Annotated in this window: 41 protein-coding genes and 1 tRNA gene (2 of these 42 only partly in view); 23 read left to right on the top strand and 19 right to left on the bottom strand. The window is 70.9% G+C overall.

Annotated features, from left to right (window positions below; all coding sequences use genetic code 11):
• On the top strand, window positions 1-80 hold the 3' end of the coding sequence (locus AB3X07_RS02510; protein ID WP_369942461.1) for a ketosteroid isomerase-related protein. The gene continues 349 nt to the left of window position 1, outside the view; only the last 80 of its 429 coding nucleotides appear in the window; its start codon lies off the left edge, out of view; its stop codon occupies window positions 78-80.
• Window positions 81-176: 96 nt separating this feature from the next.
• On the opposite strand, the gene bioC is transcribed toward AB3X07_RS02510, so the two are convergent.
• The 7 genes from bioC to bioB all read right to left on the bottom strand — a co-directional run bounded on the left by bioC (window position 177) and on the right by bioB (window position 6660).
• Window positions 177-1067 carry a malonyl-ACP O-methyltransferase BioC gene (gene bioC / locus AB3X07_RS02515; protein ID WP_369942463.1) on the bottom strand — a complete coding sequence of 297 codons (891 nt, stop codon included), beginning with the start codon at window positions 1065-1067 and terminating at the stop codon, window positions 177-179.
• A 133-nt stretch (window positions 1068-1200) separates the two neighbouring features.
• The gene (locus tag AB3X07_RS02520; protein WP_369942464.1) at window positions 1201-1983 is read right to left on the bottom strand and encodes an SDR family oxidoreductase; all 783 of its coding nucleotides are present in this window, start codon (window positions 1981-1983) and stop codon (window positions 1201-1203) included.
• 117 nt (window positions 1984-2100) lie between these two features.
• Window positions 2101-2586 (bottom strand): hypothetical protein, encoded by a 486-nt coding sequence (locus tag AB3X07_RS02525; RefSeq protein ID WP_369942466.1) that lies wholly within the window; start codon window positions 2584-2586, stop codon window positions 2101-2103.
• Between the two features lie 539 nt (window positions 2587-3125).
• On the bottom strand, window positions 3126-3887 hold the full coding sequence (gene bioH, locus AB3X07_RS02530; RefSeq protein WP_369942467.1) for a pimeloyl-ACP methyl ester esterase BioH: 762 nt from the start codon (window positions 3885-3887) through the stop codon (window positions 3126-3128).
• A gap of 43 nt (window positions 3888-3930) precedes the next feature.
• Window positions 3931-4284 carry a DUF7079 family protein gene (locus tag AB3X07_RS02535; protein WP_369942469.1) on the bottom strand — a complete coding sequence of 118 codons (354 nt, stop codon included), beginning with the start codon at window positions 4282-4284 and terminating at the stop codon, window positions 3931-3933.
• Window positions 4281-5486, bottom strand: a complete 1206-nt coding sequence (gene bioF, locus AB3X07_RS02540) for an 8-amino-7-oxononanoate synthase (RefSeq protein WP_369944627.1) — start codon at window positions 5484-5486, stop codon at window positions 4281-4283. Before bioF ends, AB3X07_RS02535 begins: the two co-directional genes overlap by 4 nt.
• Window positions 5487-5610: 124 nt before the next feature.
• The gene (bioB, locus tag AB3X07_RS02545) at window positions 5611-6660 is read right to left on the bottom strand and encodes a biotin synthase BioB (protein WP_369942471.1); all 1050 of its coding nucleotides are present in this window, start codon (window positions 6658-6660) and stop codon (window positions 5611-5613) included.
• Between the two features lie 49 nt (window positions 6661-6709).
• Here bioB and AB3X07_RS02550 point away from each other — a divergent pair, with 49 nt between their 5' ends.
• From AB3X07_RS02550 to AB3X07_RS02560, 3 genes are all read left to right on the top strand, one after another.
• On the top strand, window positions 6710-7435 hold the full coding sequence (locus AB3X07_RS02550; protein WP_369942473.1) for a ComF family protein: 726 nt from the start codon (window positions 6710-6712) through the stop codon (window positions 7433-7435).
• Between the two features lie 364 nt (window positions 7436-7799).
• Window positions 7800-8771: an IS110 family transposase gene (locus AB3X07_RS02555; RefSeq protein WP_369939527.1), complete on the top strand. Its 972-nt coding sequence runs from the start codon at window positions 7800-7802 to the stop codon at window positions 8769-8771.
• A gap of 320 nt (window positions 8772-9091) precedes the next feature.
• Entirely contained in the window at window positions 9092-9592 is a 501-nt protein-coding gene (locus tag AB3X07_RS02560) for a SecDF P1 head subdomain-containing protein (protein WP_369942475.1), read from the top strand.
• Between the two features lie 282 nt (window positions 9593-9874).
• Here AB3X07_RS02560 and ubiA read toward each other — a convergent pair whose 3' ends face one another.
• Window positions 9875-10777 carry a 4-hydroxybenzoate octaprenyltransferase gene (ubiA, locus tag AB3X07_RS02565; RefSeq protein WP_369942477.1) on the bottom strand — a complete coding sequence of 301 codons (903 nt, stop codon included), beginning with the start codon at window positions 10775-10777 and terminating at the stop codon, window positions 9875-9877.
• 522 nt (window positions 10778-11299) lie between these two features.
• Here ubiA and AB3X07_RS02570 point away from each other — a divergent pair.
• Window positions 11300-11376, top strand: a tRNA-Arg gene (locus AB3X07_RS02570).
• Between the two features lie 312 nt (window positions 11377-11688).
• Window positions 11689-12531, top strand: a complete 843-nt coding sequence (locus AB3X07_RS02575; protein WP_369942478.1) for an alpha/beta fold hydrolase — start codon at window positions 11689-11691, stop codon at window positions 12529-12531.
• An 82-nt stretch (window positions 12532-12613) separates the two neighbouring features.
• On the opposite strand, the gene AB3X07_RS02580 is transcribed toward AB3X07_RS02575, so the two are convergent.
• Both AB3X07_RS02580 and ubiK read right to left on the bottom strand, forming a co-directional pair.
• A complete protein-coding gene (locus AB3X07_RS02580; protein WP_369942480.1) occupies window positions 12614-14167 on the bottom strand; it encodes a YifB family Mg chelatase-like AAA ATPase in 1554 nt (517 codons plus the stop codon).
• Window positions 14168-14180: 13 nt separating this feature from the next.
• Entirely contained in the window at window positions 14181-14450 is a 270-nt protein-coding gene (gene ubiK, locus AB3X07_RS02585) for a ubiquinone biosynthesis accessory factor UbiK (RefSeq protein ID WP_369942482.1), read from the bottom strand.
• A 176-nt stretch (window positions 14451-14626) separates the two neighbouring features.
• Between ubiK and AB3X07_RS02590 the strand changes: the two genes are divergently transcribed.
• The gene (locus AB3X07_RS02590) at window positions 14627-14965 is read left to right on the top strand and encodes a P-II family nitrogen regulator (protein ID WP_369942484.1); all 339 of its coding nucleotides are present in this window, start codon (window positions 14627-14629) and stop codon (window positions 14963-14965) included.
• A gap of 283 nt (window positions 14966-15248) precedes the next feature.
• Here the strand turns inward: AB3X07_RS02590 and speE are convergent, their stop codons facing one another.
• A complete protein-coding gene (gene speE, locus AB3X07_RS02595; RefSeq protein WP_369942486.1) occupies window positions 15249-16100 on the bottom strand; it encodes a polyamine aminopropyltransferase in 852 nt (283 codons plus the stop codon).
• A 238-nt stretch (window positions 16101-16338) separates the two neighbouring features.
• On the opposite strand from speE, the gene speA reads away from it, so the two are divergent.
• From speA to AB3X07_RS02620, 5 genes are all read left to right on the top strand, one after another.
• Window positions 16339-18228, top strand: a complete 1890-nt coding sequence (gene speA / locus AB3X07_RS02600; protein WP_369942487.1) for an arginine decarboxylase — start codon at window positions 16339-16341, stop codon at window positions 18226-18228.
• Between the two features lie 131 nt (window positions 18229-18359).
• Window positions 18360-18887: a hypothetical protein gene (locus tag AB3X07_RS02605; RefSeq protein WP_369942489.1), complete on the top strand. Its 528-nt coding sequence runs from the start codon at window positions 18360-18362 to the stop codon at window positions 18885-18887.
• Window positions 18878-19963 (top strand): sensor histidine kinase, encoded by a 1086-nt coding sequence (locus tag AB3X07_RS02610; RefSeq protein WP_369942490.1) that lies wholly within the window; start codon window positions 18878-18880, stop codon window positions 19961-19963. Before AB3X07_RS02605 ends, AB3X07_RS02610 begins: the two co-directional genes overlap by 10 nt.
• The gene (locus AB3X07_RS02615; protein ID WP_369942492.1) at window positions 19960-20697 is read left to right on the top strand and encodes a LytR/AlgR family response regulator transcription factor; all 738 of its coding nucleotides are present in this window, start codon (window positions 19960-19962) and stop codon (window positions 20695-20697) included. The genes AB3X07_RS02610 and AB3X07_RS02615 overlap by 4 nt, the downstream gene beginning before the upstream one ends.
• 111 nt (window positions 20698-20808) lie before the next feature.
• A complete protein-coding gene (locus tag AB3X07_RS02620; protein WP_369942494.1) occupies window positions 20809-21927 on the top strand; it encodes an acyltransferase family protein in 1119 nt (372 codons plus the stop codon).
• A gap of 63 nt (window positions 21928-21990) precedes the next feature.
• Here AB3X07_RS02620 and AB3X07_RS02625 read toward each other — a convergent pair whose 3' ends face one another.
• Window positions 21991-22899, bottom strand: coding sequence for a LysR substrate-binding domain-containing protein (locus AB3X07_RS02625; RefSeq protein WP_369942496.1), 909 nt, complete (start codon window positions 22897-22899; stop codon window positions 21991-21993).
• Between the two features lie 104 nt (window positions 22900-23003).
• Here AB3X07_RS02625 and AB3X07_RS02630 point away from each other — a divergent pair, with 104 nt between their 5' ends.
• The 4 genes from AB3X07_RS02630 to AB3X07_RS02645 all read left to right on the top strand — a co-directional run bounded on the left by AB3X07_RS02630 (window position 23004) and on the right by AB3X07_RS02645 (window position 25142).
• The gene (locus tag AB3X07_RS02630; RefSeq protein WP_369942498.1) at window positions 23004-23327 is read left to right on the top strand and encodes a carboxymuconolactone decarboxylase family protein; all 324 of its coding nucleotides are present in this window, start codon (window positions 23004-23006) and stop codon (window positions 23325-23327) included.
• A 21-nt stretch (window positions 23328-23348) separates the two neighbouring features.
• On the top strand, window positions 23349-23747 hold the full coding sequence (locus AB3X07_RS02635; protein ID WP_369942500.1) for a tautomerase family protein: 399 nt from the start codon (window positions 23349-23351) through the stop codon (window positions 23745-23747).
• Window positions 23744-24313: a DUF4865 family protein gene (locus AB3X07_RS02640; RefSeq protein ID WP_369942502.1), complete on the top strand. Its 570-nt coding sequence runs from the start codon at window positions 23744-23746 to the stop codon at window positions 24311-24313. Before AB3X07_RS02635 ends, AB3X07_RS02640 begins: the two co-directional genes overlap by 4 nt.
• 73 nt (window positions 24314-24386) lie before the next feature.
• Window positions 24387-25142: an SDR family NAD(P)-dependent oxidoreductase gene (locus tag AB3X07_RS02645; RefSeq protein ID WP_369942504.1), complete on the top strand. Its 756-nt coding sequence runs from the start codon at window positions 24387-24389 to the stop codon at window positions 25140-25142.
• Between the two features lie 213 nt (window positions 25143-25355).
• Here the strand turns inward: AB3X07_RS02645 and AB3X07_RS02650 are convergent, their stop codons facing one another.
• From AB3X07_RS02650 to radC, 3 genes are all read right to left on the bottom strand, one after another.
• Window positions 25356-26189, bottom strand: a complete 834-nt coding sequence (locus tag AB3X07_RS02650) for an SPOR domain-containing protein (RefSeq protein WP_369942506.1) — start codon at window positions 26187-26189, stop codon at window positions 25356-25358.
• A gap of 15 nt (window positions 26190-26204) precedes the next feature.
• Window positions 26205-27893 carry an arginine--tRNA ligase gene (argS, locus tag AB3X07_RS02655; protein ID WP_369942508.1) on the bottom strand — a complete coding sequence of 563 codons (1689 nt, stop codon included), beginning with the start codon at window positions 27891-27893 and terminating at the stop codon, window positions 26205-26207.
• Between the two features lie 164 nt (window positions 27894-28057).
• Entirely contained in the window at window positions 28058-28732 is a 675-nt protein-coding gene (radC, locus tag AB3X07_RS02660) for a RadC family protein (protein WP_369942510.1), read from the bottom strand.
• 97 nt (window positions 28733-28829) lie between these two features.
• On the opposite strand from radC, the gene coaBC reads away from it, so the two are divergent.
• From coaBC to AB3X07_RS02675, 3 genes are read left to right on the top strand one after another with little or no spacing between them, the layout of a single operon-like run.
• Window positions 28830-30104, top strand: coding sequence for a bifunctional phosphopantothenoylcysteine decarboxylase/phosphopantothenate--cysteine ligase CoaBC (gene coaBC, locus AB3X07_RS02665; RefSeq protein WP_369942512.1), 1275 nt, complete (start codon window positions 28830-28832; stop codon window positions 30102-30104).
• Window positions 30101-30571: a dUTP diphosphatase gene (gene dut / locus AB3X07_RS02670; RefSeq protein ID WP_369942514.1), complete on the top strand. Its 471-nt coding sequence runs from the start codon at window positions 30101-30103 to the stop codon at window positions 30569-30571. Before coaBC ends, dut begins: the two co-directional genes overlap by 4 nt.
• Window positions 30572-30586: 15 nt before the next feature.
• Window positions 30587-32923 (top strand): phosphomannomutase/phosphoglucomutase, encoded by a 2337-nt coding sequence (locus AB3X07_RS02675; RefSeq protein WP_369942516.1) that lies wholly within the window; start codon window positions 30587-30589, stop codon window positions 32921-32923.
• 405 nt (window positions 32924-33328) lie between these two features.
• On the opposite strand, the gene AB3X07_RS02680 is transcribed toward AB3X07_RS02675, so the two are convergent.
• Together AB3X07_RS02680 and pyrE are read right to left on the bottom strand one after the other, a co-directional pair.
• Window positions 33329-33988, bottom strand: a complete 660-nt coding sequence (locus tag AB3X07_RS02680) for a hypothetical protein (protein ID WP_369942518.1) — start codon at window positions 33986-33988, stop codon at window positions 33329-33331.
• 17 nt (window positions 33989-34005) lie between these two features.
• Window positions 34006-34665, bottom strand: a complete 660-nt coding sequence (gene pyrE, locus AB3X07_RS02685; RefSeq protein ID WP_369944629.1) for an orotate phosphoribosyltransferase — start codon at window positions 34663-34665, stop codon at window positions 34006-34008.
• A gap of 127 nt (window positions 34666-34792) precedes the next feature.
• Here pyrE and AB3X07_RS02690 point away from each other — a divergent pair, with 127 nt between their 5' ends.
• The 3 genes from AB3X07_RS02690 (at window position 34793) to AB3X07_RS02700 (ending at window position 37337) form a co-directional block, all read left to right on the top strand.
• On the top strand, window positions 34793-35593 hold the full coding sequence (locus tag AB3X07_RS02690; RefSeq protein ID WP_369942520.1) for an exodeoxyribonuclease III: 801 nt from the start codon (window positions 34793-34795) through the stop codon (window positions 35591-35593).
• A complete protein-coding gene (locus AB3X07_RS02695; protein ID WP_369942522.1) occupies window positions 35590-36963 on the top strand; it encodes an AmpG family muropeptide MFS transporter in 1374 nt (457 codons plus the stop codon). The genes AB3X07_RS02690 and AB3X07_RS02695 overlap by 4 nt, the downstream gene beginning before the upstream one ends.
• 146 nt (window positions 36964-37109) lie before the next feature.
• Window positions 37110-37337 carry a hypothetical protein gene (locus AB3X07_RS02700; protein ID WP_369942523.1) on the top strand — a complete coding sequence of 76 codons (228 nt, stop codon included), beginning with the start codon at window positions 37110-37112 and terminating at the stop codon, window positions 37335-37337.
• A 57-nt stretch (window positions 37338-37394) separates the two neighbouring features.
• Here the strand turns inward: AB3X07_RS02700 and AB3X07_RS02705 are convergent, their stop codons facing one another.
• Window positions 37395-38525, bottom strand: a complete 1131-nt coding sequence (locus tag AB3X07_RS02705; RefSeq protein ID WP_369942525.1) for an anhydro-N-acetylmuramic acid kinase — start codon at window positions 38523-38525, stop codon at window positions 37395-37397.
• 91 nt (window positions 38526-38616) lie between these two features.
• Window positions 38617-40083 carry a peptidoglycan DD-metalloendopeptidase family protein gene (locus AB3X07_RS02710; protein ID WP_369942527.1) on the bottom strand — a complete coding sequence of 489 codons (1467 nt, stop codon included), beginning with the start codon at window positions 40081-40083 and terminating at the stop codon, window positions 38617-38619.
• Between the two features lie 168 nt (window positions 40084-40251).
• On the opposite strand from AB3X07_RS02710, the gene tyrS reads away from it, so the two are divergent.
• Window positions 40252-41176, top strand: the 5' portion of a protein-coding gene (gene tyrS / locus AB3X07_RS02715; protein ID WP_369942529.1) for a tyrosine--tRNA ligase. The gene runs 287 nt beyond the window's last position; only the first 925 of its 1212 coding nucleotides appear in the window; the start codon lies at window positions 40252-40254; its stop codon lies off the right edge, out of view.

Consider the following 41176-nt stretch of genomic DNA (forward strand, 5'->3'; position numbering starts at 1 on the left):
TCGACATCCGCGATGGCAAGATCGCCCGCGTCAGCAACTACTACAACCTGCAGGACTGGATCGCGCAGGTGTCGGCCTGAGCGGTGCCGTGCATCCTGTAGGAGCGGCTTCAGCCGCGACGGGCATCCCCGGGAACGCCTGTCGCGGCTGAAGCCGCTCCTACAGAAGGCATTGCATCACGCGCCGCGGCGGCGGATCGGGATCGCCGACACCGGCACCGCGGCGATCTCGCCGCCGCCGTCGCGGATCGGCGCGCCCGGCGGCGGCGCCCAGGCGTGGGCATAGATCACTTCCCAACTGCTCGGCAGCGCGCCGTCGGCGGTGCGCAGCGGTTCGTAGGCGGCGCTGGCGGTGGCGAAGCGGCCGCGGCCGGTCAGGGTGTGGCGGCGCGCGTGCAACGCGTTGGTCGCGCCGATCGCGCGCAGCTCGCGCATCAGCGCGGCCAGGTCCGGATAGGTGAGGGTGAACAGGTCGCGGTCCAGCACCGGGTCGCGGAAGCCGGCGTGCATCAGCGCATCGCCGAACTGCGCGATCGGCGCGAAGCGGCTGACATGCGGCGCCTCGCGGTCGGCCTGCGCGAACGCTTCGCGCAGTTCGATCAGGGTCTCCGGCCCGAAGCTGGAGCACAGCAGCAGCCCGCCGGGCTTGAGTACGCGGCGGAAACCGGCGAACACCGCCGGCAGGTCCTCGACCCACTGCAGGCACAGGTTGCTGAAGATCACGTCGACGCTGTGCTCGGCCAGCGGCAGCGCGCGCGCGTCGGCGCAGACGCGGCCGAACGGCTTCCACCAGCCGGCCTGGCGCTTGGCCTGCTGCAGCATCGGCAGCGCCTGGTCGAGCGCGATCACCTGCGCGCGCGGCCAGCGCTTCTTCATCGTCGCGGCGGCATGCGCGGGGCCGCTGCCCACGTCCAGCACCACCTGCGGCACGCGGTCGCCGAGGTAGTCCAGCGATTCCAGCAGGCGCTTCTCCACCTCGTGCTGCAGGGCCGCGGCGGCGTCGTAGCTGGCCGCGGCGCGCGAGAACGCGCGGCGGATGTGGTGGGGGTCGAACGAGGAGGGATCCATCGGCGCATTATCGCTGGCGGGAGGCCGGGAATGGAGAATGGGGAAACGGGAATCGGAACGGCCGCGTCGGCGAGATGGCCGCCTGCCTTGCCCATTCCCGTTTCCCCATTCCCCATTCCCCATTCCCGGCCCTTCAGAACGTCCCGGGATAGGCGCCGCCATCGAGCAACAGGTTCTGCCCGGTGAGGTAGCCGGCCTGCGCACTGCACAGGAAGGCGCAGGCCGCGCCGAATTCGTCGGCGCTGCCGAAGCGGCCGGCGGGGATCTGCTGGCGTTTCTGCGCGGCGAGCGCGTCCACGTCGGTGCCGCTGCGTTGCGCGGCATGGGCGAAGTTGCTGCGCAGCCGGTCGGTGTCGAACTGCCCCGGCAGCAGGTTGTTGATGGTGACGTTGTACGCGACGGTGCGCCGCGCCAGGCCGGCGACGAAGCCGGTCAGCCCGGCGCGCGCGCCGTTGGACAGACCCAGGCTGTCGATCGGTGCCTTCACCGCGGCGGAGGTGATGTTGACGATGCGGCCGAAGCCGCGCGCCTGCATGGCATCGACTGTGGCTCGGATCAGCGCGATCGGCGCCAGCATGTTGGCGTCGAGCGCGCGTAGCCAGTCCTCGCGCTCCCAGTCGCGGAAATCGCCGGGCGGCGGGCCGCCGGCGTTGTTGATCAGGATGTCGATCTGCGGGCAGGCGGCCAGCGCGGCGGCGCGCCCGGCGTCGGTGGCGATGTCGGCGGCCACCGCGATCACCTCGCCGGCGCCGGGCAGCGCGCGCAGCCCGGCCGCCGCCGCATCCAGCGCGGGTTGGCCGCGCGCCACGATGACCACGTTGACGCCCTCGTTGGCCAGCGCTCGCGCGCAACCGAGTCCCAGGCCCTTGCTCGCGGCGCAGACCAGCGCCCATTTGCCGGCGATGCCCAGATCCATGCGTGCGCTCCGTTCGTCTCGAAACCGCGATGATCGTGCATCACCGTCGGCGCTGCCAGCCGCGTTGCGCTGCGCGCGATGTTCTGCGATGCGCGCGGGGTGGGCGCCGAGCGCGCGCTACTCCGCGCGGCTGTCGTCGATGCGCCGCGCGAGCGCGGTGTAGTAGTCGGCCGACGCCCGATTGCCTTGCTGGCGCAGGCGTGCGGAGGTCTCCAGCGCCGCAGCGCGTGCCTGCGCGAACACGTGGTCGTCCTCGTCGGGGCGCAGGCCGTCGCTGGCCACGGCGCGCAAGGTCGCATCGAAGCGCACGGCCGCCATCAATCCTCCTGCGTGCAGCAGGAGTAGGCCCTGCGCCGGGCGGCCATCCTGCATGCGGCCGGCGAAGAAGGCATAGGGCTCGGCGGTGCCGGCGCGGACGATGCCGAGCCCATCGGCTGCCCCGTTCCGGCACTCGCCGAGCCAGCGCGCGGGAGCGGCGTCCAGGTCCGCGGGCGCCTCGAACCGACACGGCGCCGCTGGCGGCGCCGCCAGGGCGGGAAGGGCGGCGCATGCCGCGATCAGGCACGCCATCACCCTGGCGGTGTTGCTACGCATCACGGTCACGGATCGGTTCTCCTCGGTGCTGCGCCATAGCGCGGTTAGCGCGCCATCGTAGCGCGACGGACGGCGACGCCTGTGGCGACAGCGTGGCGGCCGCGACGGCCTGCGCTTCGCGAAGCGCGGCGCGCAGTCGGTCCAGGTCAAGGGAAGAGAGGTGTGGGCTTCGGACGGCGTCGGCGAGCAGCGACGCGCGTGCTGCAGGAGGCGCCTGTCGGCACACCTTGCCTTGGTGACGCGGCATCGTCGGGTTTGCGTTCAGCGCGATTGCATCGCCGGCGGGTACCTGCGGGCCGGCAACGTGTGGCAGCGAGTAGCGTCCGCCCTCCGGCATGCGTGGCAAGGGCGCGGCGCCGCCGCGAAGATGCATCGCACTGCGCAGCCTTCCGCGACGAGCGCAGCTTCCGCGACGAGCGCAGCTTCCGCGACGAGCGCAGCTGGCGCGACGAAGCGCGACGCGGATTGCGCGACACGTTTTGGTGCGGCGGCCGGCTTCGGGCCTGCCACGCCTGCGAATGCGCAGCGCGCGGCGGCACGCGGACGTGTTACGGCAATGCGGCCAGGAATGCCTGCAGCGCGATGGCGACCTCGTCCGCATGGCCGAGAAACGGGGCGTGCCCGCCGCCGGCGACGATGTGCAGTTGGGCCTGCGGCGCCAGGGCGGACGCGGCCTGCATCCCGGCGTCCGACACCAGTCGATCGCGTTGGCCGCCGATCCATAGGCTGGGCACGCGCAGCGTCGGCAACGCGCGGCGCAGGTCGGTGCGTTCGAGCAGCGCCAGGCCGTCCTGCAGCGCGCGCGCGTCCGGCTCGCCGCGTGCGATCAGCGTCTCGCGCAACATGCGCAGCTCCGCGCGCGCATGCGCCGAGCCGAGCGTGTCCAGCGCCAGGAAGCGGTCCAGCGTGCCGCGGTAGTCCTCGCCCAGGTCGCGGCCGAACTGGGCGAAGACCTGCGGTTCCACCGCGTGCGGCCAGTCGCCGCCGCGCACGAACCGCGGCGTCGCCGCGAGCATCGCCAGGCCGCGCACCTGCGGTTGGGTCGCCGCGGCATGCAGCGCGAACAGCCCGCCCAGCGACCAGCCCAGCCATGCCGCCGGCGGCGTCGCCGCGGCGATCGCGCTGACCACGTGCGGCAGCGCCAGCGGGGTGTCGTCGTCGCGGCTGTGACCATGTCCGGGCAGGTCCACCAGGTGCATGCGGTAGTGCGCCGACAGGCGCGCGACGAGCGGCGCGAAGATGCCGCCGTGCAGCGCCCAGCCGTGGATCAGGACCAGATCGGGGCCTTGCCCCACCGTTTCGATATGCATCGTCGATCGCGTGCCAATGGAAGGGAATCGGGCGAGGCGGCGGTCAGCGCGCCGCGCGCAGCGCCAGCAGCCGTGGCAGCAGCACGCGCCATTGCTGCCGCGGATAGCGCCATGTCAGCCACGCCGACCAGCGCTGCACGCCCTCGCCGCGCTGGATCGCCGCGCTCAACCAGTCGATGTCGAAGCCCTCCCAGACCCCGGCCACGCTCGACAGGTTCGGTGCCAGGCGCGGATGCACGTCGCGCAGCAGCATCTCCCGCAGCGTGTCCGGCCTGTAGGGCGAGGCGGCGAGCACCGCGGCGATGTGCGGGTGGCGCAAGGCGACATCGGTGTCCAGGTACAACTCCGACAGCGCTTCCCACACCTCGCGGCGCGCCGCGAGGTCGTCGCCGCTCATGCGGGCAGGCCGACCGGATGCGCGGCGAGGCGGTCGCGGGCCAGCGCCAGCGCATCGAGCAGCGCCTGCACCTGCGCCGGCGTGTGCAACGCCGACAGCGTCACCCGCAGGCGCGACTTGCCGTCCGGCACGGTCGGCGGGCGGATCGCCGAGACCAGGAAGCCGGCCTGCTCCAGCGCCGCCGACAGCGCCAGCGCGCTGGCCTCGTCGCCGCACAGCAGCGGCTGGATCGGGGTGTCGGAGGACATCAGTTCCAGGCCATGGCGGCGCGCGCCGCCGCGGAACGCGGCGATCGTCTCGGCCAGGCGCTCGCGCCGCCACTGGTCGCGCCGCGCCAGCTTGACCGCGGCCAGCGAGGCGGCGGCCTGCGCCGGCGGCAGCGCGGTGGTGTACAGGTAGGGCCGCGCGGTTTCGGCCAGATGCCGGATCAGCGCCTCGTCGCCGACGACGAGCGCGCCGTAGCCGCCCAGCGCCTTGCCCAGGGTCACCAGTTGCAACGGCACGTCGGCCACGCCGAGCCCGGCCTCGGCCACGCAGCCGCGGCCCTGCGGTCCGAGCACGCCGACGCCGTGCGCGTCGTCCACGTACATCAGCGCCTGCTGCGTGCGCGCGACCAGGGTCAGCGAGCGCAGCGGAGCGATGTCGCCGTCCATGCTGAACACGCCATCGGTGGCCAGCATCGCCGCGCCGTCGGCGGCGTGCTTGAGCTGGCGCATCGCGCCTTCGGCATCCAGGTGCGGATAGCGGCGCAGGCGGCAGCCGGCCAGGCGGGTGGCGTCGAGCAGGCTGGCGTGGTTGAGCCGATCCTGCACGCACACGTCCTCTTCCTCGCTCAGCAGCGCCTGCTGCACCGCCAGGTTGGCGATGAAGCCGCTGCCGAACAGCAGCGCCTGCGAGTAGCCGAGCCAGTCGGCGACCTCGCGTTCCAACTGCTCGTGCAGCGCGTGGTGGCCGCACACCAGGTGCGAGGCGGTCGCGCCGGCGCCCTCGCGCGCGGCGGCGTCCTGCAGCGCGGCCACCACTTCGAACTGTTGCGCCAGGCCGAGGTAGTCGTTGCTGCAGAAGCCGGTCAGCCAGCGGCCGTCGACTTCCAGGCGCACGCCGTCGCGGCGGCCGACGCTGCGGCGCACGCGGATGCGGCCCTGCGCTTGGCGCAGCGCGCGCTGGGACTGGATGCGGTCGTACAGATCGGGGCGGGCCATGGGCGGCGAGGGCATGGGGTGGCTGGCTAGCGTAGCGCGTCCCCGGCCGCGCCGGGCGCGCGGGCCCGGTGCGGCGGCGGGACGCGCGCTGGGACGGCGCGCCGGGGCGAGGGCCAGGCCGGGATCAGGCCAGCGCGGCGTCGATGGTGCGCCCGCGCGACGGCGCCGCGGTGATGTCCGCGTGCACGGTGCCGGGATGGTCGTGCGCGTCGGCGTCCACCGTCACCTGCATCGGCCGCAGCCCCAGCCGCGCGAACAGCGCCTGGTCGCGCTCGGTGTCCGGGTTGCCGGTGGTCAGCAGCTTCTCGCCGTAGAAGATCGAGTTGGCGCCGGCGCAGAAGCACAGCGCCTGCAGTTCGTCGCTCATGCTCTCGCGCCCGGCCGACAGCCGCACCATCGCCTGCGGCATCGCGATGCGGGCCACAGCGATCGTGCGCACGAACTCGAACGGGTCCAGCTCGACCGTGCCGTGCAAGGGGGTGCCGGCCACCTGCACCAGGCGGTTGATCGGCACCGAATCCGGATGCACCGGCAGGTTGGCCAGCGCCTGCAGCAGGCCGGCGCGCTGGTCGCGCGACTCGCCCATGCCGACGATGCCGCCGCAGCAGGTCTTCAGCCCGGCGTCGCGCACGTGGGTCAGGGTATCCAGGCGGTCCTGGTACTGGCGGGTGTGGATGATCGAATCGTAGAAATCCGGCGCGGTGTCCAGATTGTGGTTGTAGTAGTCCAGCCCGGCGGACTTCAGCGCCTGCGCCTGCGCGCCGTCGAGCATGCCCAGGGTGGCGCAGGTTTCCAGGCCCAACGCCTTCACCTCGCGGATCATCTCCGCCACCTTCGGGATGTCGCGGTCCTTGGGCGAGCGCCACGCCGCGCCCATGCAGAAGCGCGAGGCGCCGGCGGCCTTGGCCTGGCGCGCCTTGTCCAGCACCGCCGCGGTGCTCATCAGCTTCTGCGCGTCCACGCCGGTGTCGTAGCGCTGCGCCTGCGGGCAGTACGCGCAGTCCTCCGGACAGCCGCCGGTCTTGACCGAGAGCAGGGTGGACACCTGCACCTGCGCCGGATCGAAGTGCTCGCGGTGCACGGCGGCGGCGCGGTGCAGCAGTTCCGGGAACGGCAGGTCGAACAGGGCGAGCAGTTCCTGGCGTTGCCAGTCGTGTCGGACGACAGCGGACATGGGGGTTTCCTGACGGTCAGCGGCTGGGAAAGCGGGCAGTCTGGTGAGCATGGATATCCCTGTCAACTTCGCCAGTGACTTTCAGGTTGACGGAAGCTGGCGGCGCCTGCAGCGCTGGCTGCTGCCGGAGCGCTGCCTGGTCTGCGGCGAACGCGGTGCCGCCGGGCTGGACCTGTGCCCGGCCTGCCGCGTCGCGCTGCCCTGGAACGTCGGCGCCTGCATGACCTGCGCGTTGCCGCTGCCGGCGCTGGATGCCGGCCAGGTCTGCGGCGCCTGCCAGCGCAAGCCGCCGCCGCTGACGCTGGTCGCCAGCGCCTGCGTGTACGCCGCGCCGGTGGACGGGCTGCTGCGCCGCTTCAAGTTCCACCAGGATCTGGCCGCCGGGCGCCTGCTGACGGCGCTGCTGCGCGCGCGCTGCGGCGATCTGGCGCGCCCGCAAGCCTTGCTGCCGGTGCCGCTGCATGCGGCGCGACTGCGCCAGCGTGGCTACGACCAGGCGCTGGAACTGGCGCGGCCATTGGCGCGCGCGCTGGGCCTGCGCTTGTGCGACGGACTGCAGCGCGTGCGCGCGACGGCGCCGCAATCCGAACTCGATGCGCGCGCGCGTCGGCGCAACCTGCGCCATGCGTTCGCGGTCCGCGCGCCGTTGCCGCAGCACGTGACCCTGATCGACGACGTGATGACCACCGGCGCGACCCTGCACGCCGCCGCGCAGGCGCTGCGCCGCGCCGGTGTGGCGCGGGTCGATGCGTGGGTGGTGGCGCGCGTGCCGTGAGCGTGGGGGTCTATCGTGTGGGGACCCTGGTGGCTGGTAATACCTTCGGAAAGTGTCCTGTAGGAGCGGCTTTAGCCGCGACGGGCTTTACAAGGAACGCCTCGTCGCGGCTAAAGCCGCTCCTTGTATCTGGACATGAGGCCCACGTGGCCTTATGTCTTCCGACTGATCATCGGAGCAGTGCGGGAAGCCCAGTCGCTCCTAAAGCCACGAGCTTGCATTGTAGATTGGCTCCCGCATTGCATATGCTGGCCCATCGGTGTCCGTACGGTATCCAGAGTCCGCCGCAGGCGTGAACTCGCATCCACAAGGCAGGACCGGGCGCAGCGGTGATCGTGTTCACCCTACGATGGAGGAATTCCCCATGTCCCCAGTCGTCGGTATCGACGTCGCCAAACACCGTTTCGACCTGGCCATCGACCTGGCCAACGGCAAGTACCGCACCAAGGCCAAGCTTTCCAACGATCCGAAGGGGTTCCAGGCCCTACGGACGTGGCTGCAGAGCCATGCGCAGGCGGACAGCTGGATCGTGATGGAAGCCACCGGCACCTACCACGAGGCCCTGGCTGAGTTCGTGCACGCCTTGGGCTACCGCGTATGCGTCCTCAACCCGGCGCAGACGGCGCTGTATGCCCGCAGCCAGCTGACTCGGGTCAAGACCGATCGCAGCGATGCCAAGCTGATCGCCAGCTACGGCCTGCGCCATGCGTCGCAATTGCGGCCGTGGCAGCCCGATCCGCCGGCGCTCAAGCACCTCAAGGCGCTGGTGCGTCGGCGCGAGGACCTGCTGCAGATGCTGCAGATGGAGCGCAACCGCCTGGACGTCGCCGCGCCGGTGGTGCGCGCCTCGCTGCTAGAGACTATCGGCCAGCTGCAAGCGAACATCGCCCAGATCGAACGGGCCATCGACGACCAGATCGACCAGGATCCTACCCTGCGCGGGCAGCGCGAGCTGCTGGTCAGCATCGACGACATCGCCGAGAGGAGCGCGGCGCTGTTGCTGGCCGAGCTCGGCGACGTGGAGCGCTTCTCCCAGGCCTCGGCGGTGACCGCCTTCGCCGGGTTGAATCCACGGCTGCAGGAGTCCGGCAAGCGCAAGGGGCAGGCCTGCATCTCCCGTACCGGCTCCCCACGCCTGCGCGCCGGCCTGTTCCTGCCGGCCTTGGTCGCCATGACCCACAACCCGGTCGTGCGTGCGCTGAAACAACGCCTGCGCGAACGCGGCAAGGCCAACAAGCAGATCATCTGCGCCGCCATGCGCAAGCTGCTGCATATCGCCTACGGCGTGCTCAAATCGCGCACGCCCTTCGACCCTCAAAAGGCCCTTGCCTGTTAGAGGGGAAGACGGTATCTACAGGGCAAACCGCATCTGACGGGATTGTGGCGAAAGCAGATTGTTGGAGGTGCCCTGGAAGCGCGCGCATGGGCGGTGCGCTTGCCTGTCGCGAGAAAACGCCGGTGCGTGCTGCGGTGCGCGCGCGTCGGCCGACATGCCGCGGCGGCGCTATGCGCCAGCGGGACGATGGGGGCCGCCATGCAGAGAAGCGCCTGCGTTCATGGCGACCTCGGCTGGCGCCCGGGTCTGTGCGCATGAACGATGTGCAGACGTGCGCGGCTTTATGATCGTCACTCGGGCAACAACGACAGGAGTTTGCGATGCGCTGGAAGGCTTTGGGTCTGTCGATGGCGCTGTGTGTCTTCGGTGTCACCGGCTGCGGGTACTACGATGCGCCGGACGCCGCCGCCGCCAGCCCGGTGAAGGCGAAGATCGAATGGCGCCTGGCCAGCCATGCGCCCACCCCCGACTATGTCCAGGCCGACTACCACGGGAAGCCGGTGTACCTGGCACCGCAGGCGTTGCTGGTCGTCGAAGAGGCCGCGACCGTGGCGCCCGCCGACAACGACGATGGCCAGCCAGCGCTGGATCTGCGGTTTCCTGGACACGGCCAACGCCTGACCCAGGCCACCGAGCAGAACGTCGGCAAGCCGATCGCGCTGCTGGCCGACGGCCAGGTGGTGACCGTGGCCACGGTCATGGCGCCGTTGCCGGGCGACAGCCTGCGCATCAGCGGGCTGCAGGACGTGCAGGAACAGCAGCGGGTGTTCGCGCTGTTGACCCACGCGCCGGCCGCGCCAGCACAGGACGCTAAGCGCTAGAAGGTGTCGGTGCGATGAGGAGCGGCGGCTGCCGCATTCTCTTCAGACCCTGCGTAACCCTGCGTGGGGCGAGCCGGTGGCCCGGTGGGCGACGGGCGCGCGCCTGGGGTGCGTGCCTTGGCGTCACGATGTCAGCTTGCGCGCCGGCGAGGCAGCCTTTTGCGCGGTCTTGCATGGTGCTGCGCATCGGCGATGACTACGCGACTGTCTGGCACGAGGGCCGGCCCGCGCAGGATCGAGTTTCCGAACACGGCGCGCGCCGCGGGTGATCGGCAACAGACGCTAGGCCGCGCGCAGCGCCAATGTCGAGGCGATGCCGGCGAAGATCGCCAGGCCCACCCAGTTGTTGTGCAGGAAGGCGCGAAAGCAGGGCCCGCGTTCGCGGTTGCGGGCGATGCGGAATTCGTAGGCGACCAGCAGCACCGCGATGCCCAGGCCCGCCCAGTACCAGACCCCCAGCGCGGCGCGAAGGCCGACGAAGGTCAGGGCGACGAACATCAACGCGTACAGGATGCCCTGCGCGACCAGGTCCAGGTCGCCGAACAGGATCGCGGTGGACTTGGAGCCGGCGCGCAGGTCGTCCTCGCGATCGACCATCGCGTACCAGGTGTCGTAGGCGGTGGCCCACAGGATGTTGGCCGCGTACAGCAGCCAGCCCAGCGCCGGCACCTCGCCGCGGATCGCCGCGAACGCCATCGGGATGCCCCAGCCGAAGGCCATGCCCAGATAGACCTGCGGCAGGTAGGTGTAGCGCTTCAGGTAGGGGTAGCTGGCGGCCAGGAACAAGCCGACCACGCTGAGGCCGATGGTCAGCGCGTTCATCGTCAGCACCAGCGCGAAGGCGGCCAGCATCAGCAGCGCGAACACCACCAGCGCCTCGCGCCCGTTGACCGCGCCGGTGGCCAGCGGCCGCGTGCGGGTACGTTCGACCTGCGGATCCAGCCAGCGGTCGGCGTAGTCGTTGATCACGCAGCCGGCCGAGCGGGTCAGCCACACGCCGGCGGTGAACACGCACAGCGTCCACAGCGGCGGCAGGCCGTCGGCGGCCAGCCACAGCGCCCACCAGGTCGGCCACAGCAGCAGCAGCACGCCGATCGGGCGGTCGCCGCGCAGCAGCTTCCAGTACTGGCCCAGGCGCGCGCGTGGCGGCAGCGCGGCGGGCGTGTCGTAGCGTTCGTAACCCATCGCGCAAGGGTAGCAGTCGCGTCGGTCCGGCGGCAGCGCGATGCGGTCGGCCGAGCCCGGTGCAAGGGCGATTGCGCGCGGCAGTGCGGCGTCGCGCCGCCGCCGAGGCGTCCCGATACCGTGCCAGGACACGTCGCCGCACCGGTGTCGATGCGGCGCGGTCGGGGTTGGCGACCCATCCGCGTCGCCACGACAATCGGGCGCTGACGTGCGAAATGTGACGGACCAAGGCCAAGACCATCGCCAGGTGGGAGACCGACGTCCCCAAGGCCGGGCAACCAGTGGTGCGCAGCGAGGTCAAGCAGATCCACTGGAATGCAATGGTCGAATGGCGGCGCGCCTGCTCTTGCCGAAGCCGAAGCCAGGAACGACCAGCAGGCGGCGGACGCCGCGCGTCCGGCCGGATCTCAGTCCATGGCCGCCGCAGACCAGGGTGAGCGGCGGCTGGGGCCGGCCATCGCGGCCTGCGATCGCCATGGGGGAGACGCGGCGCGCGGTTTGCCGTTAGAATGCGCGTCCGTTGCGCCCGTAGCTCAGCCGGATAGAGTAGTGGCTTCCGAAGCCATTGGTCGGGGGTTCGAATCCCTCCGGGCGCGCCACCCAGTACTACGCTTTTTTTCCGCATCGTCTTTCCGACGATCGCGTGCTCGGCAATCAGCCCGCTGAAGCCGGGCCGCCGGAACGCGCGGCGGCGCTGGTCAAAGCCTCGCTGCAGGGATGCTGGAGCAGCACCCGGAACTGAAGCCGCACCGCGCACGGCAGCGACGCGGCTATCGTATGCGGATGCCTGCGCTCATCTTCCCCGTTTTCGCTCTTGTGCTTGCCCGCCCCGCCGCCTGCTGCGCCGCAGATGCCGGCACAACCGGCCCGCGCCTGCGCATCGGGTGCGCTGCGCAGATCCGCACACGGGTATGACCATTCAACGTATCGCCAGTCCACGCACGGCCTTGCCCAAGCCCGCGGTGCGCCGGCTCGGCGCGGACGATGCGCTGGCCTATCTGCGAGTGGGCGAGGGCGCACCGGTGCTGCTGGTGCACGGCGCCCTGTGCGACTACCGCTACTGGGCGCCGCAGTTGCGCGGCCTGGCCGATCGCTTCCAGCTCAGCGCGCTGAGCCTGGGCCAGTACTACCCACGGCTGCCCTCGGCGTCGCGGCATGCGTTCGGCTGGCGCTGGCATGCGCGGCAGCTTGCCGCCTTCATCGCCGAGGAAGCGCGACCCGTGCATCTGGTCGGGCATTCACGCGGCGCCGCCGTGGCCTGGCAGGCGGCGCTGCTGCGGCCGGACGCCATCGCCAGCCTGACCTTGTTCGATCCCGGCGGTCCGCAGCCGCATGGCCTGGCGCCAGAGGTGCAGGCGATCCGCGCGCAGACGCTGGCGTTGCTGCACGGCGGCCAGGTCGAGGCGGGCCTGGAGTGCTTCGTCGATTCGGTCAGCCAGCCCGGCGCCTGGACGCGCAGCAGCGCCAGTTTCCGGCAGATGGTGCGCGACAACGCGCAGACCCTGGCGCCGCAGATCGCCGATGCGCTGCCGGCGTACCAAGCCGAGCAGGCCGCCACCCTGGCGATGCCGGTGTTGCTCGTCGCCGGCGAGCACAGCCCGGCCCAGTACCGCGACAACGCCGCCGCGCTGGCGGCATGGCTGCCGCGTGCTTCCCACCAGTTGCTTGCCGGTGCCTTGCACGGCATGACCTTCACGCATGCGCGGCGCTGCAACGCCCTGCTGGCCGATTGGGTGGCCGCGGCGAGCGATTGAGCGCGGACGACAGTGTCTGAGTCCATGCGCGTTTGATCGCGCCGAGTGCCGAAGCGCCGGCAAGCATTGCCTCGCGTCGGCATCACCCCGCTAGGCGGGGTGCTCCCGGGGCGGGCGGTCCAACGGCGGTCGCCGTCGCCTGGCCACGGTCCAGTTGCCGGTAGGCGATGGCCTCGGTCAGATGTGCGGTGCCGATGCGCTCGCTGCCGTCCAGGTCGGCGATGGTGCGCGCCACGCGCAGGATGCGGTGCAGCGAGCGCGCCGACAGCCGCAGGCGGTCGATGGCCTGTTCCAGCAGCGCCTCGTCGCGCGCTTGCAGGCGGCAGTCGCGCAGCGTCTCGCTGTGGCCGAGCTGGCCGTTAGGCCGGCCTGCGCGTGCCTGCTGGCGTTGCCGCGCCTGTTCCACGCGCTCGCGCACGGCCGCACTGGTTTCGCCGGGCGGCGCGTCGGCGCGCAACGCTTGCGGCGGCAGCCGCGCCACCTCCACGTGCAGGTCGATGCGGTCCAGCAGCGGCCCGGAAATGCGCGCGCGGTAGCGGCGGATGCTCTCGTCGCTGCAGCGGCAACGGCCGCTGGGATCGCCCGCCCAGCCGCAGGGACAGGGATTCATCGCCGCCACCAACTGGAAGCGCGCGGGAAACTCGGCGCTACGCGCCGCGCGCGACACGGTGACCTGTCCCGATTCCAGCGGTTCGCGCAGCACTTCCAGCGCGTGCCGGTTCCACTCCGGCAGTTCGTCCAGGAACAGCACGCCGTGGTGCGCCAGCGAGATCTCGCCGGGGCGCGGGTGCGTCCCGCCGCCAACCAGCGAGACCGCGCTGGCGGTGTGATGCGGGGCGCGATAAGGGCGTTGCCGCCAACGCGATGGGTCCAGGCCGCGGCCGCTGACCGAGGCGATCGCCGCCGTTTCCAGCGCCTCGGCCTCGCTGGCCTCGGGCAGGATGCCGGGCAGGCGCGAGGCCAGCAGGGTCTTGCCGCAGCCGGGGCTGCCGATCAACAGCAGGTGGTGATGGCCGGCGGCGGCGATCTCCAGCGCGCGCCGTGCCTGTGCTTGCCCGCGCACGTCGCTCAAGTCGGGAAACGGCATGGCCGCGGCGGGCGGGGCTTCGGCGGCCGGCAGCGTCTTGGTGCCGTTCAACAGCGCGCACACCTCGAGCAGGGTGCGCGCGGTGAAAGCCTGCACATGGCCCGCCAGCGCGGCCTCGGCACCGTTGCCGGCCGGCACGATCAGCGTGCGCCCGGCCTGGGCCGCTGCCAGTGCCGCCGGCAGCACGCCGTCGACCGGGCGCAACTCGCCCGTCAGCGCCAGTTCGCCGAGGAACTCGTACTGCCCCAGTGCCTGCGGGTCGAGCTGCCCGGCGGCGGCGAGGATGCCCAGGGCGATCGGCAGGTCGAAGCGCCCGCCCTCCTTGGGCAGGTCGGCGGGAGCCAGGTTCACGGTGATGCGGCGCGCGGGGAATTCGTATTGCGCGCACAGCAGGGCGGCGCGGACGCGGTCGCGGGATTCGCGTACCGCCGCCTCGGGCAGGCCCACGATCTGCGTGGCCGGCAATCCGCCGGACAGATGGACCTCGACCCGAACCGGAGGCGCAAGCACCCCCGCGCGGGCACGGCTGTGCACCAGCGCCAGGCTCATGATGGCGGGTGGATCAGGCGTGCGCGGAGGGCGCGTCGCCGCTGCGCGCGGCTTCCAGCGCGGCCACGCTGCGTTCCAGCGCGTCCAGCTTCTCGCGCGTGCGCAGCAGTACCGCGCGCTGCACTTCGAATTCCTCGCGGGTGACCAAGTCGAGCTTGCCCAGCCCGGCCTGCAGCGCGCTCTTGAAGGTGCTCTGCAGTTCGTCGCGGGATTCGCGCAGGCCCGGCGGTACCAGGTCGCTGAGGCGGCGGGCGAGGTCGTCGAGGTGGTTGAGGTCGATCATGGCTGTACTCCGGCAGGTGACGCCAGACTGCGGCACCCGGCGGGTCGGGACCATCGGTGTCCGGCGTGGCGCGCTGTCGGAAAATTCCGGCGGTGGGGCGCGCGGCCATTTGAACCCGGCGGCCGGGCATCGCGCAACCGCGTTATCCTGAGGCCATTGTGATTGGAGAAAGCCGCATGAAGATGATCATGGCCGTGATCAAGCCGTTCAAACTCGACGACGTGCGCGAAGCGCTCGCCGCGCAGGGCGTGGCCGGCATCACCGTCACCGAGGTCAAGGGTTTCGGCCGGCAGAAGGGCCACACCGAGCTGTACCGCGGCGCCGAGTACGTGGTCGATTTCCTGCCCAAGGTGAAGCTGGAAGTGGCGGTCAGCGAGGAGCAGGTCGAGCGCGTGCTCGAGGCGATCGTCCAGGCGGCCGGCACCGGCAAGATCGGCGACGGCAAGGTGTTCGTCTACGACCTGGGGACGGTGGTGCGGATCCGCACCGGCGAACTGGATGCGGACGCGCTGTAGCCGGCGCTGATCCCGCGTTTGCAGGGATTGGGTGAGCCGCTACAGGCTTTGCCGGGAACGTCCGTCGCGGCTGAAGCCGCTCCTACAGCGGGTTGGCCGCTGCGCCTTCGCATCCCTGCCACGGTGTGGCTGGCTGGTCGAACGGAGCCGATGATGCCAGTGGCGACTGCGCGTGCGATTGGCGCCAGAGCACGATCCCGGCCGCCGAGATGGCGCCAGCAGGCCGCCATCTCGACGCTGCACCGGCGCATGCCCGAAAGCGCGCGCCGATGCCGACCAAGCGTCAGCCGCCCAGCGCCTCGGCCACGAACGGCGGCAGCACCTGGGTGCCGGTGTGCAGGTGCGCGCTGTAGTAACGGGTGGCGAAGGGCTTGGCCGCGGCGTCGGCCTGGCGGAAGTCGAAGCCGCCGGACTTGCGCGCCAGGGTCACGCTCCACCAGCCGGTCGGATAGCACGGCTGCGGGAACGGCACGGTGTGGAAGCTGGCGAAGCCGGCCTTGCCCATCTCCGCGCGCATTTCCTTGATCAGGTCCAGCAGCGCCAGCGGCGATTCGGACTGCTGCACCAGGATGCCGTCGTCCTTCAGCGCCTTGAAGCAGCTCTCGTAGAAGGCCTTGTTGAACAGCCCTTTGGCCGGGCCGACCGGGTCGGTGGAGTCGACGATGACGATGTCCACGCTGCCGGCCGGGCAGTTGGCCATGTAGGCGATGCCGTCGTCGAACAGCAGTTCGGCGCGCGGATCGCCATTGGATTCGCACAGTTCCGGGAAGTACTTCTCGGCCATGCGCGTGACCTGCTCGTCGATGTCGCACTGGGTGGCACTCTCCACGCCCGGGTGCTTGAGCACTTCGCGCAGGGTGCCGCAGTCGCCGCCGCCGATGATCACCACGCGCTTGGGCGCGGCGTGGGTGAACAGCGCCGGGTGGCTGATCATCTCGTGGTAGAAGAAGTTGTCGCGCGTGGTCAGCATCACCGCGCCGTCGATCACCATCAACTTGCCCCAGTCGGTGGTGTCGTAGATCTCGATCTTCTGGAACGGCGACTGCACTTCGTCCAGCTTGCCGGTGATGCGGTAGCCGATGGCCGAGCCGGTGGGCTGGAAGTGTTCGATGTACCAGTTGTCGTTGGCGGTCATGCGGATGTCCTAGGAAAGCAAAAAGAATGCAGCGTTTCCTTCTCCCACCGGGAGAAGGTGGCGCGAAGCGCCGGATGAGGGTCGGGCGCAGCCTCGTGCAGCCAGACTGCGCCAGGCGCCCCCGAACCCGGCCCGGCTCCGGCAGGAGCGAGGCGTCGGAACGGCGCGGATTGTAACGGACCCCACGCGTAGCAGGGGTTACAATCCACGCCCTTTTTCCGTCAGCCGAGCCGCCACGATGAGCGATTGGTCCCTCGACCAGGCCCGCAAGACCTACTCGATCCCGCACTGGGCCGACGGGTATTTCGACGTGGACGCGGCGGGCAGGGTGGTGGTTCGCCCGCAAGGCGCCGACGGCGTGGCGATCGCGCTGCCGGAGGTGGTGGACGCCGCGCGCGCGGCCGGGGCCAAGCTGCCGATGCTGGTGCGCTTCCCGGACATCCTCGGCGAGCGCCTGGGCAAGCTGCAGGCCGCCTTCGCCCAGGCCCAGGCCGACTGGGACTACGCCGGCGGCTACACCGCGGTGTACCCGATCAAGGTCAACCAGCACCGTGGCGTGGCCGGCACCCTGGCCAGCCACCAGGGCGAGGGCTTCGGCCTGGAGGCGGGCAGCAAGCCGGAGCTGATGGCGGTGCTGGCGCTGTCGCGGCCGGGCGGGCTGATCGTGTGCAACGGCTACAAGGACCGCGAGTACATCCGCCTGGCGCTGATCGGGCGCAAGCTCGGCCTGCAGACCTTCATCGTCATCGAGAAGCCGTCGGAGCTGAAACTGGTGCTGGAGGAGGCGCGCGCGCTGGACGTGAAGCCGGGCCTGGGCGTGCGCATGCGCCTGGCCTCGCTGGGCGCCGGCAAGTGGCAGAACAGCGGTGGCGACAAGGCCAAGTTCGGGCTGTCGCCGCGGCAGGTGCTGGACCTGTGGAAGACCCTGCGCGACACAGAATACGCCGACGCGTTGAATCTGTTGCACTTCCATATGGGCTCGCAGATCTCCAACGTGCGCGACATCGCCAACGGCATGCGCGAGGCCACCCGCTATTTCGTCGAGCTGTCCAAGCTGGGCGCCAGGATCAGCCACGTCGACGTCGGCGGCGGCCTGGGCATCGACTACGAAGGCACCCGTTCGCGCAGCTACTGCTCGATCAACTACGGCCTGCATTCCTATGCCAGCAACATCGTGCAGCCGCTGGCCAACGCCTGCGAGGAACACGGCCTGCCGCCGCCGCGCATCGTCACCGAGTGCGGGCGCGCCATGACCGCGCACCACGCGGTGCTGATCGCCAACGTGTCGGAAGTGGAGCAGGCGCCGGAAGGCCGCGTGCCCGACGCGCACGCCGACGAGCCGGCGGCGATCCGCCACCTGCGCGAGATCCACGACGAACTGGACGTGCGCCCGGCGGTGGAATTGTTCCAGGAAGCGCAGCATTTCCATGCCGAGGGCCTGTCCAGCTACGCGCTGGGCCAGATCGACCTGCCGCAGCGCGCGCGCATCGACGACTTGTTCTATGCGATCGCCCACGGCGTGCGCGCACGCCTGAGCCACGAGGAAAAGAGCCACCGCCCGGTGCTGGACGAACTCAACGAGCGGCTGGTGGACAAGTACTTCGTCAACTTCAGCGTGTTCGAGTCGATCCCCGACGTGTGGGCGATCGACCAGGTGTTCCCGATCGTGCCGATCGAGCGGCTGAACGAGGCGCCGGCGCGGCGCGGCGTGATCTGCGACATGACCTGCGACTCCGACGGCATGGTCAAGACCTACGTCGAGAACGAGAGCCTGGACAGCTCGCTGCCGCTGCACGCGCTGCGCGCGGGCGAGAGCTACCGGATCGGCTTCTTCCTGGTCGGTGCCTACCAGGAAATCCTCGGCGACATCCACAACCTGTTCGGCGACACCGATGCGATCGAGGTCAGCGCCGACGGCGACGGCTACCGCATCGCGCAGCAGCGCCGCGGCGACACCACAGACGTGATGCTGGACTACGTGGGCTATGCACTGTCCGACCTGCGCGCGGCCTACGCCGAGCGCGTGGCCGCCGCGCAGCTGCCGGCGGCGCAGGCGCAGGCGCTGTCCGCGGCGCTGGAGGCGGGGCTGACCGGCTATACCTACCTGTCCGACGAGCCGCTGGGCTGAGCGCCGGCGCGGCGGCCGCGATGGCGGTCCGTCGCGGCGATGGCACGGCCTGCCGCGGACCCGCCCCGGCGCACTGGCGCGGCGCGGCGGGCTGGGGCATGAAGGGCGAACGTTTTCTTCGGATCGATGCCATGCGCCGTCGCTTGCTACCGCTGTTCGTCCTGCTCGGGGCGTGCCCGTGCGCCATGGCCGCCGCCGCGGCGGACGCTTCCCCCGACACCCAGGCCATTGCGCAGGTCGTGCAGGCCTTCGGCCAGGCGATCCGCGCGCGCGACGCGGCCGGTTTCCGCGCGCTGTTCCTGCCCGACGCGGTCACCTGGCGCCAGGTGTACGCGGACGACAGCCTGCGCCGCCTGCGCCAGCGGCGAACGCTGGAGAAGGTGCCGCCGCTGGACGGCGATTCGCCCGGGGCGATGATCGACGGCATCGTGCGGGCGGGGGCGGCGGTCGACGAACCGGTCGCCGGCCTGCGGATCCTCAGCGATGGCGACGTGGCCACGGTGTTCTTCCGCTACAGCTACTGCGTCGACGGTGCGCCGACCAACTACGGCAGCGAATCCTGGCAACTGCTGCGCACCGAGGCCGGCTGGCGGATCGCCTCGGTGGTCTGGTCGGTGCGGTTGCCGCCCGTGCCGGGGACGGCGCCAGCATGTCGATGAGGCTGTCGCCGCCGCGTGCCGAGCCCGTGCAGGCGCCGGAATGGCGGCTGGCGCTGGTGGCCGGCGTCCCGGTGGCGATCTGTCTGCTGGTGATGGGCGTGCCGGCGCTGGCATCGCCCAGCCATGCGCTGGCGCTGCGCAGCCTGTATTTCCTGGCCTGTGCGCTATGGGTGCCGTGCCTGGTGCTGCTGCAGCGCTGGCTGTGGCGCCGCCGCGTCGGGCCGCTGGCGACGGCCGCGGCGCTGCTGCTGGCCACCTATGCGATGGCCGTGGTCAACAACGGGCTCGGCGCGTTGCTGGTCGCGCGGATGGGATGGTCGGCCGGCGACCGGTTCCATTGGGCGAACCTGGTGTCCGGACTGGACGGATGCTGGCTCGCCTTGATCGCCTACTGCACCGCGCATGCCGCGCTGGCGCACGCGCTGTCGCTGCGCGACGAACGGCAGCGGCGCCGCGCGGCGGTGCTGCTCGCGCGCCAGGCCGAACTGCGCGCGCTGCGCTACCAAATGCAGCCGCATTTTCTGTTCAATACGCTCAACGGCATTTCCACCCTGGTCGGCGAAGGGCGCGGCGAGCAGGCGCGCAGCATGATCGCGCAACTGGGCGACTTGCTGCGCGCCATCCTGGAAAACCCATCGCACGAGGTCGCGCTGGCCGAGGAACTGGCGCTGACCGAAACCTATCTGGCGATCGAGCAACTGCGCCTGGACGCGCGGCTGCGCGTGCAGTGGCAGGTGGGACCGGGCACGCTGGAGGCGCAGGTGCCGTTCCTGCTGCTGCAGCCGCTGGCCGAGAACGCGATCCGTCACGGCATCGCCTTGCGCAGCGATCCCGGGCTGCTGCGCATCTCGGCGCAGCGGCGCGGCGAGCGCCTGTGCCTGCAGGTGGTTAACGACGTGCCGGCACCGGGCACGCGCGAACCCGCCGGCCAGCGGATGGGGCAGCACAACGTCGCCGAGCGCCTGGCGACGCTGTATCCGGGCGAGGCCACATTCGCCGCGGGCATCGCCGGCGACGGCACCTACGCGGTGGCGATGGAACTGCCGTTCCGTCGCGCGGCCGGCGCCGACGCGTGATCCGCGTGGCGATCATCGACGACGAGCCGCTCGCGCGGCGCGGCCTGGCGGCCCGGTTGGCCGCGCATCCCGATCTGCAACTGGTGGGCGATTACGCCGACGCCGCGGCTGCGGCGGAAGGACTGTCCCGGTACCCGGCCGATCTGGTGCTGCTGGACGTGCAGATGCCGGGCATGTCCGGCCTGGACCTGTTGCGCAGCCTGGCCGGCGCGCGGCCGCCGCTGGCGATCCTGTTCACCGCGCACGCGCACTACGCGGTGGATGCCTTCGCGCTGGATGTCGTCGATTACCTGCTCAAGCCGCTGGACGACGCGCGCCTGGACGCGGCGTTGCGGCGCGCCCGGCAGCGGCTGCGCGCGCTGGCGGCGCCGCCCGCCGCCGAGGCCGCTCCCGCCGCCTGGGTGCGCAGCTTCGAGGTCCGGGTCGGGCGTTGCACGCGCCTGGTGCGGGTCGAGGAGCTGGAATGGCTGCAGGCCGAGGGGGACTACGTCGCGCTGCATACCCGCAGCGGCAGCCACCTGCTGCGGCAGACGTTGGCGCGCATGCAGGAGCAACTGGATCCGGCGCTGTTCCTGCGCGTGCACCGCTCCTCGATCGTGCGCCTGGACGCGGTGGCCGAACTGCGCGCGCTGTCCAACCGCGACGCGCTGCTGCGCCTGCACAGCGGCACGCTGGTCCGCGCCAGCCGCGGCTACGTGGACGCGCTCCGCGCGCGCCTGCGCGGCACCGGCTAGCGGCGCGCGGCCAGCGACCGCAGCGCGCGCACGGATGGCCGCAGCGCGCTGGCGTGGGGCGACGCCACGGCGCATCATCCATTCCCGACGTCCTGCCCGATCCTCCTGCGCATGCGCTACCCCGGTCTCGATCTGCTGCGTGCCCTCGCCATCGTCTGGGTGATGCTGTTCCATTCGTTCGTGGTCGGTGGCCTGGGGCCGGACTGGGCCTGGCTGTCGCGCTACGGCTGGATGGGCGTGGACCTGTTCTTCGTCCTCAGCGGCTTCCTGATCGGCGGCCAGGTGCTGGCGCCGCTGGCGCGCGGCGCGCCGCTGCGCTACGGCGATTTCTACCTGCGCCGTGCCTTCCGCATCCTGCCCGCGTTCGCCGTGGTGCTGGCGCTGTACCTGGCGTGGCCGGGGTTCCGCGAGGCGCCGGGGATCGCGCCGTGGTGGATGTTCGCCACCTTCACGGTGAACCTGGGCATCGACTACGCCACCCAGCAGGCGTTCTCGCACGCCTGGTCGCTGTGCGTGGAGGAGCACTTCTACCTGGTGTTCCCGCTGCTGGCGGCGCTGTCGATGCGGCGGCCGTCGGCGCGGCGTTTCGTCGTGCTGTGCATCGCCGTGGTGCTGGCCGGGATCGCGTTGCGCACCGCGACCTGGTTGCACGACAGCGCGCTCGACCGCATCGGCGACGGACTGCAGCGCAACTGGTTCATCGAGGACATCTACTACCCGACCTGGAACCGGCTCGACGGCTTGCTGGCCGGGGTGGTGCTGGCCGCGATCAAGGTGTTCCGGCCGCAGCGCTGGCAGTGGCTGCAGGCACGTGCCAATGCACTGCTGCTGGCCGGGGTGGCGGTGTGTGCGCTGGCGATGTGGCTGTTCCGCGACCGCACCGGCCTGCTCGGCAACGCGATCGGCTGGCCGGTGTTGTCGCTGGGGCTGGCGCTGCTGGCGATCGCCGGCGCCTCCACGCGCAGCTGGATCGGTCGGCGCGCATTGCCTGGGGCGGGGTGGCTGGCGGCGGTTTCGTACAGCCTGTATCTGTCGCACAAGGCCGTGTTCCATCTCACCGAGGATTGGTTCGGCGCCGCGATCGACGGACGCGGGGCGCTCGCATTCGCGGTCTACGCGGTCATGGCGTTGCTGGCCGCCGCGCTGTTGCACTACGCGGTGGAACGGCCGTTCCTGCGGCTGCGCGAGCGCCTGCAGCGCCCGCCCGCCGAAGCGCCCGTGGCTGCCTAGGCCGCCCCTGCCGAAACGCATCGGCGCGGCGCGCCGCGCGCGGTTTTCTTCACTCTGGTCGCCTCATTCCGAATCGACGCATGCCATGCGCGCCTCGTGCAGGCGCTGCTGCAGGATCTCCGCCAGGCGCGCCACCGCCGGCGCCGGTTCCGCCTCGGCACGATGCAGGTTCAAGCCCAGCGCCGGCATCGGCGGCAGGCCGCCGGCTGCTGGCGGCAGCAGGGCCAGCGTGTCGGGCAGGCCGGCCGGCGTGCGCAAGGTCAGGCCCAGGCCGGCGCGCACCGCGGCCCAGACGCCGCCCAGGCTGGCGCTGGTGAAGGCGATGCGCCACGGAATGCCGGCGCGGTCCAGCGCCGTGGTCGCCGCCGTGCGCAGCAGGCAAGGCGCCTCCAGCACCACCAGCGGCAAGGGCGCATCGCCGTGCCAGCCGCTCGGGTCGGGAAGCGGCGCCTGGGCCGCGGCGATCCACCGCATCGGCCAGGCCGCCTGCGGCGCGCGATGCGCCGTCGCGGTTCCTGCATCCCAGACCAGCGCCAGATCCAACTGGCCCGCGTCGACCCGGGCCAGCAGTTCCTGATGGCGCGCGATGCGCGCTTCGATGCGCACCTTGGGATGGGCGCGGGCGAAGCGCCCCAGCACGTCGGGCAACATGTGCTCGCCGAAATCCTCCTGCAGTCCGAGCCGGACCCAACCCTGCAGGGCGGATCCGTGCAACGCGCCGGCGGCTTCGTCGTTGAGTTCCAGCAGGCGCCTTGCGTAAGCCAGCAACACCTCGCCGGCATCGGTCAGCGCCAGTCCGCGGCCGCTGCGGCGGAGCAGCGCGTGGCCGGCCTGCGCTTCCAGTTTCTTCAGCTGCGCGCTGATCGCCGAGGTGGAGCGCCCGTGGCGGTCCGCCGCCTTGGCGAAGCTGCCCAGTTCGACGCCGGCGACGAAGCTGCGCAGCGCATCGAGATCGAAGGTGACGCGCCGCATGGCCGTGGATCCTGTTTTATCGAATGATTGATGTTGAATTTCCCGATTTTCAGGAACATCTTCGGTGGCTAGGCTGTGCGCAGTCAATCCAGTGCGAGCTGCCCATGTCCCACCTGCCTCCATCTGCTGCTTCCGCGTTCGGCGACATCGCGCCGAAATTCGCGCAACTGACCGATGACGTGCTGTTCGCCGACCTGTGGCAGCGCCCGCTGCTGTCGCCGCGCGAGCGCAGCCTGGTCACGGTGTCGGCGCTTGTCGCGCTGTACCGGCCGCAGCAGCTGCCGTTCCACCTGAGCCGCGCGCTGGACAACGGCCTGGGCCGCGACGAGCTGGCCGAAGCGATCACCCATCTGGCGTTCTACGCCGGCTGGCCATGCGCCGCCTCGGCGCTGCCGCTGCTGCGCGCCGCCACCGCGCCGGCCGCCTGATTCCCAAGCAGGAGACGTCCCATGCCCTACGCCCGTATCTCGCTGCATCGCGGCGCCACCCCCGACTATCTGCGCGCCTTGTCCGCCAGCGTCTACCAGGCCATGCACGACGCATTCGAGGTGCCGGCCGGCGATTGCTTCCAGGTCATCCACCAGCACGATCCGGGCGAACTGGTGTTCGATCGCCACTATCTCGGCGGACCGCGCTCGGATGCCTTCGTGCTGATCGCGATCACCGCCGGGCGGCCGCGCAGCGATGAATGCAAGCGCGCGTTCTACCGGCGCCTGGTGGAGCTGCTGGCGATCGCGCCGGGCATCGCGCCGGAAGACGTGATGGTGAACATCGTCACCACGCAGGCGCAGGACTGGTCCTTCGGCGGCGGCCGCGCCGGGATCGTGGCCGCGGAGGCCGACGCATGATCGCCATGCAGTACAGCATCGCGTTGCCGGCCGATTACGACATGGCCATCATCCAGCGCCGCATCGCCGACAAGGGACCGTTGCTGGACGAGTTGCCGGGGCTGGTGTTCAAGGCCTATCTCAGCGCCGATCGCGGCGATCGCACGCTGTCCAGCCGCACCAATCTGTATGCGCCGTTCTATCTGTGGCGCGACGCCGAGGCGATGCGCGATTTCCTCGCCGGCGCCGCGTTCCGCGCGCTGACCGCGTCGTTCGGGCGGCCTGCGGTGCAACTGTGGACGGTGTGCGCGGCGCATCTGCGCGCGGACCTGCGCGACGCCCGCTACGCTTGGCGCGAGATCGTCGCGATCGCGGATGCCGACCCGCTCGAAACGCTGGGCGAACGCGAGACCGCGCGGGCGAGGGACGACCTTGCCGCGGGCGCGCTGGGCACGGTGAGCGCCTACGAGCCGAACGGCTGGAACCTGCTGCGCCTGCGACTCTGGCGCGATCTGCCGCCGCCCTCGCCGGACGCCGGTCAAGCCTATGCCTTGGGCCACGTGTCGATGCCGGCAAGCGATCGCTGAGCCAACGGGTCCCGGCGTTGCCCGTTTGCTTTTACCATTCCCGATTCCCCCACTCCCCATTCCCGGCCTCCCAATGACCAAGACCGCCCTGATCACCGGTGCCACCTCCGGTTTCGGCGCCGCCGCCGTGCGCCGCTTCGTCGACGCCGGCTGGCGCGTGATCGCCACCGGCCGCCGCGCCGAGCGGCTGCAGCCGCTGCTGGCCGAGTTCGGCGCCGAGCGCGTGCACGTGGCGGCGTTCGACATCCGCGACGAAGCCGCGCTGGATGCGATGCTGGCGGAACTGCCGGATGCGTTCCGCGGCATCGACCTGCTGGTCAACAACGCCGGCCTGGCGCAGGGCACCGCACCGGCGCAGGCCGCGTCGCTGGACGACTGGCGCACGATGATCGACACCAACATCACCGCGCTGGTGACCCTGACCCATCGCCTGCTGCCCACGCTGATCCAGCGCCGTGGCGCGATCGTCAACATCAGTTCGGTGGCCGCGCTGTACCCGTATCCGGGCGGCAATGCCTACGGCGGCACCAAGGCCTTCGTCAGCCAGTTCTCGCTGGGCCTGCGCTCGGACCTGCACGGCACCGGCGTGCGCGTGACCGCGATCGAACCGGGCATGGCCGAAACCGAGTTCACCCTGGTGCGCACCCACGGCGACCAGGGCGCGTCGGACACGCTCTACCACGGCGCGCAGCCGATGACCGCCGAGGATATCGCCGAGCAGATCTTCTGGGTCGCCACGCTGCCGCCGCATCTGAACATCAATCGGCTGGAAATCATGCCGGTGACGCAGTCCTTCGCCGGCTTCCAGGTGGCTCGGAGCCGGGAATAGGGAGTGGGGAATCGGGAATAGGAAAAGCGACAGCGAAAGCGGGCGCCGATGCGCTCCGCTTGCTGCAGGGCACAGTAGCCAGCCAGGCTGCCATGAGTCGCGCTCGCGCGACTGACGAGGCGATGAAGCGACTGGCCTACGCAGGCCGGTCGCAAGCAATGCAGGAGACGCCGCTTCTCCCCATTCCCGATTCTCGACTCCCGATTCCCAGCCTCACTGCGCCTTTATCGCGATCGCCGGCAGGCCGCTGCCGGTGAGCTTCTGCTTGGCCTCGGCCAGTTCGCTGGCGGTGCCGTAGGGCCCCATGCGCACGCGGTAGACGGTCTTGCCGCTGATCTGCGCCGATTCCACGCGTGCCGTCAGGCCCAGCATCGCCAGCTTGGCCTTGGTCGATTCGGCATCGCCGGAAGCGCCGAACGAGCCGGCCTGCAGGATGTAGCGGACGTTGTCGGGTGCGGCGGCGGCCGCCGCGGTGGTGGCCGGCGCCGGCTTGGCCGGGGTGGCGGTCGGCGCGCTCGCTGCCGCGGTTTCCGGCAACGGGGTCGGATTGGCGGCCGCTGCCGTCGCTGCCGTCGCTGCCGGCGCCGTGGCGGCGGCGGTCGTCGCGGGGCTGGCCGTGGCCGTAGCCGCGGTCGCCTGTTGCGCGCGCGCCTGGCGGTTGGCCTCGGCGCGCGCGCTGGCGGCCAGTTCGGCGTCGGACATCTGCACTTCCTTGCCCGGCAGCAGGGTGTAGAAGTCGTACTGGGTCTGCGCGTCCTTCTTGGCGTCCTTGGCATCGGGCTTGGTGCTGCCGGCCGCCGTGGCCGCCGGCTTGGGCAGTTCCGGCGCCGCGTCCACGTCGGCATCGGCCACCGGCGCCGGCTGCGCGTCCGGGTTGGCGCGTGGGCCGCCCACGCGCAGGAAGCCGTCGCCGTCCTTCTTGAACAGGCCGGGTGCCGCCAGGAACACCACGGCCGCAATCGCCACGCCGGCGATCAGCCACACCCATCCGGGCGTGCCGTTGCCGGTGTTGCGCCGGGCCTGCGTCTTACCGCGTCGTGCTGCCATCTACCGCTTCTCCACTCACATTTTTTCCGGGGCGGAAACGCCCAGGAGATTCAGGCCATTGGCCAAGACCTGCTGCGCCGCCACCGCCAGGGTCAACTTGGCGTTGCGCTCGCCCGCATCGTCCACCAGCACCGGGGTGCCGTGGTACCAGGTGTGGAACGCCGTGGCCAGTTCGCGCAGGTACTGCGCGATCAGGTGCGGCTCCAGTGCATGCCCCGCATTCTCCACCACTTCCGGGTAGCGCGAGAGTTCCTGCATCAATTCCAGCGAGGTCGCGTCGTTCAGCCGGTTCAGTTGCGCCTGGCCGTCGGCCTGGTCGTAGTCCAGCTTCTTCTCCTGCGCCTGGCGCAGCAGGCTGCACACGCGGGCGTGCGCGTACTGCACGTAGAACACCGGGTTGTCGTTGCTCTGCTGGCGCGCCAGGTCGATGTCGAAGGTGAGCTGCGAATCGGGCTTGCGCGCGATCAGGAACCAGCGCGTGGCGTCGCGACCGGCTTCCTCGATCAGGTCCCGCAGGGTCAGGTAGCTGCCGGCGCGCTTGGACAGCTTCACTTCCTCGCCGCCGCGCATCACCGTGACCATCTGGTGCAGCACGTATTCGGGCCAGCCCTTGGGGATGCCCAGGTCCATCGCCTGCAGGCCGGCGCGCACCCGCGCCAGCGAGCCGTGGTGGTCGGCGCCCAGCTCGGTGATGGCGCGCACGTAGCCGCGTTGCCACTTGCTCAGGTGGTAGGCCACGTCCGGCACGAAGTAGGTGTAGCTGCCGTCGGACTTGCGCATCACGCGGTCCTTGTCGTCGCCGAAATCGGTGGATTTCAGCCACAGCGCGCCGCCGTCCTCGTAGGTGTGGCCGGAGGCGACCAGCTTCTGCACCGCCTCCTCGACCTTGCCGTCGCGGTACAGCGAGCTTTCCAGGAAGTAGATGTCGAAATCCACGCCGAACGCGGCCAGGTCGTGGTTCTGCTCGTTGCGCAGGTAGGCCACGGCGAAGCGGCGGATCGCGTCCAGATCCTGCGGATCCTTGGCGCCGGTGACCACGTGGCCCTCCAGGTCGACCGCGGCGCCGGCCATGTAGGCGTCGGCCACGTCCTGGATGTAGTCGCCGCGGTAGCCTTCTTCCGGCCAGTCGGGGCTGTCCGGGGTCTTGCCCTGGGCGCGCGCTTGAACCGAGCGGGCCAGGTTCTCGATCTGGTTGCCGCCGTCGTTGTAGTAGAACTCGCGCTTGGCGTTCCAGCCGTTGGCCTCGAGCAGGCGTGCGAGGCAGTCGCCGATCGCCGCGGCGCGGCCATGGCCGACGTGCAGCGGCCCGGTCGGATTGGCCGAGACGTACTCCACGCCCACGGTACGGCCGTTGCCGACCAGGCTGCGGCCGTAGTCCTCGCCCTGCTTGAGCACCGCCAGCACCTCGCGCTGGTAGGCGCCGGGGCCGAGGTGGAAATTGATGAAGCCGGGGCCGGCGATCTCGACCTTGCTGACATCGTCGTTGGCCGGCAGCGCGTCCACCAGCTGCTGGGCGAGGGCACGCGGATTGGTGCGCGCGGCCTTGGCCAGCAGCATCGCCGCGTTGGTGGCGAAGTCGCCGTGCTCGCGGGTCTTGGGCCGCTCGACCACGAAGTCCGGCGGTAGGGTGTCGGCCGGCAGGGTGCCATTGGCGCGCAAGGCTTCGATGCCTTGACCGATCAGGGCGCGGAGTTGGGATTTCACGAGATCTCTGCTTGAAGCGCGGAACCGGCGATTTTACCCGACCCGCCGCCTCCCGGCCCGTCCCGGGTTCAGCCCGACCTCAGCCCTGTGCCCGCACCGGCGGGGACGGGACGCCTCCGCGCCCCGCGCCCACCGCGCCTGCCGCGACCGCCCCGGCCTCCCGATCAGGCCCAGCCGCGCGCCGCCATCGACACCGGGGCGCCGTCGCCGATGACGAAATGGTCCAGCAGGCGGATGTCCACCAATCCCAGCGCCTGCTTCAGCCGTTGGGTGACGGCGCGGTCGGCGGGCGAGGGTTCCGGGTTCCCGGACGGATGGTTGTGGCCGATGATCACCGCCGCCGCGTTGTGCGCCAGCGCGCGCCGCACCACCTCGCGCGGATGCACCTCGGCACCATCGAGGGTGCCATGGAACAGTTCCTCGAACGCCAGCGAACGGTGCTTGGTGTCCAGGAACAGCACCGCGAACACCTCGTGCGGCCACGCCCGCAGGCGCCGCGCGAAATAGCGGCCGGCCGTGCTCGGGTCGGTCAGGGTGGTGCCGCGTTCCAGTTCCGCGGCCAGGTGGCGCTGGCCCAGCTCCAGCGCGGCCGCCAGCTTGCAGGCGCGCGCCGGGCCGAGCCCCGGCAGGTGGACCAGGTCGCCCGGCGGGCGGTCGAGCAGCGTGCGCAGCGGGCCGTAACGGTGCAGCAGGTCGCGCGAGGTGCGCACCGCGTCGCTGCCGGGCAGGCCGGAACCGAGGAAGATCGCCAGCAGTTCGGCATCGGAAAGGGCGCCGGGGCCGCGTGCCAGCAGCTTTTCGCGGGGGCGTTCGTCGTCGGGCCAGTCGGAGATGTGCATATCGCCAGATTGGCGGGCGATATGGCGCAACGATATCAGGGCGGCCGAGGGCCATCGGGTAAGCTAATCGTTCTTGCATGGGTAGGACATTCCCGACGTGACCGGTACTTTCGAGGGGCCCCTGCAGGGGAGACGTGTGCTGTTGTGCGTGGGCGGCGGCATCGCCGCCTACAAGGCGCTGGAACTGGTGCGGCGGCTGCGCGAGGCGGGTGCCGAGGTGCAGGTGGCGATGACCGCCGGCGCGCAGCAGTTCGTGACCCCGCTGAGCTTCCAGGCGCTGTCCGCGCACCCGGCCCGCACCAGCCTGTGGGACAGTGCCGCCGAGCAGGCCATGGGCCACCTGGAACTGGCGCGCTGGGCCGACCACGTGGTGGTGGCGCCGGCCACCGCCGACCTGCTGGCGCGGCTGGCGCATGGCCTGGCCGACGATCTGGTCAGCACCCTGTGCCTGGCGAGCACCGCGCCGCTCACCGTGTGTCCGGCGATGAACCATCGCATGTGGCTGCATCCGGCCACCCAGGCCAATGCCGCCACGCTGCGCCAGCGCGGCGCCAGCGTGGTCGGGCCGAACGACGGCCCGCTGGCCGAGGGCGAGTCCGGTCCCGGGCGCCTGGCCGAGCCGGAAGAGATCGTGGCCGCGCTGGTCGCCGCGGGCGGCGCGGTCCAGTCCGCCGGCGTCGTGGCGGCACCGGCGCCCGCCGCCGCCGTCGCCGTCGCCACCAGCGGCGCGCTGCGCGGCCTGCGCCTGCTGATCAGCGCCGGCCCGACCTACGAAGACCTGGATCCGGTGCGCTACCTCGGCAACCGCAGCAGCGGCAAGATGGGCTACGCCCTGGCCGCGGCCGCCGCGCGCCAGGGCGCCGACGTGGTGCTGGTCAGCGGTCCGGTGCATTTGTCTACGCCCGACGGCGTGCGGCGCATCGACGTGCGCTCGGCGGCGCAGATGCGCGAGGCGGTCCTGGGCGCGCTGCCGGCCGACATCTACATCGGCACCGCCGCGGTCGCCGACTACACGCCCAGGCAGGTGGCGGCGCAGAAGATCAAGAAGAGCGGCGAGAGCCTGACCCTGGAACTGGTGCGCACCCCGGACATCCTGGCCGAGGTCGCCGCGCAGACCCAGGCGCTGAAACTGGTGGTCGGCTTCGCCGCCGAGACCCACGACATCGAGCGCTATGCCCGTGGCAAACTCACCGACAAGCACCTGGACCTGATCATCGCCAACCAGGTGGGGGTGGCCGGCAACGGCTTCGAGAGCGACCACAACGCCGCCACCGCCTACTGGCAGGACGGCGCCCGCAGTTTCCCGGCGGTGTCCAAGGCGCAACTGGCCGAGCAATTGCTGGCCCTGATCGCGGAGCGACTGCACGCATGACCACCCCGACGCCGTACCCGCTGCAGGTCAAGCTGCTCGATCCGCGCTTCGGCGACGACTGGCCGTTGCCGGACTATGCCACCGAGGCCAGCGCCGGCCTGGACCTGCGCGCGGCGACCGAGGCGCCGCTGACCCTGGAACCGGGCGATACCGCGCTGATCCCCAGCGGGCTGTCCATCTACATCGCCGATCCGCAGCTGTGCGCGGTGGTGCTGCCGCGCTCCGGGCTGGGCCATCGCCACGGCATCGTGCTCGGCAACGGCACCGGCCTGATCGATGCCGATTACCAGGGGCCGCTGCTGATCAGCGTCTGGAACCGCGGCCGCGCGCCCTTCACCATCGCTCCCGGCGATCGCATCGCGCAGCTGGTCGTGATGCCGGTCGTGCGCGTGGCCCTGCAGGTAGTGGATACTTTCGCCGACAGCGCCAGGGGAACGGGTGGATTCGGCCATACCGGGGTGCGCTGACGGGGGATCGTCTGCATGAGCGAGGCAACACACCGGCGCCCGGCGCCGGACGGTTTGCGCAAGGCGGCGCCGCTGCTGGCGCTGCTGCTGGCCATCGTGGCCGCGTGGTTCGGCTGGAGCGGCGTGCAGCAATGGCAGCATGAGCGCAGCGCGGCGGCACTGGAGCAGGCGCGCGATGCGGCCGTGGCGGAGATCTCGCGGCTGCTGGCGGCCACCAGCAAGCGCCTGGCCACGCAACTGCAACAGCCCGCGGTGCAGGCCGCGCTGGCCCGCGGCGACGCCGCGGCCGCCGCGCAGACGCTGCGCGCCGGCTGGAAGGAGGCCGAGGACGCGCAGGTGCTGCCCGCCGACCTGAGCGCCGGCTATGCCGACGCCGCCGGTTTCGGTTACGGCCGCCTGGCGTTGCTGGAGAAGGCCTTGCTGACCGACGCGGTCGCCAGCGCGGTGGTGCGCGACGGCGGCGCGGCGCGGCTGGGGCTGGCCGCGCCGGTGACCCTGGACACCGGCATGGGCGTGGCCTACCTGCGCCTGCCCTTGCGCCTGCTGACCGCGCCGGTGGCGCAGGCCGCGGTACCGGCCAGCGGCTACCTCGCCCTGCGCCAAGGTGGCTACGACGTCGTCGGCGCCGGTGATGCCGCGCTGGCCGACCATGGCGACGCGCTATCGCGCCCGATCGGCAGCAGCGGCTTGCGCATGGTCGCGGCGCTGCCCGACGCCGAGGCCGGCCCGCTCGGCCTGGATGCGCTGCCGTGCCTGATCGTCGCCGGCCTATTCGGCTTCCTGACCGTGGCGGTGTTGCTGGCCGCGCGCGGGCGCCTGCCGCGGCCGCGCCGCGCCAAGGCCGCCGCCGTGGCGACCGAGCAGGAACCCACGTTGCGGCAGAGCCTGCAGCAGCAGGGACCGCCGCCGACGCCCGAGGGCGAGACGCCGCCGCCGCCACCGCGGCCGGCGGCGACGCCGACGGTGCCGGCCGGCATCTTCCGCGCCTACGACATCCGCGGCGTGGTCGGCCGCGATCTCAGTCCGCAGGTCGCCGCGCTGATCGGCCAGGCGATCGGCGCGGTCATGCAGGAGCAGGGACTGAACGAAGTGGTGGTCGGCCGCGACGGCCGCCTGTCGGGGCCGGAGCTGTCGGCGGCGCTGATCGAGGGCCTGCGCCGCGCCGGCTGCCACGTCACCGACATCGGCCTGGCGCCGACCCCGGTGGTGTATTTCGCCAGCTTCCACCTGCGCGCCGGCAGCTGCGTGGCGGTGACCGGCAGCCACAACCCGCCGGACTACAACGGCTTCAAGATCGTGGTCGGCGGCGAGACGCTGTCCGGCGCGTCGATCACCGACCTGTACACGCGCATCAGCGAAGGCCGCCTGCCGAGCGCGGCCGAGCCGGGGCGGCTGGAGCAGCGCGACGTCGGCGACGACTACATCCAGCGCATCGCCGACGACGTGCAGCTGGACCGGCCGCTCAAGGTGGTCGCCGATGCCGGCAACGGCGTCGGTGGCGAACTGGCGCCGCGGCTGCTGGAGGCGATCGGCGCCGAGGTGGTGCCGCTGTACTGCGACGTCGACGGCACCTTCCCCAACCACCACCCCGATCCCAGCGAGCCGCACAACCTCGAGGACCTGATCCAGACGGTGAAGCGGTTCGACGCCGACCTGGGCATCGCCTTCGACGGCGACGCCGACCGGCTGGGCGTGGTCACCAAGGAAGGCAAGGTGATCTACGCCGACCGGTTGCTGATGCTGTTCGCGGCCGACGTGCTGCAGCGCAATCCCGGCGCGTTGGTCATCTACGACGTCAAGTGCACCGGCAAGCTGTCGGACTACGTGCTGCGCAACGGCGGCAGCCCACTGGTGTGGAAGACCGGGCACTCGCTGATCAAGGCGAAGATGCGCGAGACCGACGCCGAACTGGCCGGCGAGATGAGCGGGCACTTCTTCTTCAAGGAGCGCTGGTACGGCTTCGACGACGGCCTGTACGCGGCGGCGCGGCTGCTGGAGATCCTGGCGCAGCGCGAGGAAAGCCCCTCGGAGGTGCTGGCGGAGCTGCCGGACAGCGTGTCCACGCCGGAGATCAAGCTACCGTTGGACGGGCAGGACGCGCCGGCGCTGATCGCGCAACTGGTGGCCGCGGCGCAGGAGGAGAATTCGCCGTTCGCCGGCGCGCGGCTGCTCACCATCGACGGCCTGCGCGCCGACTTCCCCGACGGCTGGGGGCTGGTGCGCGCATCGAATACCACGCCGGTGCTGGTGCTGCGGTTCGAAGCCGACAGCAGCGCCGCGCTGGAGCGGATCAAGGATCTGTTCCGCAGCCAGTTGCAGGCGGTGTTGCCGTCGCTGCCGCCGGGTTTCTGAGGTCGCGGTGCGAGTCCGGAGCCGTCTGGCTTCCGGCCTTCGCGCGTCGCGACCGAAGTCGCTCCCACAAGGCGCTCGCGCGCAGCCGGCCGGGTGCACTGTAGGAGGGGCTTCAGCCCCGACTGCTTCCGGAGCCGTGTGATTTCCGGCCTTCGCGCGTCGCGACTGAAGTTACTCCCATAAGACGCTCCCATGTAGCCGGATGGGTGCACTGTGGGCGGGACTTCAGCCCCGACTGCCTCCGGAGCCGCATGCCTTCCAGCCTTCGCTCGTCGCGACTGAAGTCGCTCCCCCAAGACGCTTGCGCGCAGCCGGCCGGGTGCATTGCGGGAGAGGCTTCGGCCCCATCTTTCCCGCCGTTTTATGCCCCGACCACCGCCACACCGGCCCAGCCCCTTGCGGCGCTCAGCCGCCGGCCGTCGCTGCCGCCGCCGGTCGCTTCGCCGCGCGATAGCGCTGCAAGGTGTCTTCGATTTCCTGGTTCAGGCCGAGCCGCTGCTGCTCGAAGTTCTGCTGCATGCGCAGTTGCCACAGCAAGGCGCGATGCCGCTGCTGCACATCCTCCACGATCTTGCCCGTCACCTTCTGCCCGGCCAGCTCGCGCGCGCCGGCAGTGCCGAGCAGCGCGACCAGGCCCTCGCGCAGGCTGTTGACGTTGTAGCGCGCGGTGTTGATGTTGTTGTCGACGATGCCGATGCGTTCGGAAAACACCCGGCGCAGCTCTTCCTCGGTCTGGAACGATAGCAGCAGCGCCTGGTCAGTGCGCTTGCGCGTCTCCAGCGCGGCTTGATCGGCGCGCTGTTGCGCGGCGTCGGCCGCGGCCGCGGCGCGCTCCTCCGGGCTCAGTGCGCGGCCGACCGCGCCACTGCGCAGCCCGCTCTTGGCATTGAATTCGTCGCGCGCCTGGTTCACCGCTTCCGGCGGCAGCGCATCGCTGCACACACGCTGCCCGCCCTGGTTCCAGCAGTACAGCTTTTTCGACGCCGCCGGCTGCGCGGCCGCCGGCAGCGCCAGCAAGGCGAGCAGGGCCGGCAAGGCGCAGGCCCGGAGTCGTTGGATCGGCATGTGGCAGCCCCCTGCTGTCAGCCTGTCGGATCGTTGCCGTAGCGTGCCCGGTAGGCCAGCAGCGGTTCGCGGAAGCCGACAAGGTCTGCGTTTCCGTCGATGAATGCAAGCAGGTCGCCCAGATGCGCGACCGACACCACAGGAACGCCGGCCTCGGCCGCCACCGCCTGCGCCGCCGAGCGCCGGTCGTGCTCGCCGGCGATCTCCTGTCGGTCCAGCGCGACCAGGATGCCCGCGGGGAGGCCGCCGGCCTCGCGGATGATCGCCAGCGCCTCGCGGATCGCGGTGCCGGCGGTGATCACGTCGTCCACGATCAGCACCCGGCGCCCGGCCAGCGGCGCGCCGATCAGGCTGCCGCCCTCGCCATGCGCCTTGGCCTCCTTGCGGTTGAACGCCAGCGGCAGGTTGCGGTCGCGCTGCGCGTACTCGCAGGCCAGCGCGGTCGCCAGCGGGATGCCCTTGTAGGCCGGGCCGAACAGCAGGTCGAAGTCGAGCCCGGCCGCGTCGGCCGCATCGGCGTAGCACGCCGCCAGGCGCACCATCGCCGCGCCGGCATCGAAGCGCCCGGCATTGAAGAAGTACGGGCTCAGGCGCCCGGACTTGAGCGTGAATTCGCCGAAGCGCAGCGCCTGCGCGTCCAGGGCCAGTTGCAGGAAGCGTTGCCGGTAGTCGGTCATTGGGGAGCCGGGAATGGGGAAAGGGGAATCGGGAATGGTGAAAAGCATAGCGGTTGTTCCGTCTTACCGGTCCCACTGGAGTACGCTTTGCCGATTCCCTATTCCCCTTTCCCCATTCCCGGCTCCCATGCGCATCATCAGCTTCAACGCCAACGGCCTGCGTTCGGCCGCGACCAAGGGCTTCTTCGAGTGGTTTTCCGGCCAGCACGCCGACGTGCTGTGCGTGCAGGAGACCAAGGCGCAGGAGCATCAGCTCGCCGGGCCGGCGTTCCTGCCGGACGGCTATCGCGCCTGGTTCCGCGACGCCAGCACCAAGAAGGGCTACAGCGGCGTGGCCATCTACAGCAAGCGCGAGCCCGACGAGGTGCGCACCGCGCTGGGCTGGCCCGAGTTCGACGAGGAGGGCCGCTACCTGGAGGCGCGCTTCGGCAACCTCAGCGTGGTCTCGTTCTACATTCCCTCCGGCTCCTCGGGCGAGCTGCGCCAGGGCTACAAGTTCCAGGTCATGGACTGGCTGCGGCCGATCCTGGTGGAGTGGCTGCATAGCGGCCGCGACTACGTGCTGTGCGGCGACTGGAACATCGTGCGCTCGGCGCTGGACATCAAGAACTGGAAGTCCAACCAGAAGAACTCCGGCTGCCTGCCGGCCGAGCGCGACTGGCTCAACGGCCTGTGCGCCGATCGCGCCGAGGACGCCGACCCGGCCAGCGGCCGCGGCTGGGTCGACGCCTATCGCGCGCTGCACCCCGATGGCCAGGACTACACCTGGTGGAGCAACCGCGGCGCGGCGCGCGCCAACGACGTCGGTTGGCGCATCGACTACCAGTTCGTCACTCCGTCGCTGCGCGAGCGCCTGCAGGGCTGTTCGATCTACACCGCGCAGCGCTTCTCCGACCATGCGCCGTTCGTGGTGGACTACGCGCCATGAGCGAGGCCGCCAAGCCGCGCCGCTCCTGGCAACAGGTGCTGGCCAATCTGCGCGAGCCCAAGGTACTGGCGATGCTGCTGCTGGGCTTCAGTTCCGGCCTGCCGCTGTACCTGGTCGGCAACACGCTCGGCTTCTGGATGCGCAAGGAAGGCGCCGAACTGAGCACCATCGGCTTCCTGTCCTGGGCGGGCCTGGCCTACTCGATGAAGTTCCTGTGGGCGCCGATCGTCGACAAGACCGACGTGCCGCTGCTGGGCCGGCTCGGCCGCCGCCGCGGCTGGATGCTGCTGTCGCAGGTGGTGGTAGCGGTGGGCCTGGTCGGCATGGCGCTGATCCAGCCCAAGGGCGGCAGCGTGCTGATCTTCGGCGTGGCCTGGGAACACATCGCCGTGTTCGGGGCGATGGCGGTCGTGGTCGCCTTCGCTTCCTCGACCCAGGACATCGTGATCGACGCCTGGCGCATCGAGATCGCCGACAACAGCGAACAGCTCGGCCTGCTGACCTCGTCCTCGGCGCTGGGCTATCGCTCCGCGCTGCTGGTCACCGACGCCCTGATCCTGATGATCGCCGCGCGGGTCGGCTGGCAGGTCTCCTACGAGGCGATGGCGGTGCTGATGGCGGTGGGCGTGGTCGCGGTGCTGATGGCGCGCGAGCCGGCGCGCGAGGTGCTCGCGGTGCAGGCCCAGGCGGCGCGGCTATGGACGCCGCGCGGCCTGTTCGACGCGGTGATCGGACCGTTCGTGGCCTTCTTTCGCGAACACCGCAGCGCCGCGATCCTGATCCTGCTGGCGATCAGCGTCTATCGCCTGGCGGATTTCGTGATGGGCCCGATGGCCAACCCGTTCTACGTCGACCTCGGCCTGTCCGAGGACACCGTCGGCGCCGTGCGCGGGTCGGTGGGCCTGGTGGCCACCTTCGTCGGCATCGCCGCCGCCGGCCTGGTGTCGGTGCGCTGGGGCGTGCTGGTGGCGTTGCTGGTCGGCGCGGTCCTGGGCCCGTGTTCGAACCTCGCGTTCGCCTGGCTGGCGTACGACGGCGCCGACCTGCCGCGCTTCGCAACCGCGATGGCGATCGACAACTTCGCCAGCGGCTTCGCCGGCACGGCCCTGATCGCCTACATGTCCAGCCTGACCAGCATCGGCTACACCGCCACCCAGTACGCGCTGCTCAGTTCGTTCTACGCCATGCCCGGCAAGGCGCTGAAAGGCTTTTCCGGCTGGTGGGTGCAGACCCTGGCGCAGGGGCGCACGCTGCTGGACGGGTATGCGCTGTTCTTCATCGGCACCGCGCTGATGGCGATCCCGGTGGTGATCCTGTGTGTCTTGCTGATCGTGCAGCAGCGCCGTCGCGCCGTCGCCGCCCCGTCCTGATCGGGGCCGGTGGCCTTGCCGGAGGGGCGAGGTCGCGTCCCCGCCATCCACCGCCATGGCCGACGCCTCGATTGAAAGCCCGCCACGAGTTGCGGATGATGGGCGGCGGCGCATGGGGTGCGCCGCCGTCCGAGCCGGGAGTGCGCATGACCGATCTGCTGTTGCGCGACATCGACCCCATCCTGGTCGATCGCATCCGACGCATTGCTGTGGCGCGCGGCTGGACCCAGCACCAGACCGTGCTCAGCCTGATCGAGCAGGGCCTGTTCGCCAGCGAGCACGAAGTGCGCAGCGGCTTCGAGAACCCGGAAGTGGACGCCTTGTCCGAAGCGATCGCGGCGCTGCGCGAACTGCCGGCCGGCGCCGGTTTCTGAGCCGCGTGCAGCGTCCCGCGGCCGCGGCGAACCGGCCCAGGCCGCGTGGCGGCCCCATCACGCCAGGTGGATCGCGCCCAGGATGCGCGGCCCGCGCGCGCCGCTGACCGAGGGCAGATTGCCGGGCAGGCCGGCCAGGGTCTGCCGCGCCAGCCAGGCGAAGCCCATCGCCTCCACGTAGTCCGGATCCAGGCCCATCGCCTGGGTCGACAGCACCTGCACCCCGGGCAGCCGTGCCTGCAGCCGCGCCAGCAGCACCGGGTTGTGCACGCCGCCGCCGCACACCAGCAGTTGTCGGGTCGCCGGCTGCTGCGCCAGCAACGCATCGGCGACGGTGGCTGCGGTCAGTTCCAGCAAGGTCGCCTGCACGGACGCGGCCGGACGCGCGGTCGGTTCCAGCAGCGTGTCCACCCAGCGCAGGTGGAACTGCTCGCGGCCGGTGCTCTTGGGCGGGGCCAGCGCGAACCAGGGATCGGCCAGCAGGCGCTGCAGCAGGCCATCGTCGACCTGGCCGCTGGCGGCGAAAGCGCCGCCGGCGTCGTAGGGCTGGCCCAGGTGGCGCTGGCACCAGGCATCGAGCAGGGCGTTGGCCGGTCCGGTATCGAAGCCGCGCACGGGGCCGTGCGCCGGCAATAGGGTCAGGTTGCCGATCCCGCCCAGGTTCAACACCGCGCGATCCTCGTGCGCCGCGCCGAGCATGGCCGCATGGAAGGCCGGCATCAGCGGCGCGCCGTGCCCGCCGGCGGCGACGTCGCGGCGGCGGAAGTCGCACACGGTGGCGATGCCGGTCAGCTCGGCGATGCGGTTGCCGTCGCCCAGTTGCCAGGTGAAGGCCGGGTCGGCCAGCGGCCGGTGGCGCACGGTCTGGCCGTGCGAGCCGATCGCGCGCACCGCCGCGGGTGCGACCCCGGCCTCCTCGAGCAGGCGCAGCGCGGCCTCGGCGAAGGCGATCGCCACCTCCGCGTCGAGCCGGCCCAGCGTGTCCAGCGAATCGATGTCGCCGCCTTCGCCCAGCGCGATCAGCGCCTCGCGCTGCGGCGCCGGCCAGGCGTAGGTGCGGCCCAGCTGCAGATGCGCGCCGCCATCGGCCGCAAAGCGCACCAACGCCGCGTCGATGCCGTCGGCGCTGGTGCCGGACATCAGGCCCAGGAACAGGGCGGTGTCGTCGTGGGTGGTCGGGTCGGGCATGCGGCGGGCCTTGGCAGCGGTCAGCGCCGCAGCGTGGGCGAGGGGCGACGGCGCGTCAATCCGCGCCGCCGCACCGAATGCGGCATGCGCCTCAGCCGGCGTCGCTGGACTGCGCCGGCTTGGCCGAGGCGACGGTCTTCTTCTTTTTCGCCGTCTCGTTCTTCGCCGGCGCGGCGTCGGCGTAGATCAGCTTCTCCACGCGCTGGATGCGCGCCAGCGCCGGCGAGGTCTGCGCGCGGAACGCGGCCAGCTCGGCGCCGGCCAGCGGGGTCGGCGGCGGCATCGTCACCGAGGCCGGGTTGCGTTGCGCGCCGTCCACGCGGAATTCGTAGTGCAGGTGCGGGCCGGTGGCCATGCCGGTCATGCCGACGTAGCCGATCACGGTGCCCTGGTTGATGCGCTGGCCGGCCTTGATGCCGCCGAACCGCGACATGTGCCCGTACAGCGTGCTGTAGCCCTTGCCGTGATCGAGGATCACCACGTTGCCGTAGCCGCGCTGGGTGCCGACGAATTGCACCTTCGCATCGCCGGCGGCCATGATCGGCGTGCCCGACGGCGCCGCGTAGTCGATGCCCTTGTGCATGCGCATGGTGCCCAGCACCGGATGCTTGCGCGCGCCGAAGGTCGAACTGATGCGGCTGTAGGACACCGGCATGCGGATGAAGCTCTTCTTCAGCGGCCGCCCGGTGACGTCGAAGTACTCGGCCGGCTTGCCGTTCTGTTCGAAGCGGAACCCGCTGTAGGTCTTGCCGCGGGTGGTGAAGGTCGCCGCCAGGATCTTGCTGGTGTCGATGCGCTCGCCTTCGCGCCAGGTCTCGTCCATCACCACGCTGAAGCGGTCGCCCGGCTGCAGGTCCTTGTCGAAGTCGATGTCGTACTTGAAGATCTCGTCGGTCATCGTCGCGATCGCCGACGGCGACAGCCCGGCCTTGCGCGCGGCCACGTACAGCGAACTGGTGATCTCGCCGCTGATGACCGCGGTGCGGGTGCTGGTCTCGCGCTCGGTCACCTTCTCGCGGATGTCGTCGCCGAGCAACGACAGTTCCACGCGGTGGGTAGCGTCGCGGTCGAAGCGGATGCCGCGCAGGCTGCCGGCCACCGGCAGATCGAAGGCGATTTCGGCGCCGGGGCGCAGCTTGGTCAGCGCCTCGCGCGTGCCCGGGTGGTCGAGTACCTGGTGCATCACCGTGGCCGGGATGTTCAGCTGCTCGAACACCGCGCCCAGGGTCTGCCCGGGCTGGATGCGCACCACCTGCCAGCTGTCGCCGGCCACGCCCTGCTGCTGGGCCAGCGAGATCGGCGGCAACGGCAGCGCCAGCGTCGCGTGCGTGGTCTGCAGCGGCACGTCGATGGCATTGGAGAAGCCGGGCACGATCGTCGCCACCAGTGCGCCGATGGTGGCGAACAGGCTGGCGTGGATCCAGTGGCGGCGCGTCCAGCGGCCGGCCGGGAGATGTTGCGTCAACTGCCGATGCAGTGCGGTGTCGTGAAGGACATGGAGCCGTTCCTGGAAGCGCTGCTTGCGTGCGCGTTCCTGTTCGCTTTCGCTGTTCTGCATCAAGTCGTCCTCGCGAGCCCGAAGCGCGAGCTCAAAACTCGGCTACCATAAACATCGATCAACAGCGCGTCAAACCATTGAACCGGCTCGGGTTTTCGCCGGACGCACGGTTAACTTGCACTTAACGCCATTCATGTTGCTTGACCGCAACCCGTCGGAGTTCCGTCTTTGTCCACGATTGAAGAGTCTCTTGCCCTGATCGGCCGCGGTGCCGACGAAATCCTCAAGCGCGAAGAACTGGAGGCGCGCCTGCGCAGCGGCCGCCCATTGCGCGTGAAAGCCGGTTTCGACCCGACCGCGCCGGACTTGCACATCGGCCACACCGTGCTGCTCAACAAGATGCGCCAGTTCCAGCAACTGGGCCACCAGGTGATCTTCCTGATCGGCGACTTCACCGGGATGATCGGCGATCCCACCGGCAAGAACGTCACCCGCAAGCCGCTGACCCGCGAGGACGTGCTCGCCAATGCGCGCACCTACGAGGAGCAGGTGTTCAAGGTGCTGGATCGCGAGCGCACCGAAGTACGCTTCAATTCCGAGTGGTTCGGACAGATGAATGCGGCCGACATGATCCGCCTGGCCGGCCAGCACACCGTCGCGCGCATGCTCGAGCGCGACGACTTCGCCAAGCGCTACGCCGCGCAGCAGTCCATCGCCATCCACGAGTTCCTGTACCCGCTGGTCCAGGGCTACGACTCGGTGGCGCTGAAGGCCGACGTCGAACTCGGCGGCACCGACCAGAAGTTCAATCTGCTGATGGGGCGCGGCCTGCAGGAGCACTACGGGCAACCGGCGCAGATCGTGCTGACCATGCCGCTGCTGGAGGGTCTGGACGGGGTCAACAAGATGTCCAAGTCGCTGGGCAACTACATCGGCATCAGCGAGCCGGCGATCGATATCGTCACCAAGACCATGAAGATCGGCGACGACCTCATGTGGCGCTGGATCGAACTGCTCTCCTTCGACATCGGCGTGAACGAGGCGCAGGAGCTGCGGCGGCAGGTGCAGGCGGGCAGCCTGCACCCGCGCGAGGTGAAGCTGCGCCTGGCGCGCGAACTGACCACGCGCTTCCACGACGCGGCGGCCGCCGAGC

Source organism: Xanthomonas sp. DAR 35659 (genome assembly GCF_041242975.1).
GTDB lineage: Bacteria > Pseudomonadota > Gammaproteobacteria > Xanthomonadales > Xanthomonadaceae > Xanthomonas_A > Xanthomonas_A medicagonis.

Coding starts and splice junctions, on each gene's coding strand:
- AB3X07_RS02640 (WP_369942502.1), top strand. CDS start 23,744: ATGATCGCCATGCAGTACAGCATCGCGTTGCCGGCCGATTACGACATG.
- ubiK (WP_369942482.1), bottom strand. CDS start 14,450: ATGATCGACCTCAACCACCTCGACGACCTCGCCCGCCGCCTCAGCGAC.
- dut (WP_369942514.1), top strand. CDS start 30,101: ATGACCACCCCGACGCCGTACCCGCTGCAGGTCAAGCTGCTCGATCCG.
- AB3X07_RS02645 (WP_369942504.1), top strand. CDS start 24,387: ATGACCAAGACCGCCCTGATCACCGGTGCCACCTCCGGTTTCGGCGCC.
- AB3X07_RS02520 (WP_369942464.1), bottom strand. CDS start 1,983: ATGGATCTGGGCATCGCCGGCAAATGGGCGCTGGTCTGCGCCGCGAGC.
- pyrE (WP_369944629.1), bottom strand. CDS start 34,665: ATGACCGACTACCGGCAACGCTTCCTGCAACTGGCCCTGGACGCGCAG.
- AB3X07_RS02680 (WP_369942518.1), bottom strand. CDS start 33,988: ATGCCGATCCAACGACTCCGGGCCTGCGCCTTGCCGGCCCTGCTCGCC.
- speE (WP_369942486.1), bottom strand. CDS start 16,100: ATGACCGCCAACGACAACTGGTACATCGAACACTTCCAGCCCACCGGC.
- AB3X07_RS02700 (WP_369942523.1), top strand. CDS start 37,110: ATGACCGATCTGCTGTTGCGCGACATCGACCCCATCCTGGTCGATCGC.
- radC (WP_369942510.1), bottom strand. CDS start 28,732: ATGCACATCTCCGACTGGCCCGACGACGAACGCCCCCGCGAAAAGCTG.
- AB3X07_RS02620 (WP_369942494.1), top strand. CDS start 20,809: ATGCGCTACCCCGGTCTCGATCTGCTGCGTGCCCTCGCCATCGTCTGG.
- AB3X07_RS02710 (WP_369942527.1), bottom strand. CDS start 40,083: ATGCAGAACAGCGAAAGCGAACAGGAACGCGCACGCAAGCAGCGCTTC.
- AB3X07_RS02635 (WP_369942500.1), top strand. CDS start 23,349: ATGCCCTACGCCCGTATCTCGCTGCATCGCGGCGCCACCCCCGACTAT.
- AB3X07_RS02580 (WP_369942480.1), bottom strand. CDS start 14,167: ATGAGCCTGGCGCTGGTGCACAGCCGTGCCCGCGCGGGGGTGCTTGCG.
- AB3X07_RS02605 (WP_369942489.1), top strand. CDS start 18,360: ATGCGCCGTCGCTTGCTACCGCTGTTCGTCCTGCTCGGGGCGTGCCCG.
- AB3X07_RS02695 (WP_369942522.1), top strand. CDS start 35,590: ATGAGCGAGGCCGCCAAGCCGCGCCGCTCCTGGCAACAGGTGCTGGCC.
- ubiA (WP_369942477.1), bottom strand. CDS start 10,777: ATGGGTTACGAACGCTACGACACGCCCGCCGCGCTGCCGCCACGCGCG.
- AB3X07_RS02555 (WP_369939527.1), top strand. CDS start 7,800: ATGTCCCCAGTCGTCGGTATCGACGTCGCCAAACACCGTTTCGACCTG.
- bioF (WP_369944627.1), bottom strand. CDS start 5,486: ATGGCCCGCCCCGATCTGTACGACCGCATCCAGTCCCAGCGCGCGCTG.
- AB3X07_RS02550 (WP_369942473.1), top strand. CDS start 6,710: ATGGATATCCCTGTCAACTTCGCCAGTGACTTTCAGGTTGACGGAAGC.
- AB3X07_RS02590 (WP_369942484.1), top strand. CDS start 14,627: ATGAAGATGATCATGGCCGTGATCAAGCCGTTCAAACTCGACGACGTG.
- AB3X07_RS02630 (WP_369942498.1), top strand. CDS start 23,004: ATGTCCCACCTGCCTCCATCTGCTGCTTCCGCGTTCGGCGACATCGCG.
- bioB (WP_369942471.1), bottom strand. CDS start 6,660: ATGTCCGCTGTCGTCCGACACGACTGGCAACGCCAGGAACTGCTCGCC.
- AB3X07_RS02575 (WP_369942478.1), top strand. CDS start 11,689: ATGACCATTCAACGTATCGCCAGTCCACGCACGGCCTTGCCCAAGCCC.
- AB3X07_RS02560 (WP_369942475.1), top strand. CDS start 9,092: ATGCGCTGGAAGGCTTTGGGTCTGTCGATGGCGCTGTGTGTCTTCGGT.
- AB3X07_RS02650 (WP_369942506.1), bottom strand. CDS start 26,189: ATGGCAGCACGACGCGGTAAGACGCAGGCCCGGCGCAACACCGGCAAC.
- AB3X07_RS02625 (WP_369942496.1), bottom strand. CDS start 22,899: ATGCGGCGCGTCACCTTCGATCTCGATGCGCTGCGCAGCTTCGTCGCC.
- AB3X07_RS02675 (WP_369942516.1), top strand. CDS start 30,587: ATGAGCGAGGCAACACACCGGCGCCCGGCGCCGGACGGTTTGCGCAAG.
- AB3X07_RS02690 (WP_369942520.1), top strand. CDS start 34,793: ATGCGCATCATCAGCTTCAACGCCAACGGCCTGCGTTCGGCCGCGACC.
- AB3X07_RS02535 (WP_369942469.1), bottom strand. CDS start 4,284: ATGAGCGGCGACGACCTCGCGGCGCGCCGCGAGGTGTGGGAAGCGCTG.
- bioH (WP_369942467.1), bottom strand. CDS start 3,887: ATGCATATCGAAACGGTGGGGCAAGGCCCCGATCTGGTCCTGATCCAC.
- bioC (WP_369942463.1), bottom strand. CDS start 1,067: ATGGATCCCTCCTCGTTCGACCCCCACCACATCCGCCGCGCGTTCTCG.
- speA (WP_369942487.1), top strand. CDS start 16,339: ATGAGCGATTGGTCCCTCGACCAGGCCCGCAAGACCTACTCGATCCCG.
- AB3X07_RS02610 (WP_369942490.1), top strand. CDS start 18,878: ATGTCGATGAGGCTGTCGCCGCCGCGTGCCGAGCCCGTGCAGGCGCCG.
- AB3X07_RS02705 (WP_369942525.1), bottom strand. CDS start 38,525: ATGCCCGACCCGACCACCCACGACGACACCGCCCTGTTCCTGGGCCTG.